51 protein-coding genes (1 of these 51 only partly in view) are annotated in these 57,671 nt (G+C 33.2%); 22 read left to right on the plus strand and 29 right to left on the minus strand.

The features are described 5' to 3' along the window. The first annotated feature begins 209 nt into the window (after positions 1-209). On the plus strand, positions 210-1,598 hold the full coding sequence (locus tag ATO12_RS07635) for an aspartate aminotransferase family protein (protein ID WP_051575676.1): 1,389 nt from the start codon (positions 210-212) through the stop codon (positions 1,596-1,598). Positions 1,599-1,753: 155 nt separating this feature from the next. Continuing rightward, positions 1,754-2,410, plus strand: a complete 657-nt coding sequence (locus tag ATO12_RS07640; RefSeq protein WP_034240923.1) for a 4'-phosphopantetheinyl transferase family protein — start codon at positions 1,754-1,756, stop codon at positions 2,408-2,410. Between the two features lie 121 nt (positions 2,411-2,531). Here ATO12_RS07640 and ATO12_RS07645 read toward each other — a convergent pair whose 3' ends face one another. Then, positions 2,532-3,671, minus strand: coding sequence for a formylglycine-generating enzyme family protein (locus ATO12_RS07645; RefSeq protein ID WP_051575677.1), 1,140 nt, complete (start codon positions 3,669-3,671; stop codon positions 2,532-2,534). 220 nt (positions 3,672-3,891) lie between these two features. Here ATO12_RS07645 and ATO12_RS07650 point away from each other — a divergent pair, with 220 nt between their 5' ends. Further along, positions 3,892-4,113, plus strand: coding sequence for a hypothetical protein (locus ATO12_RS07650; protein ID WP_034240925.1), 222 nt, complete (start codon positions 3,892-3,894; stop codon positions 4,111-4,113). A 128-nt stretch (positions 4,114-4,241) separates the two neighbouring features. Further along, the gene (locus ATO12_RS24675) at positions 4,242-5,366 is read left to right on the plus strand and encodes a pentapeptide repeat-containing protein (protein ID WP_165583348.1); all 1,125 of its coding nucleotides are present in this window, start codon (positions 4,242-4,244) and stop codon (positions 5,364-5,366) included. A gap of 2 nt (positions 5,367-5,368) precedes the next feature. On the opposite strand, the gene ATO12_RS07660 is transcribed toward ATO12_RS24675, so the two are convergent. Beyond that, positions 5,369-5,803, minus strand: coding sequence for a hypothetical protein (locus ATO12_RS07660; protein ID WP_034240927.1), 435 nt, complete (start codon positions 5,801-5,803; stop codon positions 5,369-5,371). Continuing rightward, positions 5,784-6,509 (minus strand): methyltransferase domain-containing protein, encoded by a 726-nt coding sequence (locus tag ATO12_RS07665; RefSeq protein WP_034240928.1) that lies wholly within the window; start codon positions 6,507-6,509, stop codon positions 5,784-5,786. The genes ATO12_RS07660 and ATO12_RS07665 overlap by 20 nt, the downstream gene beginning before the upstream one ends. 78 nt (positions 6,510-6,587) lie before the next feature. Between ATO12_RS07665 and ATO12_RS07670 the strand changes: the two genes are divergently transcribed. Continuing rightward, positions 6,588-7,163: a nitroreductase family protein gene (locus ATO12_RS07670; protein ID WP_034240929.1), complete on the plus strand. Its 576-nt coding sequence runs from the start codon at positions 6,588-6,590 to the stop codon at positions 7,161-7,163. A 63-nt stretch (positions 7,164-7,226) separates the two neighbouring features. Here the strand turns inward: ATO12_RS07670 and ATO12_RS26340 are convergent, their stop codons facing one another. The 4 genes from ATO12_RS26340 to ATO12_RS07690 form a co-directional block, all read right to left on the minus strand. After that, positions 7,227-7,667, minus strand: coding sequence for a hypothetical protein (locus ATO12_RS26340; protein ID WP_034240930.1), 441 nt, complete (start codon positions 7,665-7,667; stop codon positions 7,227-7,229). 189 nt (positions 7,668-7,856) lie between these two features. Further along, the gene (locus ATO12_RS07680; RefSeq protein ID WP_034240931.1) at positions 7,857-8,633 is read right to left on the minus strand and encodes a TIGR03915 family putative DNA repair protein; all 777 of its coding nucleotides are present in this window, start codon (positions 8,631-8,633) and stop codon (positions 7,857-7,859) included. 11 nt (positions 8,634-8,644) lie between these two features. Then, the gene (locus ATO12_RS07685; RefSeq protein WP_034240933.1) at positions 8,645-9,907 is read right to left on the minus strand and encodes a putative DNA modification/repair radical SAM protein; all 1,263 of its coding nucleotides are present in this window, start codon (positions 9,905-9,907) and stop codon (positions 8,645-8,647) included. Next, a complete protein-coding gene (locus ATO12_RS07690; RefSeq protein WP_131248789.1) occupies positions 9,897-10,310 on the minus strand; it encodes an endonuclease domain-containing protein in 414 nt (137 codons plus the stop codon). The genes ATO12_RS07685 and ATO12_RS07690 overlap by 11 nt, the downstream gene beginning before the upstream one ends. A gap of 139 nt (positions 10,311-10,449) precedes the next feature. Here ATO12_RS07690 and ATO12_RS07695 point away from each other — a divergent pair, with 139 nt between their 5' ends. Beyond that, entirely contained in the window at positions 10,450-11,217 is a 768-nt protein-coding gene (locus ATO12_RS07695) for an XRE family transcriptional regulator (RefSeq protein WP_034240936.1), read from the plus strand. On the opposite strand, the gene ATO12_RS07700 is transcribed toward ATO12_RS07695, so the two are convergent. The 5 genes from ATO12_RS07700 to ATO12_RS07720 form a co-directional block, all read right to left on the minus strand. Further along, a complete protein-coding gene (locus ATO12_RS07700) occupies positions 11,214-12,215 on the minus strand; it encodes an App1 family protein (RefSeq protein WP_034240939.1) in 1,002 nt (333 codons plus the stop codon). The genes ATO12_RS07695 and ATO12_RS07700 overlap by 4 nt on opposite strands. 235 nt (positions 12,216-12,450) lie before the next feature. Continuing rightward, positions 12,451-14,829: a sodium-translocating pyrophosphatase gene (locus ATO12_RS07705; protein ID WP_034240941.1), complete on the minus strand. Its 2,379-nt coding sequence runs from the start codon at positions 14,827-14,829 to the stop codon at positions 12,451-12,453. A 129-nt stretch (positions 14,830-14,958) separates the two neighbouring features. Then, complete coding sequence (locus tag ATO12_RS07710) at positions 14,959-15,489, minus strand: inorganic diphosphatase (protein WP_025665173.1); 531 nt, start codon at positions 15,487-15,489, stop codon at positions 14,959-14,961. Between the two features lie 212 nt (positions 15,490-15,701). Next, positions 15,702-18,197 (minus strand): DUF5686 and carboxypeptidase-like regulatory domain-containing protein, encoded by a 2,496-nt coding sequence (locus tag ATO12_RS07715; RefSeq protein ID WP_034240945.1) that lies wholly within the window; start codon positions 18,195-18,197, stop codon positions 15,702-15,704. 117 nt (positions 18,198-18,314) lie between these two features. Continuing rightward, positions 18,315-19,325, minus strand: a complete 1,011-nt coding sequence (locus tag ATO12_RS07720) for a pyruvate dehydrogenase complex E1 component subunit beta (RefSeq protein ID WP_262482572.1) — start codon at positions 19,323-19,325, stop codon at positions 18,315-18,317. 229 nt (positions 19,326-19,554) lie between these two features. Between ATO12_RS07720 and ATO12_RS07725 the strand changes: the two genes are divergently transcribed. The 9 genes from ATO12_RS07725 (at position 19,555) to ATO12_RS07765 (ending at position 27,817) form a co-directional block, all read left to right on the plus strand. After that, complete coding sequence (locus tag ATO12_RS07725; protein ID WP_034240946.1) at positions 19,555-20,301, plus strand: electron transfer flavoprotein subunit beta/FixA family protein; 747 nt, start codon at positions 19,555-19,557, stop codon at positions 20,299-20,301. 95 nt (positions 20,302-20,396) lie between these two features. Then, on the plus strand, positions 20,397-21,365 hold the full coding sequence (locus ATO12_RS07730) for an electron transfer flavoprotein subunit alpha/FixB family protein (protein WP_034240948.1): 969 nt from the start codon (positions 20,397-20,399) through the stop codon (positions 21,363-21,365). An 86-nt stretch (positions 21,366-21,451) separates the two neighbouring features. Continuing rightward, positions 21,452-22,069: a bifunctional nuclease family protein gene (locus tag ATO12_RS07735; RefSeq protein ID WP_034241345.1), complete on the plus strand. Its 618-nt coding sequence runs from the start codon at positions 21,452-21,454 to the stop codon at positions 22,067-22,069. 36 nt (positions 22,070-22,105) lie between these two features. Then, positions 22,106-23,824 (plus strand): NupC/NupG family nucleoside CNT transporter, encoded by a 1,719-nt coding sequence (locus tag ATO12_RS07740; protein ID WP_240486109.1) that lies wholly within the window; start codon positions 22,106-22,108, stop codon positions 23,822-23,824. Between the two features lie 143 nt (positions 23,825-23,967). Next, positions 23,968-24,792 (plus strand): thymidylate synthase, encoded by an 825-nt coding sequence (locus ATO12_RS07745; RefSeq protein ID WP_034240954.1) that lies wholly within the window; start codon positions 23,968-23,970, stop codon positions 24,790-24,792. A gap of 23 nt (positions 24,793-24,815) precedes the next feature. Beyond that, entirely contained in the window at positions 24,816-25,241 is a 426-nt protein-coding gene (locus ATO12_RS07750; protein ID WP_034240957.1) for an energy transducer TonB, read from the plus strand. A gap of 110 nt (positions 25,242-25,351) precedes the next feature. Next, positions 25,352-26,524 carry an ergothioneine biosynthesis protein EgtB gene (gene egtB / locus ATO12_RS07755; RefSeq protein ID WP_034240960.1) on the plus strand — a complete coding sequence of 391 codons (1,173 nt, stop codon included), beginning with the start codon at positions 25,352-25,354 and terminating at the stop codon, positions 26,522-26,524. A gap of 14 nt (positions 26,525-26,538) precedes the next feature. Next, positions 26,539-27,513 (plus strand): L-histidine N(alpha)-methyltransferase, encoded by a 975-nt coding sequence (egtD, locus tag ATO12_RS07760; RefSeq protein WP_034240962.1) that lies wholly within the window; start codon positions 26,539-26,541, stop codon positions 27,511-27,513. A 22-nt stretch (positions 27,514-27,535) separates the two neighbouring features. Beyond that, on the plus strand, positions 27,536-27,817 hold the full coding sequence (locus tag ATO12_RS07765) for a DUF427 domain-containing protein (RefSeq protein ID WP_034240964.1): 282 nt from the start codon (positions 27,536-27,538) through the stop codon (positions 27,815-27,817). Between the two features lie 42 nt (positions 27,818-27,859). Here ATO12_RS07765 and ATO12_RS07770 read toward each other — a convergent pair whose 3' ends face one another. Together ATO12_RS07770 and ATO12_RS07775 are read right to left on the minus strand one after the other, a co-directional pair. Further along, positions 27,860-28,156 (minus strand): isoamylase early set domain-containing protein, encoded by a 297-nt coding sequence (locus ATO12_RS07770; RefSeq protein WP_034240967.1) that lies wholly within the window; start codon positions 28,154-28,156, stop codon positions 27,860-27,862. Between the two features lie 121 nt (positions 28,157-28,277). After that, positions 28,278-29,360, minus strand: coding sequence for an aminotransferase class V-fold PLP-dependent enzyme (locus ATO12_RS07775; protein ID WP_034240970.1), 1,083 nt, complete (start codon positions 29,358-29,360; stop codon positions 28,278-28,280). A gap of 65 nt (positions 29,361-29,425) precedes the next feature. Here ATO12_RS07775 and ATO12_RS07780 point away from each other — a divergent pair, with 65 nt between their 5' ends. The 4 genes from ATO12_RS07780 (at position 29,426) to fabD (ending at position 35,526) form a co-directional block, all read left to right on the plus strand. Beyond that, positions 29,426-30,364: a dihydrofolate reductase gene (locus ATO12_RS07780; protein ID WP_034240977.1), complete on the plus strand. Its 939-nt coding sequence runs from the start codon at positions 29,426-29,428 to the stop codon at positions 30,362-30,364. After that, positions 30,364-31,215 carry a fructosamine kinase family protein gene (locus ATO12_RS07785; RefSeq protein ID WP_034240980.1) on the plus strand — a complete coding sequence of 284 codons (852 nt, stop codon included), beginning with the start codon at positions 30,364-30,366 and terminating at the stop codon, positions 31,213-31,215. Before ATO12_RS07780 ends, ATO12_RS07785 begins: the two co-directional genes overlap by 1 nt. Before the next feature lie 165 nt (positions 31,216-31,380). After that, positions 31,381-34,257: an FG-GAP repeat domain-containing protein gene (locus tag ATO12_RS07790; protein WP_034240982.1), complete on the plus strand. Its 2,877-nt coding sequence runs from the start codon at positions 31,381-31,383 to the stop codon at positions 34,255-34,257. A gap of 387 nt (positions 34,258-34,644) precedes the next feature. Next, a complete protein-coding gene (gene fabD / locus ATO12_RS07795) occupies positions 34,645-35,526 on the plus strand; it encodes an ACP S-malonyltransferase (RefSeq protein ID WP_034240984.1) in 882 nt (293 codons plus the stop codon). 99 nt (positions 35,527-35,625) lie between these two features. On the opposite strand, the gene ATO12_RS07800 is transcribed toward fabD, so the two are convergent. From ATO12_RS07800 to ATO12_RS07825, 6 genes are all read right to left on the minus strand, one after another. Then, a complete protein-coding gene (locus ATO12_RS07800) occupies positions 35,626-36,903 on the minus strand; it encodes an alpha/beta hydrolase-fold protein (RefSeq protein ID WP_034240985.1) in 1,278 nt (425 codons plus the stop codon). A gap of 28 nt (positions 36,904-36,931) precedes the next feature. After that, positions 36,932-38,224 (minus strand): alpha/beta hydrolase, encoded by a 1,293-nt coding sequence (locus ATO12_RS07805; RefSeq protein WP_034240988.1) that lies wholly within the window; start codon positions 38,222-38,224, stop codon positions 36,932-36,934. 71 nt (positions 38,225-38,295) lie between these two features. After that, entirely contained in the window at positions 38,296-39,060 is a 765-nt protein-coding gene (locus tag ATO12_RS24680) for a hypothetical protein (protein WP_131248790.1), read from the minus strand. Between the two features lie 130 nt (positions 39,061-39,190). Then, positions 39,191-39,958 carry a LytR/AlgR family response regulator transcription factor gene (locus ATO12_RS07815; RefSeq protein ID WP_034240990.1) on the minus strand — a complete coding sequence of 256 codons (768 nt, stop codon included), beginning with the start codon at positions 39,956-39,958 and terminating at the stop codon, positions 39,191-39,193. A gap of 19 nt (positions 39,959-39,977) precedes the next feature. After that, complete coding sequence (locus tag ATO12_RS07820) at positions 39,978-40,985, minus strand: sensor histidine kinase (protein ID WP_034240992.1); 1,008 nt, start codon at positions 40,983-40,985, stop codon at positions 39,978-39,980. Positions 40,986-41,045: 60 nt separating this feature from the next. Then, positions 41,046-41,681, minus strand: coding sequence for a LysE family translocator (locus tag ATO12_RS07825; RefSeq protein WP_034240995.1), 636 nt, complete (start codon positions 41,679-41,681; stop codon positions 41,046-41,048). A gap of 269 nt (positions 41,682-41,950) precedes the next feature. Between ATO12_RS07825 and ATO12_RS07830 the strand changes: the two genes are divergently transcribed. Continuing rightward, on the plus strand, positions 41,951-42,223 hold the full coding sequence (locus tag ATO12_RS07830; RefSeq protein WP_131248791.1) for a hypothetical protein: 273 nt from the start codon (positions 41,951-41,953) through the stop codon (positions 42,221-42,223). Between the two features lie 161 nt (positions 42,224-42,384). On the opposite strand, the gene ATO12_RS07835 is transcribed toward ATO12_RS07830, so the two are convergent. Next, a complete protein-coding gene (locus tag ATO12_RS07835; RefSeq protein WP_034240998.1) occupies positions 42,385-43,125 on the minus strand; it encodes a phosphodiester glycosidase family protein in 741 nt (246 codons plus the stop codon). A 6-nt stretch (positions 43,126-43,131) separates the two neighbouring features. Then, positions 43,132-44,406 carry a metal-dependent hydrolase family protein gene (locus ATO12_RS07840; protein ID WP_034241001.1) on the minus strand — a complete coding sequence of 425 codons (1,275 nt, stop codon included), beginning with the start codon at positions 44,404-44,406 and terminating at the stop codon, positions 43,132-43,134. A gap of 284 nt (positions 44,407-44,690) precedes the next feature. On the opposite strand from ATO12_RS07840, the gene ATO12_RS07845 reads away from it, so the two are divergent. Beyond that, positions 44,691-45,137: a BLUF domain-containing protein gene (locus tag ATO12_RS07845; RefSeq protein ID WP_051575681.1), complete on the plus strand. Its 447-nt coding sequence runs from the start codon at positions 44,691-44,693 to the stop codon at positions 45,135-45,137. A 63-nt stretch (positions 45,138-45,200) separates the two neighbouring features. Here ATO12_RS07845 and ATO12_RS07850 read toward each other — a convergent pair whose 3' ends face one another. The 4 genes from ATO12_RS07850 to ATO12_RS07865 all read right to left on the minus strand — a co-directional run bounded on the left by ATO12_RS07850 (position 45,201) and on the right by ATO12_RS07865 (position 54,234). Next, positions 45,201-45,644, minus strand: coding sequence for a response regulator (locus ATO12_RS07850; protein WP_034241003.1), 444 nt, complete (start codon positions 45,642-45,644; stop codon positions 45,201-45,203). Further along, the gene (locus ATO12_RS24685) at positions 45,641-49,663 is read right to left on the minus strand and encodes a chemotaxis protein CheB (protein ID WP_051575682.1); all 4,023 of its coding nucleotides are present in this window, start codon (positions 49,661-49,663) and stop codon (positions 45,641-45,643) included. The genes ATO12_RS07850 and ATO12_RS24685 overlap by 4 nt, the downstream gene beginning before the upstream one ends. A 373-nt stretch (positions 49,664-50,036) precedes the next feature. Next, on the minus strand, positions 50,037-52,937 hold the full coding sequence (locus ATO12_RS07860) for a DEAD/DEAH box helicase (protein ID WP_034241005.1): 2,901 nt from the start codon (positions 52,935-52,937) through the stop codon (positions 50,037-50,039). A 151-nt stretch (positions 52,938-53,088) separates the two neighbouring features. Then, positions 53,089-54,234, minus strand: a complete 1,146-nt coding sequence (locus ATO12_RS07865) for a DegT/DnrJ/EryC1/StrS family aminotransferase (protein ID WP_034241008.1) — start codon at positions 54,232-54,234, stop codon at positions 53,089-53,091. Positions 54,235-54,339: 105 nt separating this feature from the next. On the opposite strand from ATO12_RS07865, the gene ATO12_RS07870 reads away from it, so the two are divergent. Beyond that, positions 54,340-55,581: a 3-deoxy-D-manno-octulosonic acid transferase gene (locus ATO12_RS07870; RefSeq protein ID WP_034241010.1), complete on the plus strand. Its 1,242-nt coding sequence runs from the start codon at positions 54,340-54,342 to the stop codon at positions 55,579-55,581. A gap of 45 nt (positions 55,582-55,626) precedes the next feature. Here the strand turns inward: ATO12_RS07870 and ATO12_RS07875 are convergent, their stop codons facing one another. From ATO12_RS07875 to ATO12_RS07885, 3 genes are all read right to left on the minus strand, one after another. Further along, on the minus strand, positions 55,627-56,283 hold the full coding sequence (locus ATO12_RS07875; protein ID WP_034241013.1) for a DUF2461 domain-containing protein: 657 nt from the start codon (positions 56,281-56,283) through the stop codon (positions 55,627-55,629). 14 nt (positions 56,284-56,297) lie between these two features. Next, entirely contained in the window at positions 56,298-56,912 is a 615-nt protein-coding gene (locus tag ATO12_RS07880) for a deoxynucleoside kinase (protein WP_024770627.1), read from the minus strand. A 173-nt stretch (positions 56,913-57,085) separates the two neighbouring features. Continuing rightward, positions 57,086-57,671, minus strand: the 3' portion of a protein-coding gene (locus ATO12_RS07885) for a response regulator transcription factor (protein WP_034241016.1). It continues 95 nt past the right edge of the window; 586 of the gene's 681 nt are visible here — the last part of the coding sequence; its start codon lies off the right edge, out of view; it ends in the stop codon at positions 57,086-57,088.

Genomic DNA, 57,671 nt, shown 5'->3' on the forward strand with positions numbered 1-57,671 from the left:
TTACTTTCATCATACGTACAATGAGTATGTATGAACGCATAAGGAGGTAACCCTTGTCGTTTTTCAATTTCCACATTTATAAAAATTGCTTTGATAGTAGTAATTCTAGCATTGTCGAGCAATTGTATACTATCGCATAGCTTCATTATCGAAGATTGTGTGATCATCAAATGCATAAATAAATCAAATAACAATCAAAAAACTAAAAAATGAACTCACTTAAAGAATACCATTTATCAGAAACATCAAAAATAGTTTCATCTTCGGTACCAGGAGAAAAATCAAAACTCTTACTAGATCTACAAAAAGACATAGAAGGTAGTGTAGTTTCTTATCCGAGAAGTATGCCTATAGCTATAAAAAGAGCTAAAGGAAGTATTATTGAAGATGTAGACGGAAACCAATTTATAGACTTTTTTGGTGGATGTGGTGTTTTAAATGTAGGGCATAGTAATGATTTTGTTTTAGAATATGTAAAAAAACAACAATCAGAATTGATTCATGCCTTAGATTTTCCCACAGAAAATAAACTCTTATTAATTCAAAAAATAATTAACCACTTACCAAAAAGCATTAGAGAAGAATATAAAGTGAGTTTTGGTGGACCCACGGGTTCTGATGCTGTTGAAGCGGCAATCAAGTTAGCAAAAATCAAAACTGGTAGAGATGGTATAATCGCTTTTACAGGAGGTTATCACGGTATGACTTCTGGGGCCTTGGCGGTGACTTCGGATACATTTTTCAGAAATAATTTAACATCCCTGATGCCAAATGTTCATTTTGCACCTTATAATTACCCTTATAGAAGTACCTCCAATAATAACAATGAGATAGATGGTATAGCTTATTTTAAAAATATACTTACCAACGGTCATTCTGGAATATCTAAACCAGCTGCAATTCTTATAGAACCCATTCAGGGTGAAGGAGGAAATATTGTTCCAGAAGACGGATATTTAGAGGAGTTAGTAAGAATTGCACATGAAAATGATGTACTGGTAATATTTGATGAGATACAGTCTGGTTTTTTTAGAACCGGTAGTTTTTTAGAATTTATGAATACCAGTGCTGTACCAGATATCATCACTTTTTCTAAAGGTTTTGGAGGAATTGGATTTCCAATTTCGGGATTAATCTATAAAAAAGAAGTCGAAGCCTGGGGACCTGCCGCACATATAGGGACTTTTAGAGGAAACCAGGTTAGTATAGCTGCAGCAAGAGGAGCCTTTGATTTTATTGAAGCCAATAATATAGAAGAACATACGATATTAATTGGTTCCTATTTATTAGAGAAATTACAGGAATTAGAAAGTGAAAATCCGTTTATAGGAGAAGTAAGAGGGAGAGGAATGATGATTGGAGTAGAGTTTGTAAAAGATAAAAAGAACAAAGAACCTTTTCCAGAATTTGTAAAGAAATTCAGATCTCAGTGTTTTCAAAGAGGTTTATTGTTTGAAGTAGGAGGGCATTATAACAATGTACTACGACTAGTTCCTCCGTTGGTTACTACCTATAATATTGTAGATGCGGCAATAGCTATTATGAAAGAAGCTATAGCTGTTTGTATGGAAGAATATTTAGAATCTGCTCTCGCCTAAATCCATGTACCACATAACAATGTAACTTATAAAAACAACCCGTTTCCAGAGAGAAAATCTATAAAATAAGTGAGTGCCATTAATGAAATATTCGACACTGTATTTACAAAACTATTTGATACGGGCTCTATTACTAGGTTTGAAAAGATTTAAGAATGCATTCTATAGATATATTTTTTACATCCTTTACAAAACCATTGGATCAGAATCTTTTTTCGGAGTATTTGTCCTTGCTACCACCAGACTTAAGGGAAAAAAATTCAAAATACCTTCGTTGGCAAGATAGACATTCGCATTTGTTTGGGCGATTGTTATTGATTGAAGCATTAAAGCGTTGTGATATCAACAACATATGGGATCTTATCAAGTATAGTTCACACAAACGACCATATTTAACCTTGGATGGATATGATTTTAACATATCCCATTCTGGAGATTATGTGATTTGTGCAATAGGAAAAAATATCAGGCTTGGTATTGATATTGAAGAACACCGAGAGAGAAACCTAAAAGATTTCAGGAACTTAATGACTCTGGATCAATGGGATGAAATTAACAGTGCGAGTTGTTCGTTAAATACGTTTTATAAATATTGGACGATTAAGGAAAGCGTTATTAAGGCAGATGGTCGCGGGTTTTATATTCCTCTAAATGAGCTTGAAGTGACCAATAACACGGTTTGTTTTGAGGATAAATTATGGTTTGTGCAGGATTTTGTATTTACCAAAGGGTATAGTGTAGCAATCGCAACCAATGAGTTATCAACATTTAACATGCATGCTATAAATTTTTATGACTCTTGTATAGTATAGGTCGATGTATAGCATTTACGATTTCAATCTTTCGGTAATTTCAAAACATAGATGGTTAAACTAATCCTATTCTTCAACAAGATCTTAGGTCGAATACCTTGTGGGTTTACCCCAAGGATATTTACTCTTTTTTTTTCGAATTACTAATCATACCAACACTTAAAACCGTTCTAAATCCTAGATGCTCAAGCGAAGAATCTGTGCTAGTAGCCATTCGTGCACTATTACGATAACTGGCACAATAAGAATCGCTACATAAAAAAGAACCGCCTTTTATGACTTTTTCTCGTAAAGCAGGATTATTAGGATTATACGGTTTTTCGGCACCTTTAGGATTATGAGTTAATCCTTGTTGTTTTAATTGATTGTAATACGTTGTATTGTACCAATCTTGTGTCCATTCCCAAACGTTCCCTGCCATGTCATAGAGATGATATGAATTAGGCGGATAGGAACGAACAGGGGCTTTATTTTCATAACCATCTGCTTTGGTATTTTGTAGAGGAAACTCACCTTCCCATGTATTGGCATAACTACTTAAGTCCTTGATATCATTTCCCCAGAAAAAAATACTATTTTTTTCTTTGCCTCGTGAGGCATATTCCCATTCGGCCTCAGTGGGTAATCTTCTACCTGCCCATTTACAGTATGCCACAGCGTCTTCATAAGCTATATGCACAACAGGATATTCGTCTTTTCCTTCGATAGAACTTTCTGGCCCCAAAGGGTGTTTCCAGTTGGCTCCAATTTTCCATAACCACCATTGAGAATAGTCAAAAAGATTAGGAACACTCTCTTTTGTTTTTTTGAAAATAAGTGAACCGGGTTGCAATATAGAATCATGAGGTTTAGGAGCATTGGGAGGTAATTGCTTTTTCATTTCTTCCCAAACAATCTCTCGTTCTGCCACTGTTATATAGTTTGTAGCATCTACAAATTTTTTAAATTGTGCATTCGTGACTTCTGTTATATCCATAAAAAACCCATCTACAGAAACGGGATGAGCAGGAGTCTCATGTTTCATGATCATAGGATCATTTTTTACAGCCCCTTGACTAAAACTTCCCCCTGGTATCCAAACCATTCCTTCTGGTATTGCTATTCCTTTTGGTACATCTTTAATGATTTGTGTCTGCTGTTTAGTTAAGGTCCTTTCAACTTTTTTATGCTCTTGTTCTTTCTTACAACTTGTAATTATTACAAAAAAGATAAGTAGTAGTATCTCTTTTCTATATCTTTTGCAGTATATATCGCTGTTCATGTAGTAATTGTGTTTTTATATCTAAGTTGTTTTAAGCTGGTGATTCAAATGTAATCTTTTTTAGATCATAAAAAGATAAAGCTTTTGGGGTATTCTACAAAACGATAAAAGTTGCTTTTAATCGAAGATCGCCCTTTTAATTAGGCTGTTTTTTTATTTTTTGAATAGCATAATTATATTTTAGTATCTAATTCTTAGGGAGTTACTTAAAATATTTCTAATGAAAAAAGAGCTAGATATTTCAGAGATCCAATTGATCATACGCAATTTAATCGCATTTATAGTGGTAGAAGGCAAAGAGTATGTGAGCGATAAAAAAAAGAAAGCATATGTAGCGGGATATGTACAGCTTTTGATAAAAACTATTCATCTAATCGATGACCAGGAGGAACTCTCATTAATAGAGGATATTGCAGAAGATATCTCGACTTATCTCGAATGAAAAGATACTACTACTGATTTTACTATGATCGAAGAGGGCTTTTTTACTGCGTTAAGAAAGCTCTCTTTTTTTTAAAGTAGTAATAACTTTTATATCTTATGCGTTTTAATATCCAAATCTATAGCACTGTGAACGAACAAGATTATATTGAACGGTTAAAAAACGAAAATAAATTACTTCAGGATAAACTGGATAAAATTAATAAAGGGAAACAGAAAAAAAGAAGATTTAGATGGTGGCTCTTAAAAAAATCCAGTACTCCAATTTTTGGCAATCGACTTAAGAGAAGTATTAGTGCTGCTATAAATGAGTATAAAGAATATAAAACAGTTTCTGTAGATACGGTTTCTGATGTGTCTTCTAGTGTAATCTGGCGAGTGACAAGAATTGGATTATTTGCATTTTTATTTGCCGTAGTTCCTTCATTGGTATTGATTTTTCAGACAAAACTATTAATGAATCAAAATAAATTAATTACCAGTCAGAACAATCTTGTAGAAGCAGACCGAAGATCATCATTGGTATTTGTAATGGGTGATGTTCTTACCGATTTAAACGAGGAATTGAAATATAAAGGGTCTGGTAGTCGTAATATAAGTAAAACATTAGAAGCTAGAATAGTTGGTCTGTGTATGGCGATGAAACCATATCGCTATATTGATGATGGAGTGCTAATTGATAAACCAATTAGTCCAGAACGAGGACAACTGCTATTTACGCTTTTAAAAAGTGATTTGGGTCTGGAATCTTCACAAGATATTTTAAATTCGGCAGAATTTAGATATACAAATCTTAGAAAGGTTAACCTGGGAAGAGGTGTTAATCTTAAATATGCACGATTAGATTATTCTGATTTAACAGAAGCTCAGATGCCTGCCGCAAATATGGAAAGTTGCGACCTTAAAGAAGTGCGAATGAGCAAAATTAATTTATCTGATGGTAATTTGAAAAGAGCACGATTGCATAATGCTAATCTGCAACGGGCAGAATTGTTAAGTGTTGATTTTACAAATGCTAATTTGTATGGAGTAGACCTTAGCGGAGCCGATCTCTCTGAAGCGATATTATGGGGAGCCAAATTAGAAAATGCAAATTTAACAGATGCCATTTTGGATAATGTTATTGTAGATAGACAAGATTGGATAACATATGTTTCGGACACTTTAGACCTTAAGGGAGCTGGAGAGATCGAAAAAAAATATAGGATTAAAAAACAAGGAAAGAAACAGTTTGTTCTGGTTCCCAAAAAATAATACTATTTATCGCGTATAAAAATTAGGCCGTGTACTTTTTTAACGAGCCAGTTTCCTGCCGGAAAATATAATGCAAAGAATAAAGCCATCCCTAAACTGAAGTTTTGAGGGTTAAATATCTTGTCCAGTATATTATCGGGATATGCATAGGATGATTGAAGCCAGTATCCTAAAAATTCTAATATTCCCATTGCAACCAATCCATATGCATATTGTTCAAAAAAAGAATATTGTTTTAAGATAATCGAAATAGGCACCATATATAAAATGTAACATGTGATTACTTGCCACCAGTATGTAAATCTGGCAATTTCTACTTCTGCTCCAAAACGATTCATCCCCAATCCCCATAAGAAATAAATAACAATATACGTTAGGATTAAAGTTTTTGGTGCCTCTTTTAGAGTATTTACATGTTTAGATAATATTTTTTTCATCATGAAGATATATTTGAGCAATCATACGAAAAAACGGCTTTTTGGTAATACGATGTTTTTCTATTGCACTCTTGCGAATAATTGTTTCTAATTCTTTATTGGTAAAAGCCCGTTGTATAGCAATCAATCCATCCTTTCTTGCCATATCCGAAACCGGAAGCATAAAACGTACTGTTTTAAATATATGATAAGCCATTTTACTTCTGTATAACTCACTAAAAATAATATGTTTTACGGTATTAGATTGTAACTTTTTTAAAAAATCGATTAGGCTTTCGTTATTAAAATGATACATAAAATGGCTGCTGATCAATACATCACAATCTGGTAAAGCAAAATTTTTATCTAAAACATTAGCGGTATGAAAGCGAATATGAGTAGGGTCGGGGTTATTTTGCTGTGCATAAAAAATACTTTTAGGATTGCCGTCAATCCCCGTAAAAGTAGCTTTTATTTTATGCTTCTTTAGTGTTTTTGAGATATGCATAATACAATCTCCTCCGCCACAACCAATATCAACAATATGAATTCTCTCTACTCCTGGTTGCGTTTTGCAATATTGTAGTATCGCTTTACTTAATTGTTTGTGATTGCCAAAATAAGTATTTATAAATTTTAAGCTATCTAATGTAGCATTAAGTATTCCTCCTGACAGGGATAAATTGTCTAGTTGCTCAGGTTTATGTAGTCGAACTCTAAGGTTCACAATATTATATTAATTAATGATATGGGCGTTTTTAGTCTTTAGAATAATAATAACTTTACAAAAAAAGACGAAAATACGATGTTTAAAACCGATATCAATGAAATAATTAGAAGGAGACGATCTGTTTTTCCGGCACAATACAATGAAAAAAATGTGTCTAAAGAATTGATTAATATGTTGTTAGAAAATGCAAATTGGGCTCCGACACATAAACTTACACAACCCTGGCGTTTTAAAGTGGTAGAAGGAGAAGCCAAAGATCGATTGGGGGCTTTTTTATCAGATACATATACCGATATCACTTCTGATGAAGATTTTTCTGCATTTAAGTATAATAAAATAATCAATAATTGTAAATCTGCTAGCGCGATAATAGCGATTTGTATGCAACGTGATCCAAAGGAACGTGTACCTGAGTGGGAAGAAGTTGCCTCGACTGCAATGGCAGTACAGAATATGTGGCTGACCTGCACAGCAAACGATATTGGTTGTTATTGGAGCAGTCCCAAGTTAATCAACTATATGGGTGATTTTTTTGATTTTGAAGAAGGAGAGCGTTGTCTGGGATTCTTTTATCTAGGGTATTATGATGAAGACGAGAAAAATACTTCAAAACGAGAACCGATAGCGAGTAAAGTACAATGGATAGAATAAAAAAACCATCCACATTGTGGATGGTTTTTATAAGTCATACGACGTATTGTATTTTAAATACGACTACTGCTGAGTCATTGCTTTAGCATACTCTTGCATTTTTGCAGCACTAGCAGTCATATAGTCAGTCCACTTTTTAGCATCATCACCAGATAATTTCCCAGCAATTTCTTGAGCTGCTGTACCAAGTGCTTGACCTTGTTGACCAAGTTCAGCAAAAGCAGTCATATCTTTACTTTCAGCAGCTTTTTTGTATGCAGCCATATACTCTTCATACTTATTTACATAATCTTGCACCTCAGCGTTATCAAAAGAAGGAACACCGTCAACGGCTTCTTCTACTTTTTCTGCAACTTCTTCGGCAGCTTCTTCTACTTTTTCTGCAACTTCTTCAACAGCTTCTCCTGCTGTATCTGCTGCTTCTTCAGCTTTATTAGCAGCATCTTTACAAGAGATCACTGTTAAAAATACTAGAGCTAAAGCTCCTAAAAAAAATTTTTTCATAATAAATAGATATAGTTAATTTTGGTTACTTAAACGTCAAATCTAATACTTTATTTTATCTATTCGAAATTTAAGGTGGGTAAAAAATACACACTAGTTTTTATTATTCGAGTATAATATAGGTCTAAATCCCTAATACACTTGTATATTAAGGGTTTACATAGATAAAGATTTCTTAACAATATAATATTATAAGCTACTGTTTTTCTCGGTTAGATACTTCCAATAACGTTTTGGAAGGTGTTGTCTATGTAATTTGTTGTTTTTACGGGATTTTATGTTCACATTATTGTAATAGGTTCCCCATAGTTTTTGAAATTCAGTTTCATTTTGAGCGAGTAGCTCATCTGAAATACGAGTCTTTTTTCGAGAAAAACCTTCAATAGTAACTGTTTCTACTATATGTAGATCATAGTAGATACCATAATTTCTTTTAATATCATAGATGACCCATTGCTGATCGGCATAGCGATCCTTAAAATGATGAATGATTAGGGGCAAAACATTAAAATCTGGTTCTACCGTAGCAGTATATATATTGTCTTTTGTTAATTGAAAGCGTACAAACGCTTCCATTCTGTGTTTTTCCCGACCTACCATTCTGGCAACCTGGCTAATTTTTAGAATATCTTTATTACCGAAATCAATATTTCTATTGTCTTTTTTGGTAAAAGTGTTTTGCATATAGCTCAATAATGTATTTTCTACACCTTTGATTTCACTCAAGAATACTTTAAAGAAATCCTGTTGTTCATTTCGGGTTGTTTTAGATGTAAATCCTTTCCATACTCTGGATGCTTTATGTTTCTCGGTAATAACTTCTTCTGTTATTGTAAATAATTGAGTATTGGTATCTGATTCTTTTCTAATAATGGCATCAGGTATTTTTTGATCATATATCATAAAAACACAACTTAAAAACCCTTCAAAACTCCCATCATATAGTAATATCGTTTGCGGATTCATAAGTATTGATATTAAGAGAAAAGACTTAATTGTTGATTAAAGTATTTTTTATACTTGCTATTAGAACTTTTTAGGATTTTGGTTTTTAAGGTATAAGGATCATGATCTTTCTTATAAAAATCCTTAGAATTGCAAGTGATAAAATATTGGGCTCTGTTTAGAGCTATACCAATGGCTTTAAGGTGGGACCAATCCAGGTTTCTAAATTTCCTGGCCTGTAGTATTTTAAATACAGATTGCATACCGATACCAGGAACCCTGGCTAATATCCTTTTGTCTGCTTTGTTAACATCAATAGGAAAGAGATGCAGATTACGTAATGCCCAACTTAACTTCGGATCAATATCCAAGTCCAGATTTTTATGGGTGTCGTTCAATATTTCGTTAACAGAAAACCCATAAAAGCGCAATAACCAATCGGTTTGATACAGACGATTTTCTCTAAGAACAGGAACCTCGGTTCCTAATGAGGGTAATCTAGAGTCTGTCATAACAGGGATATATCCAGAGTAATATACTCTACGCATGTTAAACTTTTTGTAGTAATAGGTGGCAGAATACATGATATCTCGATCACTCTCACCAGTTGCTCCTATAATCATTTGTGTACTTTGCCCTGCTGGAGCATATCGGGGAGTACTTTTTATAATTTTACGTTCTGCTTTGTATTGAATAATTTCATTTTTAACCTTTTGCATAGGTTTTATAAAATCTTCATGTTTTTTATCAGGTGCCAAAAGTTTTAAACCCGATTTGGTGGGGATTTCAATATTTACACTTAATCGATCGGCATATAACCCTGCCTCTCGCATTAATTCATCACTGGCACCGGGAATGGATTTGAGGTGGATATAACCATTAAAATTCTCTTCTAACCTGAGCTTTTTTGCCACAGCAACTAATCGTTCCATGGTAAAATCAGAGTTTTTAAATATCCCAGAACTTAAGAATAAGCCTTCGATATAATTTCTTCTATAAAAATTAATGGTTAGATCAACGACTTCCTGAATTTTGAATGCAGCTCTTTTAATATCATTACTTTTTCGGGTAATGCAATAGGCACAATCATATATACAATGGTTGGTAAGTAAAATTTTTAATAAAGAAACACAGCGCCCATCTTCTGTGTAGCTATGACAAATCCCAAAACCTGTATTATTTCCTAATCCTTTTTTGGTATTGGCTCTTTTGCCACCACTACTGGCGCATGAAACGTCATATTTTGCGGCATCTGCCAAAATAGAGAGTTTTTGACGTATTCGCTCAAACGACATAGACGCATTCTTTAGCCATTTTTATTTGATTTTTTATGGTTCTTATAATTTCTTCGATATCGGTTAATATCTGATAATCGGTAAATCTAAGAACGGTGATTCCTAAGGAAGAAATAAATAACTTTTTTGGCGCATCCAGGTTATAAATATCCGAGAACTCATGTGCATAACTATCAATTTCTATAGCAATTTTTGATGTACTACAATAAAAATCAAAATTGTAATTTTTTACAGCCTTATTTCTAAGAAAATGAAACCCTTTTTCAGTGAGTTTTTGATGAAGCTGGTCGATAGATGTAATAGAACTATCCAGTGAATGTCTAATAATTTTCTCTGATACTTTTTGGTATAAAGGAATGGTTTGTGAAGACATGGTTGATGTATTTAGTTGTAATTTTTCCAAATTTATGGAATTTTTCCATGAATATTAAAATAAAATTATGTTAAAATTGGAAATATTCCAAAATCTTGTATCTTTGTTATTAATTATCCCAGGTCATAGCACCATTTTTATATGATAATACTATTAAAATTTCGATTTTATGGATAATTCAACCAACCAAACCATAAAGCGTTTTAAACAAATTCGCGAGGAAAACCATTATACCCAATCTGATTTTGCCAAGGTCTTACAGATTAAAAATTCTACAGCAGATATAGAAAGGGGTAAGACCAAAATTTCAGGAAAAGTTGTAGCCAGATTATTGCAGGAGTTTAATATTAATCCCTTGTGGTTGTTTGGAGAGAGTTCTCAAAAAAAAATACAATTACACCTGGGAGATGTATCTCCAAAAGTAGTAACTATAGATTCTCAGAATAATGAAAATATAGTTTTGGTAAATGTAAAAGCTGCCGCAGGATATCCACATAATGTTCAGGATTTAGACTGGTATCAGCAATTACCTGCTTTTGATATTCCTTTACCCGAATATCGAAATGCTACATACCGGGGTTTCCAGGTAGAAGGGGATAGTATGTTGCCATTACTGGAGCCCAAAGAATGGGTCATTGGTAAAGCCGTAAATAATCTTTCTGAAGTGAGTAATAATACCATTTGTGTAATTGTTTTGGAAGATAGTGTAGTGGTGAAGAAAATTAGAAAAAATGAAGATGCTTCTATAATAACATTAATCTCTTTAAATTCTGAATACTTACCCTATACGATTCAAACGCATCAAATAGTAGAGCTTTGGGAAATAAATAGCAAGTTAAGTTTTAATATTGATGCTAATTCTGATGCCGCCAGTATGAAACAGCTACAAGAAGCGATGCAGGCATTAACCTCTGAGGTGAGAAGTTTGAAACACTAGTTTATGAACCCGGATTCTTGTGCATGTTTGATAGCTTCATCATAAGAATGTACAAGTAGAATAGGAGAGATGGTAAAGGAATCTATAATCTTTTTAATTCGCTTTTCTTTTCGACGATGTTTTACATTTCTTAGATAGATAGCCAAAATACGACTGGGATATTGCTCTGCTATTTTGGTATAAATATCAGCATCTTTTTCTCCACTATCTCCTATAAGAATAAATTTAAGATGCGGATACATCGTTAAAAGATTTGCTATTTCGGACTGCTTATGCGGAACTTTAGGTTTTGGTGTTTTATCAAATGGAGTTCTGAAATCTCTCAGTAAAATTGGACCTTTTGGGAAATGATGTTTATTAAAAAATGCACTTAAATAGTCATATAAATTCCAGGGACTATTACTCACATAAAAGAAAGGGTTAACAGGTAATCCTTTGGTGCCCAGATGTAATTTTTTACAAAATTTAACCGTGCCTTCTACTGCAGTTCTTTTATCAAAGTTTTTGAAAAGCGTGTTTGCAATAACTCTCCATTTAAATAATGAAGCGACACCTGTATGTATGATAGTGTCATCAATATCACTTATAATGGCAAATTCTGCTTGATCCGATGGAACGAGCATTTGGCTTTTAAATATGTTCTCATTGCTTATTTCTTTACGCGCACTTTCTTTTTTGTAGGATACGCTGTATGTAATCCATCCGTTTTCATCAATATACTTAGAAAGCATAGGAATATCCAGTTCCAGATCATAGTACCCTTCGAGATCTGTACGTGTTTCTATGACTTGTCCATTGGGTAATTTTAGTACTATCTCGATATTCCTGATTTCGTCACTTTCAAGCTGTCTGTAGATATTCCGTAAAGTCTTAAATATACTTTGATTTGTACTAAAATCAATATTTTCATCTTCAAGAGCTCTTCCTGTTGCACGAAAAATAGAATTTGTGCCATAACCAAGGTAAGTATTGATACGTAAAGCTTTTTTCTTAAACATGAAAAATATAAATTTTAATAATTTGTATAGGTTGCGTTTGATGCAATTTTATGTATTAGTCGTATGTATTTAATTTTTTTAAAAAATAAATTCATTTATATTTCTTAGATAAAATTCTTAAACCCGAAAATCAAATGCACCTATCATATTTTTTTCACTGTAAGTTACATATATCATAAAAATAAACAACCTCGCCCAAAGAGCGAGGTTGTCTATACATTAATTTTTAGGATTCTTATTTTATTGAAGCTTTGATGGCTTCAATTTCTGCTTTTACTTCAGCTTTTGATCCTTTTAATTTTTTTACATCATGTTTCACTTTTCCTTTTTCAGAAGTTTCTATAGTAACAGTAGCAGTTGCTAATTCACCTTCCATTTTCATACGAACTTCGATTTTCTTTTCAGAATCTTTATTTGCCGATTGTATCACTTCAATATTGTTAAATGCAACAGCAGTTTCAGAAGTGTGTCCACCTAAAATAGGGGCGATTACAAGACCTACCAAGCATGTAAGCTTAATTAAGATGTTCATAGATGGTCCAGATGTATCTTTAAAAGGATCTCCTACGGTATCTCCGGTTACAGCAGCTTTATGAGCGTCAGAACCTTTATACGTCATTTCTCCGTCAATCATTACACCTGCTTCAAATGATTTTTTAGCATTATCCCAGGCACCTCCGGCATTATTTTGAAAGATTGCCCACATTACACCAGATACACAAACTCCTGCCATATATCCTCCAAGAGGTTCTGCACCAAATAGTAATCCAATAATAATAGGAGTAATAATAGTGATTAATCCTGGTAAGATCATTTCTTTTAGAGCTGCCTTAGTAGAGATGTCAACACATTTAGCATATTCTGGCGTTCCGGTTCCTTCCATAATACCAGGGATTTCTTTAAACTGGCGTCTTACTTCCTGTACCATTTCCATAGCAGCTTTACCTACAGATTTCATAGCCAATGCCGAAAAGATAACAGGAATCATTCCTCCAACAAATAACATAGCCAGTACATCGGCTTTAAAAATATTAATTCCGTCAATTCCTGTAAAGGTTACATATGCTGCAAATAAAGCTAAAGCAGTTAAAGCTGCAGAAGCAATAGCAAAACCTTTACCAACAGCTGCAGTTGTATTTCCTACAGAATCCAGAATATCTGTGCGTTCACGTACGTGATCTTCTAATTCACTCATTTCGGCAACACCTCCTGCATTATCTGCGATTGGACCAAATGCATCAATGGCTAATTGCATTGCTGTAGTAGCCATCATTGCCGAAGCTGCTAATGCTACTCCATAAAACCCTGCTAATTCGTATGAACCATAGATTGCTGCAGCAAATAATACAACCGATAAAAATGTAGATTTCATTCCTACTGCAAGACCAGCAATAATATTAGTTGCTGCACCTGTAGAACTGTTTTGAACGATATCCATTACTGGTTTTTTACCTAAGCTTGTGTAATATGCAGTTACCACAGAAATAAGAGCACCTACTGCAAGTCCTATTAGCGTAGCATAGAATACATTCATCGAAGGAATTTGTTTAGCTCCTTCTCCAAAGAAATTCATAGTCATAGTGCTGGGAAGCATCATGTCTATTAAGAAATAACTCGCTACTACAGTTAATATGATAGCTACCCAATTTCCTAGATCTAATGCTTTTTGAACTTGAGCTTCTTTAGCATCATTATTTTTAATACCTACTAAAAATGTTCCTATGATAGATGCCAAAATACCAACTCCTGCAATAACTATTGGAAGTAAAATAGGTCCCATGTTACCATAAGCATCAGTAAATTGCCCTGTTTGCGACATATCTCTGATTAAGTAATTACCTAATACCATTGCTGCAAGTACTGTAGCTACATATGATCCAAAAAGATCAGCTCCCATACCTGCTACATCACCAACATTATCACCTACGTTATCAGCAATTGTTGCTGGATTACGAGGATCATCTTCTGGGATTCCTGCTTCTACTTTACCTACAAGGTCTGCACCAACATCGGCAGCTTTGGTATAAATACCACCACCTACACGAGCAAATAAAGCAATAGATTCTGCTCCGAGAGAGAATCCTGCCAATGCTTCTAATACGATAGTCATATTATCATAAAAAGAACCTTCGTTGCCCATAAACTGCCCGGTAAAAAACATAAAGAATAAACTTAGTCCTAATACGGCTAGTCCTGCTACACCAAGTCCCATTACAGTACCACCACCAAAAGATACTTTTAATGCTTGTGGTAAACTTGTTTTTGCTGCTTCTGCGGTTCTTGCATTGGCTTCTGTTGCAATACGCATACCAATATTACCGGCAAGTGCAGAAAATATGGCTCCAAAAACAAAAGCAGGTACAATCATCCAGCTAGTAGTATCTACAATCATTGAAATACCAAACAGTGCTAACGAAGCTATAACAACAAAAATTACTAATAATCTATATTCTGCTGCAAGGAATGCCAAGGCTCCTTCTTTAATACTTTTAGAAATTTCCTGCATTTTTTCATTTCCAGGAGCTTGTTTTTTTACCCAAGCCATTTTAATAAACATAAAAAGTAAGCCTAGAATTGCCAACGCAATTGGTACAAAAATCATATTTGATTCCATTGAATATATTTTAAGTTAATTAGTGTTTAAGTTAATCAGTCGCTAAAAGTAGTAAAAATACCCTAAATAGAAAAAGCACAATAGTAACTAATACATATTGTGCTGTGGTATAATTTTTTAACTTAAAAACTAGGAGATGCTAAATAGTCCTTTTGGTTTATTTTCTAGTTCATCAAAACGCTTAACGCAGGCTTTGATAATTTCTTTAGCCTCATCGATATTACCCCATCCTCCGACATCAACTTTTTTCTCTTCCAGATCTTTGTATACCTGAAAGAAGTGTTCTATTTCTTTTATTAAATGAGGATTCATTTCTTTTAAATCTGCCAGTCGACTAGCTATAGGATCAGAAACGGGAACACAGATGATTTTTTCATCAGGACCTTTTTCATCTGTCATATGAAAAACACCAATGGGTTTTACTTCTATTACACAACCAGGAAATGTAGGTTCTGTAACCAATACTAAAACATCCAGAGGATCTCCATCTAAAGCTAAAGTTTCAGGGATAAATCCATAATCTGCAGGATACATCATAGAGGAAAAGATCATACGATCATATCTGATTTTTTTGATATCAAAATCGTACTCGTATTTGTTTCTACTTCCTTTTGGTATTTCAATTAGTACGTCAAAGCTTTCTTTAGTAGCTGCGCTCATAATTATATTCTCTTTTTAATGGGCGGCAAATATAGGTATTACAAGGGGTTAGTTAAAATTTATAAAGAAAAATTATTGCTTTTTTAGCTAAATCTTAAAATTGTGATAACCTAAAAGGTTTTTAGATAAAAATATACGGTAACAATACAGAAAAATATAATGATTGTATGGTATGACTAATGTTTTAAAAGCCAGAATATGTAGTAACTTTTTTAGAAATAAAACCCAAAAGATCCGGTAACTCCAAATTTACGGGCATCAGGATTATCAAAATAATTTCCTCTAAAATGAAAATCTATTCTGAAAATCTTAAAAATATTTCCTACACCCAAACTATATTCCCAATAAACCCGATCATTGGGAGCGATTAAAGTTTCGTTTGAAGGAGCACTTAGTAAAATATTATCATTAGATATTTCTCCCCATGCACCTCTGACACCTACCAATTCTCTGAGGTTAAGTTTTCGTAATAATGGAATTCTGGAAAATATCCTACCGTTAAAATTATGCTCTAAATGTAGTGTTGCATAAGTGTCGGTCACAAACTCATAAAAGTTGAGTAATGGAAATGTATTATAAATAGATAAATAGGTTTGATTTCCGGGGATAACACTTAATAGGCCCAAGGGAACATCTCCAAAAGTTTTTCCCATCTCTAAAGTACTGTTCAATCGCCCAAAACCTCCAATATTCCATGGTTGTTGGTATAAAAGTTGAATTTTTTGATATTCAAAATCACTCTCTATAATATCTTTTAAGCCAACACTATAGTTTAAAAATATGGTGGCAAAATCTCCAGAATTTACAGTAATTCTATCTACTCCATATCCTGTAGTTTTTCGACCAGGGAAATACGCAAGAGAAGTTGCTATTTCGGTTTGTTTGATTTCGGTTTGAAGCTCGTTAGTCTCAGGATCTATAAAATCAAGACTAAATAATGATCGATCTGCTGGCTTTAAAGTTCTAAACGACCCTGTAATCCCGACAGTAAAGTTCTTTTTGGGTTCTAATTGCAACGAAAGCGCAGATAAGTTAATAGAAGTAAGCCTGTTGTTGTCTCCTGTAGCTATAATCGAGGATGATGCAAGACTTCTACCTTCAACATCGTTGGTATTGGTTAGACTGGCACCTAATTGCTCTACATCTCTTCGATTTCCGGCAGAAACAATAAGTCTGGATTTTCGGTCAACTAAATATTTACCAGACAAACCGTATTTAAATTTTTGATCTTTAAATCCATAAGCGCCATAACCTTCAATTCGCCATCTGTCGTTTGCTGTAAAATAGGTTCGACCTCCTGCCCGTAATCTCCATCCTTCAATATTATTATACCCTACTGTAGAAAATAGAGGTCCATAATCAAAGCCATTAAATTCAATATATCCTGTTGCTAATATGGTTCCTATGTTATAAAGTCTTTTAAAAGCTTTTACAGTTCTAAGGGTATCTAGTAATTTATAAACTTTTTGCTCATCCTTATTCAGTTTTTCCATTCTGGCATTTTCCCAAAATGAATCCTTTCTATTATAGATATCATGATCATAAGGGTCTACCTGACTTTGATAAAATTTCTTGTCTTTTTTTATGTCAAATTTGTAATTGTCATACAAAGTAGTTCTTTTACCATATACACCACGTGATTTTTCTTTTTTACTAAAAGCGAAGTCAGACTGAAAATAATCTTTGGTGATTAGAAAAATAGAGTCATTTAATACATCAAATTCTTGTTCGATGTATAAATCTTTTACCCAGTTAATATTGGCGCTTTTTGTAACCTCCAGGTTTATTTCTTTAATGGCCCAGGTAGTATCATTAACCCAAAAATCCCCTTTAAAAGTTAGTTCATTTTTTCTTCTTGGATAATAGATAATGTTGTAACACCATTTATTATCTATATATGCGCTATCTGTTAAGACATAATTATATACATTAATCCCTGTTCTGGATAATGGACTGGTAAAGCTTTTGTCAAAGAATTTTAGATAATTTTCATAAACGTCGTAATCAGAGTACAGGTCTTTAACAAATGCGATTAAGGTTTGGTTATCACTAAATCCTGCATTTTTATTTCCGGTAAGTACTTCTTTGTATTCATTAATTTGATTATCTCCATATACTTTAGAAAGTGCTTCATTAAGAAAAATAGGTAAATAGGTTTTTCCGGTTATTCTTGATGTATCCACATCATCAAAAATAAATTCCATACCATTAAAAATCCTACTATTGATCAAAGTACTATCAATAGTGTTAAGATCAAATTCTAATTTTTCATATTTATCATAGGCATACTGCTTAAACTTTTTAACTCCGTTTTCCCGACGGTTTTTCCAGATTTTTCTTAGAATATCAATTGCGGGATTATTTTTTTTAGAAGTTTTTCCTTTATAAATAACAACTTCATCTAATGCAGCAGCTTCCTCTTCGAGGATGATTTCCATCTTATAGGTAACCCGTTTGGTTAGTTTTATGGTCTTAGTTTTAAAACCAATAAACGAAACTTTGACATTAGAATAATTGTTGTCGGATTCCATATAGAACCTACCGTTTTCATCGGTTATTGTTCCTATTGTAGAATTTGCAAATACAATATTAGCAAAAGGAACAGGTTGCTTATTACTATCATAAACCTGGCCGCCAACTTTAGTTTGTGAATAAAGAAATGTACAACTCAGTAAAGTAAAAAGTATTCCTAAAATCAAATGTCTCATCTAATACTATATAAGATTAATACTTGCGATAATTAGTGGATCACCTCAATTTTTGGGCCATTTTTACATTTGACGATGTTCCGAAAACTGATGAAACGCAAAATAAAGGAGTTCATTTTATTTGTACATCACTTTTTTAACAGCTTTAACAACATCTTTACTATTGGGTAGCCATTCTTCTAATAGTTGTGGAGAATATGGAGTTGGTGTATCTGCGGTATTAATTTTTAGAATAGGTGCATCCAGATAGTCAAAAATATTAGATTGTACCTGATATGTAATTTCTGAAGCAATATTAGCTAAAGGCCAGGCTTCTTCAAGAATAATTAATCGATTTGTTTTTTTAACAGAAGTAAATATAGCATCCAGATCTAAAGGGCGAACCGTTCTTAGATCTATAATCTCACAAGAAATATTTTCTTTAGCTAGTTCATCTGCTGCTTTATATGCTTCTTTAATAATTTTTCCAAATGAAACAATAGTAACATCGTTACCTTCTCTCTTTGTTTCTGCTACCCCTAGAGGAATGGTAAACTCACCTTCTGGTACTTCGCCTTTGTCGCCATACATTTGTTCACTTTCCATAAAGATAACAGGATCGTTATCTCTAATGGCAGATTTTAATAATCCTTTTGCATCTTTTGGGTTAGAAGGAACCACTACTTTTAATCCTGGTGTATTGGCAAACCAATTTTCAAAAGCTTGTGAGTGTGTAGCTCCCAATTGACCAGCAGAAGCAGTAGGGCCTCTAAAAACAATAGGAATATTAAATTGACCACCACTCATTTGGCGCATTTTTGCAGCGTTGTTAATGATCTGATCTATTCCTACCAACGAAAAATTAAACGTCATGAATTCGATAATGGGTCTATTGCCATTCATAGCACTACCAACACCAATACCTGCAAAACCTAACTCAGAGATAGGAGTGTCAAGAACCCGATCCGGACCAAACTCGTCCAGCATGCCTTTACTTGCTTTATACGCTCCGTTATATTCTGCAACTTCTTCACCCATTAAATATATGGATTCATCTCGTCGCATTTCTTCACTCATTGCTTCGCAAATCGCTTCTCTGAATTGTATGGTCTTCATGTGCTTGTTTTTATTATTTTTAGTCGACACCATTTATTTTTAGAATCAAAATGATTAGTAAATGTAATCGTAATAATCATTTTAATTATTCTGATTTTATTTAAAAAAAATATTTTGTGCCATAACGAAGGCAAAAGTAGCAATTAAAACCCTTTGATAGGGGGAGAATATTGAAAAAATTTACTATGCATGCATAGTAAATTATACTTTTTATTTGTACCTTCGCCTTTATTATTAAATTCTCAAAAAATACATATATAAAATGAAGATATTAGTTTGTATTAGCCATGTGCCAGACACAACTTCCAAAATTAATTTTACGGATGGAGATACTAAGTTTGATACCAATGGAGTGCAATTTGTAATTAATCCTAATGATGAGTTTGGGTTAACTCGTGCAATGTGGTTTAAAGAAAAGCAAGGAGCATCTGTAGATGTTGCAAATGTTGGCGGTTCAGAGACAGAACCTACTTTGCGTAAAGCTCTGGCGATTGGAGCAGATAATGCAATTAGAGTAAATACCGAAGCTACAGATGGCTTTTATGTTGCTCGACAATTAGCAAAAGTTATACAGGATGGTGGTTATGATCTTGTTATCGCTGGTAGAGAGTCTATTGACTATAATGGAGGTATGGTACCAGGAATGATTTCTGCTCTTACAGGTGCTAATTTTGTAAATACGTGCATCGGTTTAGAAGTCGAAGGAGATACAGCCACAGTAACACGCGAAATTGATGGAGGGAAAGAAACTTCTACAGCTAAACTACCTTTAATCATTGGAGGACAAAAAGGATTGGTAGAAGAAAGTGATTTACGCATTCCTAATATGCGAGGAATTATGATGGCTCGTAAAAAACCACTTACTGTAGTAGAACCCATTGAAGCAAATCAGGAAACAAAAGCTGTTCAGTTTCAAAAACCAGCTCCAAAAGGAGAAGTAACATTGGTAGATCCTGATAATGTGGATCAATTGGTTACATTATTACATACCGAGGCTAAGGTGATTTAATTGAAACTAAATCATTCTGAACTCTTTATAAAAAATTAACAAAACAATCAAACAGTTCCTGAAAACATGTTCGGGAAAAATTAAACAAAATTTTTATGTCAATTTTAGTATATACAGAAAGTGAAGGCCAAAAATTTAAAAAAGCCGCTTTCGAAGTAGCATCTTATGCAAAAGAAGTTGCTACTATGCTTGGTACAACTGTAACCGCTGTAAGTATTAATGGAGGAGATAGTAGCGAATTAGGAGCGTATGGAGTAGATAAAGTTTTAGAGATAAAAAATGATAAACTATCTACATTTAATGCAAAAGCATATGCAGATGCAATAAAACAAGCAGCAGTACAAGAAGATGCAAAAGTTGTTGTGGTAAGTTCTACAGCAGATAGCAAATTTTTAGCACCTTTATTAGCGGTACACCTTAATGCCGGATATGCGTCAAATGTTGTAGGATTACCAGAGAGTACTTCTCCTTTTAAAGTGAAACGTACTGCATTTACCAATAAAGCATTTAATGTTACAGAAATACCAACAGATGTTAAAGTAATTGGTTTGTCTAATAATGCTTTTGGTCTTAAAGAAAATGCTGGATCTGCAGCTTCTGAAGCTTTTGAACCATCACTTTCTGATAATGATTTTGGAGTACAGGTAACTGCTGTAGATAAAGCTACAGATAAAGTTTCTATTGCTGATGCAGAAATTGTAGTATCAGGTGGGCGTGGGCTAAAAGGTCCCGAAAATTGGGGAATGATTGAAGAGCTTGCAGATGTGCTTGGAGCAGCTACCGCATGTTCAAAACCAGTAAGTGATATGGGATGGAGACCTCATAGTGAACACGTAGGACAAACCGGAAAACCAGTTGCGTCTAATCTATATATTGCTGTTGGAGTTTCTGGAGCTATTCAACACTTAGCAGGAATTAATGCCAGTAAAGTAAAAGTGGTAATTAATAATGATCCCGAGGCGCCTTTCTTTAAAGCGGCAGACTACGGAATAGTGGGAGATGCTTTTGAAGTAGTTCCAAAACTTATTGAAAAATTAAAAGAATTTAAGTCGAATAACGCATAATTTTCATAAATTGTGCCCAATTAGGGGCTGTTTGAACCTATGTAGAAGTCCGCATGTTCAAACAGCCTTTTTTTATTGAGAGCAATATGAGTTTAGTTCGACTGAACATAAAAGGAATATCATACAGTCAAACCCAAAATGGTGCTTATGCACTAATTTTAAGTGAGGTGGATGGAGAAAGAAAGTTACCAATTGTTATAGGTGCTTTTGAGGCACAATCTATAGCTATTGCTTTAGAAAAGGAGATTAAACCTCCTAGACCACTTACCCATGATCTTTTTAAGAATTTTGCAGATCGGTTTGATATTATAGTAAAGCAAGTAATTATTCATAAACTGGTAGACGGTGTCTTTTATTCCAGTGTTATTTGCGAACGCGATAAAATTGAAGAAATTATAGATGCCAGAACAAGCGATGCAATTGCATTGGCACTACGATTTCAAGCTCCTATATTTACCTATAAAAATATTTTGGATCAGGCTGGTATATATCTTAAAGTAAATCCTAAAAAGGATGATGAGATGGATCCTGAAAATCTTTTAGTAGATGAATTGGTTTCTGATGACGTAGAAATGGTAGGTAAAGAAACAAGTTATAAAGACTTATCTATTGATGAACTCAATCGAATGCTTGATCAGGCAGTTACTAATGAAGACTATGAATTAGCAGCAAGGATTCGCGATGAAATTTCTAAACGAGGCTAATTTATATGTTAGAGTTAAAGATCTAATCTATTTTAAATGAGTTCAATTTATATGAAGAAAGGAGCACTTACTTTTCTATTATCTCTATTTGTTTTCACTATATTATCAGCACAATCCATAGAAAAAAAATGGATTTTAGAAGAAGTTAACGGAGATGCAGAAGAAACTTTTGCTGTTAAAGAAGGAGATTATCTTTCATTAGAACAAGGCCGGTTTTCATATGCTTTTAATGGTACTTCAGAAACACTACAAGGAGATTATTTACAACAAAATAATATTCTTTTACTTTTTCCTGAGACAGCTCAAGATTCTCTTATACGATATAGAGTTACTACCTTAACAGATTCGACACTGGTTATTTCAAAAAATAATATTTTATATGCTCTTTCTGCCCAGAAAAGAACAGAACAAGTAACTCCTGTAGCAGAAGTTAGTCAACTTATACCTAACCAGGGTTTCTCTTTTAATAGTTTATGGAGAGGGGTTTTAGGAATGATAGTACTTCTGATAATTGCATTTTTATTTAGCAGTAACCGAAAAGCTATTAATTGGAAAACAGTTGGATTAGGTGTTGGATTTCAATTAATAATTGCTATTGGAGTTTTAAAAGTACCGTTTGTTCAAATGGTATTTGAATGGGTTGGAAGCTTATTTGTTAGTGTTTTAGACTTTACTAGAGCAGGAAGTAAATTTCTGTTTGAAGGTTTGGTTGTAGATATGGATACCTTTGGTTTTATATTCGCTTTTCAGGTACTACCAACTATTATATTCTTTTCAGCTTTAACTTCCTTATTATTTTATCTAGGTATTATTCAAAAAGTAGTAAAAGGTTTAGCTTGGTTGTTGACCAAAGCACTCAAGATATCCGGAGCAGAAAGTTTAAGTGTTGCCGGTAACATCTTTTTAGGCCAAACAGAAGCACCTCTATTAATTAAAGCATACTTAGAAAAAATGAATAAGTCTGAAATGCTATTAGTTATGATCGGTGGCATGGCAACTGTTGCTGGAGCTGTACTGGCAGCATATATAGGATTTTTAGGAGGAGATGACCCGGTTTTACGATTACAATTTGCAAAACACCTATTAGCAGCATCAGTAATGGCAGCTCCTGGAGCAATTGTTATTTCTAAAATACTATTTCCGCAAACAGAAAAAATTAATACAGACGTACATGTTTCTTCAGAAAAAATAGGATCTAATATTTTAGATGCTATAGCAAACGGAACAACTGAAGGCTTAAGACTAGCTGTAAATGTTGGTGCTATGTTATTAGTGTTTGTAGCCTTTATTGCTATGCTGAACGGTGTATTGAGTTGGATTGGAGATATTACTTCTGTAAACACTTGGATAGCATCAAACACAGCTTACCAAAACTTATCTCTTGAGCTTATTTTAGGTTATCTTTTTGCGCCATTAATGTGGATGATTGGAGTCGCCAAAGAAGACATAGCTTTAATGGGGCAACTTCTAGGGATTAAATTAGCGGCAAGTGAATTTGTAGGGTATATACAATTAGCAGATTTAAAAAATCCAGCCAATGCACTGCATTTTACTTATAATAAATCTGTGATTATGGCTACATATATGCTATGTGGTTTTGCAAACTTTGCTTCAATCGGAATACAAATAGGAGGTATTGGTTCGTTGGCACCTGGTCAACGAAAAACATTGTCCGAATTTGGTATGAAAGCACTAATCGGCGGTACTATAGCATCCCTGCTATCTGCCACAATTGCCGGGATGATAATCGGATAATTATTAAAATATTAAAGGGCTGTTAAAAACTATTGTACAACTATCCTTTAATCAATAAATTAAAGAGTACCTCGTATGCTATTTTTTGTATATTTGAAGAGCACTTTTAACTTTAAAGATTAATATAAACTGTAAGAGAGAATATGAAGCAATATCTTGATCTTGTGCGTCATGTAATTGAGAATGGGAATGCAAAAGAAGATCGAACTGGCACAGGTACGAAAAGCGTTTTTGGCTACCAAATGCGTTTTGACCTTAGTGAAGGATTTCCTATGGTCACAACCAAAAAACTACATCTAAAATCTATAGTCCACGAATTATTATGGTTTTTGAAGGGAGATACCAACATAGGTTATCTTCAGGAGAATGGCGTTCGTATCTGGAACGAATGGGCTGATGATAATGGTGATTTAGGTCCTGTATATGGTCATCAATGGCGTAATTGGGATAATAACGAGATCGATCAGATCAAAGAGATAGTAGAGACGCTTAAAAGTAACCCCGATAGTAGACGTATGTTGGTATCTGCCTGGAACCCAAGTGTTCTGCCGGATACATCAAAGTCTTTTTCAGAAAATGTAGCTAACGGTAAGGCAGCATTACCTCCCTGTCATGCTTTTTTTCAATTTTATGTTGCTAATGGTAAGCTGTCGTGTCAACTGTATCAACGTAGTGCAGATATTTTTTTAGGAGTGCCATTTAATATAGCTTCTTATGCCTTATTTACTATGATGATGGCACAAGTTTGTGGCTATGAAGCAGGTGAGTTTATACATACTTTTGGTGATGCTCATATCTATAACAATCATAAAGAACAACTAGAGCTTCAGCTATCTAGAACACCTCGAAAATTACCTAAAATGATACTTAATCCAGAGGTGAAAGATATTTTTGGCTTCGTTTTTGATGATTTCAAGTTAGTAGACTATGATCCGCACTCTCATATAAAGGGAAGGGTTGCAGTTTAAGCCCAAATTTTAAATGAACTACGATGAAAAGAACATTACTTATTTTAACACTTTTGCTTTCGGGAATTTCCTTTTCCCAGGATGCAATAATTTTATCGCAGGAAAATGCGAATGAAAAAGGAATCACACCACTGTGGCCAAAATGTGATAGATCAAGACAAACCCCTACACAATGTTTTGATCAAAAATTGAGAAATCACATTATTCAAAATTTTGAGTACCCAGAGATCGCTATGAACGAAGGATTAAGCGGTACAGTAACAGTAGAGTTTATTATAAATAAAAAAGGAAAAGTAGAAGTGCTCGAAGTTACGGGAGCACATAGATATTTACAAAGAGAAGCTATTAGAATAATTAGAGCTATCCCTAAGATGAAACCCGGTAAATGGGGAGAAAAACCAATAGCTGTCGCTTATACTGTCCCGATTACGTTTAGAAAACCACAATAACATAGAGGTTAACATTTTAATTTTAACATTGGATTAACCTTGTTATAGGATAAAAAATAATAAAATTCAGTAAATTTGAGTGTATACGTAAGTCGTATACACTCTTTTTTATGATCATTACAGATAATTTAATAACTTCCTTTTTAAGAACCCGATCAGATACCGAAGAAATTTGTGCACCTCTCCAGATAGAAGATTATGTAATTCAGCCTATTGTAGATGTTTCTCCTCCAAAATGGCATTTAGGACATACTACCTGGTTTTTTGAAGAATTCATTCTGTCAAAATATGTACCAGGTTTTGAACGATTTCACCCAGAGTACGCCTATGTTTTTAATAGTTATTATGAAAGCGTAGGAAAACGAGTAATACGTACCGATAGAGGAAATCTCTCTAGGCCAACAGTAAGTGAGGTGTATGAATACAGAGACTATATTACTTCGCACTTACAAACTTTTTTAGAAGAAAATGATGATCCAAAAATCAGAGAGTTGGTAGAGATTGGTATTCATCATGAAAAACAACATCAGGAATTATTGATTACTGACATAAAATTTATACTAGGAAATAATCCGTTGTTTCCTAAGTATAACGATACGTTTTCTGAAAACCCCGGTTTTGATGATGATCAAATCTCTGGATACAGTACAGTAGAAGAAGGTGTATATGAGATTGGATATGAAGGGAATAAGTTTTGTTATGATAATGAACTTGGTAGGCATAAAGTATTTCTACGAGAGTATACCATTGCAAATGCACTTGTAACCAATAAAGAATATCTTGAGTTTATCGAAGATAAAGGGTATGAAAACAGCCTGTTGTGGCATGCAGAAGCTTGGGATTGGATTCATACAGACAATATCAAAGCTCCATTATATTGGCATAAAATAGATGAACAATACCATCAGTATACTTTACAGGGATTAAAAACAATCGATTATACAGCTCCGGTTACTCATATTTCATTCTATGAAGCATTTGCTTTTGCTCAATGGAAAGGAGAGCGATTACCAACCGAGTTTGAATGGGAAACGGCTCAGTCTCTTTTTAAATGGGGAATACGATGGGAATGGACAGAAAGTGCATACTCGCCTTATCCAAACTACAAAAAAGCTCCCGGAGCACTAGGGGAGTACAACGGGAAATTTATGGTAAATCAAAAGGTGCTACGAGGAGGGTCTGTAGCTACACCACGAGACCATACAAGACCAACATATCGCAATTTTTTTCACCCACACCTTAGATGGCAATTTACAGGATTGCGATTAGTGAAGGATAAATAACTCTATTTTTTTACATGAATTCTAAAGATCAAAAAGTACTGGTTTCTACTTTCGAGAAAGAAGTATGCGAAGGTTTAACTGCGTTTCCAAAATACCTGTCATCCAAATTTTTTTATGACGAAATAGGAGACGAACTCTTTCAGCAGATAATGGCATTGCCAGAATATTATCTTACCCGAGCAGAGTATGAAATTTTTGTAACTCATAAATCCGATATTATTCAAAAATTCGATACCGATAGAGAAGGTTTTGACTTGATCGAATTGGGAGCAGGAGATGGAAAAAAAACAAAGGTACTATTACAAGAATTACTAAATCAAAACTATGATTTTACGTATAGCCCGATTGATATTAGTGAAAATGCTATCGATGGATTGGTGAAAAACTTAAACCAGGAAATGCCAGAAGTTACGGTTCAAGGGCAAATAGGTGAGTATTTTGAAGTGTTAGATCGATTAAAGCATATAAGCGATCGTAGAAAAGTAATTATGGTTCTAGGATCTAATATTGGTAACCTATTACATGCCAGGGCTATTCAGTTTTTGAAAAAACTATATAATGCAATGCATACTGGTGATTTGCTTTTTATAGGATTTGACCAAAAAAAACATCCTCAGAAAGTTTTAGACGCGTATAACGACAAATCTGGAGTAACAGCAGCTTTTAATAAAAATGTTTTAGCAAGAATTAATAAAGAACTTAATGGAAATTTTGATCTGGATAAATTTATGCATTGGGAGACGTATGATCCCGAAAATGGAACGGCTAAAAGTTATTTGGTGAGCAAAGAAAAACAAACTGTCGATATTGATAGTTTGTCGTTGCAGGTTCATTTTGAAGCGTGGGAAAGTATTCATACCGAGATTTCTCAAAAATACGATGATGATATTGTAAAGTGGCTGGCAAAAGAATCTGGTTTGAAAATTGTGAAATCTTTTTCAGATCAGGATAACGATTATAAAGATTATCTAATTACAAAAGAAGAATAAAAAAATATAAAACTCCCAGAATATGAAAGCTATTTGGAACGGACAGGTATTAGCAGAGAGTAATGATACTAAAGTGATAGAGAATAACCATTATTTTCCTCCTGAAACAATAAATAAAGAATTTTTTAAATCAAGTGATACACATACCAATTGCCCTTGGAAAGGAGTAGCTTCGTATTATACAATCGAGGTAGATGGAAAAGAAAATAAAGATGCGGCATGGTATTACCCCAATACTAGTGATCTGGCAAAGCAAATCAAAGGCTATGTTGCTTTTTGGAAAGGTGTCGAAGTTGTGGATTAACACTTTTCAACACCTTGGTATAAATACGTAGAATTAAATTGATTATACTACCAGTAAACTATTGTCTGCGGCAGCAAAATCGTTCCACTGATATCCGTCAGCTTCAATTTCATTTGTCCATTCACCATCTACAACATATTTAAATTCAAATTTGTTGTCTTTAGGAAGATCAATGGTTCCTTTAAAAGTTCCGTTTTTTAACTTTTTCAAAATGGTAGCTTCTGTATTCCATTCATTAAATTCTCCGGCTACGCTTACATTATTTGCTTCTTTCGCAGGAACGATAAAAGTAACTTTACAGATAGGTTTAGATTTTAAGTATTGCTTAGTAATCGCCATAATTTATGTGATATTAAATATTGGTTAATAAATTAAAAACTAAGTTACTATAAAACGATAAAAGGGAAAAGAAGGAAGTGTCGGATTATCAGTAATTTAATCAACACTTAACAATAAGATATTAACGATAACGATATAGTACATCACTTAATTTTTTTATATCCTCTTTGGTGTTGTAAAAATGGAGACTAATTCGAATCCCTGGCCCTCGAAGAGAAGTAATTATATGATGTTTTTTTAAATGTAAATGCAATTCTTGATCTCCTTTTATATTAAAAATTGTACTATGTCTTTGGCGTTTTAATACACTTTCTTCTAATAGGTTTAGTTTGGTAAATTCTGATTTTGCATAATCACTTAGTGTGTTCATATGTTCTTCAATAATCGAAATGCCTATTTTGTTTAGAAAATTCAAAGAATATTGCAAGCTTCCAAAATTAAAGGTGTCCAGATGACCACATTCAAATCTTGCTTGCAAACTTGTATACGATGGATCATAATTGGTTTTAGCAGCAGCATCGATATATAAAGAAGGTGTAATCTGATCTAATACATTATGATTAAACAACATAAAACCATTCCCATATCCGCCCAATAACCATTTATAACCACTACATCCCAAAATATCAATCCCCGAAGCATTAAAATCGAAGGCCCTGGTGCCACAAAACTGTGTGGCATCAGCAATAAAAAGTACATTAGGATATTTAGCTTTTAATTGAGTAAGGAAATCAAGATCTATTGCAATGCCATTAATGTATTGTACCAGGCTAAATGCAAAAATATCAGGCTGGTGTTTCTGTATGGCATCTTCAATGTTTTGTTCTACTGTAGCATCTATCGTTGCATAACACACATTAAATCCTTTACTGGTGACAGCAAAGTTAATAGAAGGATAATCTTCATCCAGCAATAAGACTTTTTTATTTTTATCTACCCCACTCAATATCGTATTGAAACCCAGAGAAAAATTAGGAGTTAATACTACATTGGTATCAGAACTTCCAAAAAAAGCTGCAATAGTTTTGCGTACATTATTAAAAAAAATCTGTTGAGAATCTCTAAACAGGCTTCCGCCAATAAGAAAATCTAAATCATGTTCTTGTCTAAATTCTAAAAGCGAATCATAAAGCAGTCCAGAAGATGCTGTATTGAGATAAGTATTGTTAGATAAAACAGGAAACTCTTTTCTTAAATTCTTCATAAGTAATTTTAGTGCTTTTTGGTAAAAACTATATCTTTACTTGCCGGTACTAAGTTAGCATTAATATGTTTTCAAAAAAGAAAGAAACAATACAAATTGACCCACAACAACGTGAGTTATATGAGCATGCCCGTAAGCGTATTATTGAGAAAAAGAGATTATTTCAACATTTCATCATTTTTTTAGTTGGATCAGTGTTTTTTGTAATTCTTAACCTGATATTTGGGTATGGAAAAGAGGTTACGTTATTTGGGGTAGACTGGTATGGTATTGCAATACTATGCTGGGCATTCCTTTTGGTAATACATTTTTGTAATGTATGGTTGTTTAGTACATTTATGGGGCAAGAGTGGTCAGACCGTCAAATGGAGCGATTGATTACCAAACAAAAGGAAGAAATTGCTTTACTTCAGAAAGATATAGATTTGATGTATCCCAAAGAAGAGCTGGTTAAAAAGAAAGAAGGATTTATAAAAGGAAAAACATCAGAGATTGTGGGAGAGTTAAAAGAAACAAAGAGTGTGATTACAATGATTGCTGCGGCAGGAGAAAATAATGCCTTAGGTAAGGATAATGATCTGGTTTGGCATTTACCAGATGATTTTAAGCGATTTAAAAAACTTACAACAGGTCATCATATTATCATGGGGCGTAAAACTTTTGAAACTTTTCCTAAATTACTCCCTAATCGTGTACATATTGTGATCACCAGAAATACAAACTATCAGGCAGAAGGTGCAATAGTAGTACATAATATGCAGGATGCTTTAGAAATAGCTAAAGGAGATGCACAACCTTTTATTATAGGAGGTGGTGAGATTTATACTATGGGGATGGATCATGCAGATTGTATCGAATTAACCAGAGTACACGAATCTTTTGAAGCAGATGCTTTTTTTCCCGAAATTGATACCAAAATCTGGAAATTAGAAAAAGAAGAATTTCATGATATAGACGAAAAGCATAAGTATCCTTTTACGTATTTGACGTATACAAGAAAATAATGCAATCTTTAAAGCTTACATCTCATTTTGAAGAATTACTTTCAGAAAAGATAATAGCGATACAGCCATTATCGGGAGGGGATATTAATGACGTCTGTCTTATACATACAAATCAACAAAAATTTGTTGCCAAAGTTAATAGTGCTTCAGAATTTCCTGGGATGTTTGAGGCAGAAGCCAAGGGGCTTGAAAAACTTAAAGATTCTAACACATTTACAATTCCTAACATTATTAGTTTTGGTGAATCTGATGATGTTGCTTTTTTGATATTAGAATATATTGATTCTAGAAAACAAGCAGATACTTTTTGGGACGTATTTGCAGGGCAATTAGCGGTCTTACACCAACAAAATGAATCTTATTTTGGTTTCGAAAATGATAATTATATCGGGAGTTTACCACAGTATAATACTATGTGCGATTCTGCATACGAATTCTATGTGACCCAACGACTACAACCACAATTTGAATTGGCGCAACAAAATGGATTCCTATTTTCAGATGTAGATACATTCTACAATGTCATTAAAGATGAAATACCAGACGAAAAACCAAGCCTGATTCATGGGGATTTGTGGAGTGGTAATTTTATGATTGATGCTCAGGGAAATCCTTGTCTTATCGATCCGGCGGTTGCATATGCCCCTAGAGAAATGGATATAAGTATGATGCATCTTTTTGGAGGTTTTAATGCTAGTGTATTCGATATCTACAATGAAGTTTTTCCACTTGCAGGAGATTGGAAAAATCGATTATCGATTTGGCAATTGTATTACCTTTTGGTGCACCTTAACCTGTTTGGGAGTTCATATTACAATACGGTAAAAAGTATTGTAAAGCGGTATTCGTAATAAACTCACCTTACTTTTTTAGACAGTTATATAAATTGGGTATAAATAATTTGAATTATTTTTTTCAGTTCCGAAAAATGAAACTGAGATGTTCTACTATTGTATAGAATATTACATTTTGATCTATAATATATAACATTAGCTAACAATTAAAAAACTGAATAAATGAAAAAAATAACACTTCTTGTTTTCTTATTTTTATTTACCACAATTAAAGCTCAGGAAATAGAAAACTTACCTACCGGATTGGTTACTATTGATTCTCAAGATGAAGTTAGAATTGATCAGTTAATCAAAAGAATTCATCTTTTTTTAGAAAGTGTACATAATCCAACAAAAATTTCTTCTATAAATCAATCTGGAGTAACATTTGGTTCTACTACATGGGGAGAAGGTTCTTGGGGGAATGGATATTTTGCTACCTCAATTGATTTACCAAATTTTAATGGCCAGAATCCTAATTATTCAGGTTGGTATACTGGAAGCAAAATTAATGACACCATAGTAGATTACCCTAGTTGTAGACCTATGATTAGAGAAATTGGAAGAACAATAGTGGGTTATATTAATTTATATGGAACCGGGACATTAAATGATGATGTTCTTATTTATAATCGGATAGTAAAAGGAACAAAATATCTTATAGATGAACAGCAGACGAGCGGTATTGATGTAGGTTCTTTTTGGAGTTGGAGATCGCGACCAGGTCAAACGATACCCAATAGTGGAGGACAGAATGAAAGTGGATATAATAATAGAGCAGAACAGTTTGAAGCGGGTTATGCCATGGAAGCATTAACAAAAGCTTATTTATTTTTCAAAAAACATGGTATCAATACAAATGATTTTCAATTACATAAGATTTTAGCAGCTATTAAAAACTTAGGAGACTGGTTTAGTACTCATGCTTTAGCTCATCATGATTATATTAGAGGAGATTCGTGTGTACAAGAAAGTTATACTAGAAATACAAACCAATTATCTAATAGCATATGGGGACTTGTAAATGCGTATAAAATTACTAAAGAGTCAAAGTATTTAGATACTGCTGTCCAGGTATATGAAGAATCAGTAGATTTTCATCAGGAAGAGGACGGAGCTTGGGTATATTCTAGGTGTGATGCAGGAGTAATAAACTCAAAACAATTCCATGACTCACAAGGACATTATACAGGTAGTATTTTAAGAAACCTCATATTACTCTATGATGAATTATTTTGTGAACATCCATCTATTATTGCAAATGTACAATACGCTAAAGATAATTTAAGACATAGAATCATATTAACTATTAATCATTTTTTAAAAGAAAATATGTCTCTTGATCTTAATAATAATGGAAATACCATACGACTAAGACCATATGGAGAAATTGCAGATTATAAAAGGTATAGAGAAGGAGAAATTAATCCAAATGATCCTGATTTTGAAAAAGAATTAATGAAGAAGCAAGATATTGATACCGAAATAGAGTTGTATGATGCGATGCATACCTTAGTTAACAGTCAACTATATCATGAATTGTCTGGTAGTGATCAGGCCAAAATTGTAAAAATTGGAGATGCAGTTTTAAAAAGTTTGGTGAATTCTTTTTATGATGGAAATGGAACATTAAAAGACATTAGTAAACCTTTTACAAACTTTAGGAACTTGTCTTTAGATATACATAAACGAAAAATTAATTTTCAACATAAAAATACAGAATTAGTCCTGTATAATCCACTAGATAATATACGGCCCAATAAAATTGGTATTTATAATACCGATTTTGAAGAGCATATAGGGTATACAAATGCAGGTAGTAATGCCCATCTTATGACTACTGGTGATTTTGATAGGGATGGCGAAGATGAAATAGCAATTTACTCTAAAGTGGATGGAAGAATTTCTATATATAACAGCTATTATAATTGGTATACTGGTTGTAATCCTTCTTATGTTAAGAGTATTGAAACAGGGTTTAAGTTACATGATCATATGGAAGCTTTGGATTATGATGGGGATGGATATAATGATGAAATTGTAATGCACAATAGAAGTTATGCAGGAAAAACCAATCGCATAGATGTTTTAGACCTCAATGGTTATATTTCTAGCAAATACTCTAATGCAGGTAGTGAATTTGCCTTAATTACAACGGGGGATTTTGATGATGATGGTAAGGACGAAATAGCTGTTTATAGTCAATCTGATGGCCAAATATCAATTTACAATCCTGACGAGGCTACGCAACTTACTCAAAGCGTTGCCTATACCGGAAACCTTCCTGTTTACGGAGGTAGTATTTATACAGGTTTCAAACTACACGATCACATGGAAGCTTTAGACTATGATGGGAATGGTAAAGATGAAATTGTGATGCATAATAAGAGTTATGCAGGACAAACCAATCGTATAGATATTTTAGATCTTAGTGGTTATATCTCTAGTAAATATTCTAATGCAGGTAGTGGATTTGCCCTAATCACAACAGGAGATTTTGATAAAGATGGCAAGGATGAAATCGCTGTTTATAGTCAATCTGATGGGCAAATATCGATTTACAATCCAGATGAAGCCTCCCAGCTACCCCAAAGTATTGCCTATACCGGAGACCTGCCTGTTTATGGAGGAAGTATTTATACTAAATATACATTTTATACACAGTTAGACGTTCTAAGAGTAACACGAAAAGATTATTTGTATACTAAACCTGATTATAATTATATTGTTAAATCACTTTCAAAATCTAGGTATAAACCAAGCCCTAATGAAGAAGAAAAAAATATAACTAAATCTCCTTCAAATAAAACATTAGTATACCCAAATCCTATAGTAGAAAAAGGGTTTACTGTTTCTTTTACAATAGAAGAAAGAAGTGAAATCGAAATAAGTTTATTAGATATAAATGGAAAAAAAACAGGAGCATTATTTAATGATATAAAGGATTCTGGGACACATGAATTTCATTACAAAAATGATAAACTAGAGAAAGGGTTTTACATGCTTGTTACAAAGATAAATGGTAAATATCATCAATCCCTTAAAGTCATTTATAAATAGAATTTCTTAATCATTATTCAGGCAGGAAGCAATTTAACTTTTGGTCTGGGGTACAAATACAATGATAAATATAGTTTAGAATGTAGATATGGATCAAGTCATGATATTATAAATGATTATGTAAATTGGAGTTCTGGTTATAAAACACTATCCATAATCTTTGGGTATTCTTAGTTTAAAATACGATGCCTACGTTAGGGATAGTAGTAGAAATCCCGAGTATTGTCTTTTTAGGTTATGATATTGAGCTTGGCGAAGTGTTATTGAAGGGTAAATAATACGAGGAATTGTAGCGAATAGCCCGCCCGGACGCGCAAAACAAAAATTCTAGTTACTCGTACCAACTTTATCCTTACTTTTGTCAAAATTTTAAATACACAGTATCATATGAACGCATATGTATTTCCTGGTCAAGGAGCTCAATTTTCCGGAATGGGTCTTGATCTATATGAAAACTCAGAGATCGCTAAAGAACTTTTTGATAAAGCTAATGATATCTTAGGGTTTGAGATTACCAAAATTATGTTTGAAGGTACAGCAGATGAGTTAAAACAAACTAAAGTAACACAACCTGCTATCTTTTTGCATTCTGTTATCTTAAGTAAAGTATTAGGAGATAGTTTTAAACCAGATATGGTTGCGGGGCATTCTTTAGGAGAATTTTCTGCTTTGGTTGCCAACGGGACTCTTAATTTTGAAGATGCATTACGATTGGTATCTAAACGAGCAATGGCGATGCAAAAGGCGTGTGAGTTGAAACCATCTACAATGGCGGCTGTTTTGGGATTAGAAGATGAGGTAGTAGAGCAGGGATGCGAAGCAACAGATGGGATTGTAGTTGCAGCAAATTATAATTGCCCCGGGCAATTGGTAATCTCTGGTGAAATAGAAGCTATCGAAAATGCATGCGAATTGATGAAAGAAAAAGGAGCTCGAAGAGCACTGGTATTGCCGGTAGGAGGAGCATTTCATTCGCCATTAATGGAGCCTGCCAGAGAAGAATTGGCAGCAGCAATTGAAGCAACTACGTTTAATACACCCAATTGTCCTGTGTATCAAAATGTGACGACAGAAGCGGTTACAGATCCAGAAGAAATTAAAAAGAACTTGATCGCACAGCTTACTGCTCCGGTAAAATGGACACAAAGTGTACAAAACATGATTAAAGATGGAGCAACATCATTTACAGAAGTTGGACCAGGAAAAGTACTATCGGGATTAGTGAAAAAAGTAGATCGATCTATGGAAACTATTTCTGCTTCGATTTAAGAAATATCAATAATTATAGTATAAACCTCGCAGGAGATACTGAAATAAGTTTAGTATTAGCCTGTGAGGTTTTTTTTATGATTGATATGTATTAGTTTATTACTTTTCGTTTTTAAGATTCAATAGATCTTTTTCATATTCCTCTAACCTCCAGTCAGCATTTTTCTTACCGAGTTGAATAGCATGTTGATAATACATCATAGCTTCTTTTTTGTTTTTTAAAGCACGATAAACATCGCCTAATCCATTAACCGGGCGTGCCGCATTAGGAGATTTATTAGTAAAAAAGGTATACAACTCTTTTGCTTTCTCGGGTTGGTTGTGTTTCAAATAAAATTCGGAAAAGACACATCCCCAATTTGTTCTTAGGTTTTTAAGAAAATCATTAGGTTTAAATTGATTTATAAAAGTGTTAAATGCAGTATAATTATCTTCATCAGACGCTTTTTTTACAAGATTCCACATGGTACGTTGTGCAATTTTTTCGGGAAAACCAAATTGCTCTGCTCTCTTTTTATAATAGGAAATCACATTATCCATACCTCCTAGTTTTTTATATTCTTCTAAAGAATCGAACCGAAGCTCTGGATAATTGTGATAATACTGTTTTAAACCATGATAAAGGGTGTGATATGGTGTTGAACGATGTTCTTCGTTTTGTAGATAGATATATTCCCATCTTAATGTATTAGGAGCTTCTGATTCTAATTTGTTTTTAAGGTATTCGGTACCCTCTGTTACTACTCCTTCGTTATTACAAGAAGTAAAAAACAGGAAAGTTTCAAGCTTTTTCTTACTGCCAAGGATACTATCCAGAGATTTCATTCTGCTTACCGATATGGGTAAGCTGGTATCATGAATAGGATAAGGACTTGCTGCCAGGTATCCGTTAAATAATTCAGGGTTTTTGGTCATCGTTTCAATAACAAAACCACCTGCATATTCCCAACCAAATAGTAATCGTTCTCCAGATGTTCTAAACGTATGATCTATATAAGGAATAAGTTCTTGAGCTATAAAGCTTAAAAAGGTTTTTGCTCCAGAACTAAAATGACCAAATCGCTTGGGGTACATATTTGTGATACCTACTATAATGTGTTCTGGAGTGAGTTTAAATTTTTTAAAAGATTGTGATACACTTACGCCATGAAGAAAAAGCCGTTGCCCGTCTAATATATAAACCACAGGATATTTTTTTGAAGAACCATCATAACCCTCAGGTAGAAAGATTTGAATTTTTCTTTCTTCATCTAATATTTTAGAAGGAATCACAACGTTCTTTCCTATAGTATTCTCTGTTATTTGGATTTGTGCAAATGAAGAACAGAAAATAAAACTGAATAGGCTACATAATGACAGTAAGTTTTTAAGATTCATAGAACTACAATATATAAAATAATAGAAATTATGGTTTGTTTTGTTTCTCAAGTTTGGTTTTGATTTTAGCCAATTGCTCTTCATATTCAGATAGATATTCGATATCATATTTCTGGGCCAGTTGTATGGCTTTTTGCTGTGTCTTAAATGCAGCAGTAAGTTGATTATTTTTTTCTAATGCTTCAGATAAATTATGATACGCCCATGGAGATCGAGGACGATATTGTATTCGTCGTTTGATGACCTGTATAGCTTCTTCAATTCTGCCATCTTGTAATAATTTTCTGCCAATAAATCGTAAAGAGTTTACACTATTCCAGCGTTCGGCTCTTGGGATAATAGGAAAACCGTAGGCTGTTGAGAGCTTTTGATGAAAAGCATCTATGTTCTTTAAGGCATTGCCAGGTTGTTTTATGATTTCTCTAAATTTTGGAGACCATTTTTCTTTAGGAAAAATCATTTCTATAGAAGAAAGCATTGCTTTTATAATACATGCATAATGATCTTCATTAGGGATGACTTCGACTTTTAAGTTTAGGTTTTTGGAGGTGAATGGTGCGAGGCGTTTTTTCAACTCTTCCATATTCTTGATATAGGGTTTGTCTTTACTAATATCATTTTCAGAGACACCCAGGTAGAATTGCGCTTTACGATTGGGGTTTTTAACAAAACTCTCTTCAAAAGCATCTATGAAGGTGGTGTTGGGCTGATAGCCCATACCAATCATATCTGCGGTAGCAACAGTAATATGCGCCTGAAACAAATCTGGCTCTTTTGCAAAGGTGTGTAGTGGGTATACACTACTTCCTGATACGCCAACAATTATTCTGTAATCAGCAGCGCGATATTGTTCTTTTAAATACGGAAATAACTCTTCCTTAAGATGTTTTGTGAATTTATCTGGATCGGCATTAAATTCGAGTTTATCTCTTCTAGACCACATGCCATTGGTATAGACATTGGGAGCATAATGTGTTTCTTCTTCAAAGCTAATTATAATAGCTTCGGGCATACGAGTGACAGAACTTAGATGTCTTATGACCCCAGAGATCATTTGAAAAAACTTAACACCATGAGAACCACTTATCATTACTACAGGATATGTATGGTCTTTTGAAGCTTCATGAAAACTTTCGGGAATGTAAATATTTATTATTCTATTTTCATCTAGTATCTTAGAATGAAAAGTAACTTTTTGTGCGTAAGTAATGGGGGAAGACGAGATTTTGGATAATGATGATTCATGAGATTGTTGCGCATTCCCGATAAAAATAAATGTAAATACAAGAATTGTAAGTATTAAGAAACTGTTCGTTTTCATAATGTGATTGATGAGGATTTTTATTAATAATTGATTTGTTTTTAATACCAGATATCATGGTTAATTTATGATTACCAATATTCTTCGATATAGTAGATTTTATCTTTTCTAAATTTTATAAGTGTCATTGTACTCTCGGTCTCATGCTCTCGTAATTTTTCTATAACAATAGCATTTAACCCAACAATGATATTTACTAATGTAGTTTTTGGAGAATTATCATATGCTCCTTTTTTTAGATATTTAATGGTATTGTTATAAAGTAGCTCTCTAGAATACACGCCACCATAGCCCGGATGATTATATTCAAAATCTGTTGTGTAAAAACTGTATAAAAAGTCTACATCTGCTACTGTAGATCCTTTTTTGAAGACTTTTTGATATGCGTTTTTATATTTTTTGAAAATTGATTTTAATGCTTCTTTGGATAAAGGTTTAACTTTTTCATATTCGACTGCTACGATATCTGTGACTTCTTTCCATCTTGGGTCGGTGTATAGAAATTTTAAATCATTATCACTGGTTAATTGATTGTGATCAGAGAATTTTCCGCTTCTTGCTATTTTGAATAGTTGTACAAATGCTGCATCAGGCTCTTTTGCTAATGCCCAGGCACATGCTGCATTAAATCGATTAGAAATTTCTTTGTCAGACATGTTTGATTGATGGCCTAAAACAGAAAATGCTTCTGTGTATTTTTGTCCTGCTGTATAGAATTCTTTTTTTTGATATAAATCCCAGGCTTCTTTTAACAATTTAGAATATGACTCGTTTTCTTGCCCAAATCCCTGGTACATTAAAAAACTAATCAATACGACTACAATTATATTTCTCATATTTTTAGTAATAACCTGAGTTAAATATAGCATGTAGTCCAAAAGCTCATCTTAAAATAGTGATGAGTTGGGATAAAAAACCAGTAAAGCGTTTCTTTTTACTGTTGAATAATGAAGTGTTCTTTTGGGATTAGAATTGCACCCATTTTCTGAATGCAGAAGTGGTACTCGAGCTTGTAATTACACTTTGTTCAACTCCATCAAGGATAATCAATAGTCTGTTTTTACTATGACTGTCCATTGCTTTGATATGATTGATGTTCACCATTTGACTTCTGTTAATTCTAAAAAAGACTTTGGGATCTAGCTGATCGGTTAGTGTACCTATTTTTTGCGTTGCTCTGTGTATGTTACCATGAGTATCTGTGATCTTACAGAAATCTCCATATGCCTCAATCAGAGATATTGTATTGGTATCGATTAACTTGATACCATTTCCTTTTTTGATCACAAAACGTTTTAGGAATTGTTTTTTTTCGGGAGTCATTAATTCTCTAAGCTCTTTAAAAACATTTTGGTCTACCGAAGCTGTGTTTTTTGGCAATGCAATAAGGGTTTCATATTTACGAAGTGCTTCGGAAAGTTCTTCTTTCGAATAGGGTTTTAGGATATATGCAATGCCATTAGTTTTAAAAGCATCTAATAGAAATGTATCATAAGCAGTACAAAAAATAACAGGAGAGGATATAGGTATTTGATCAAAGAGATCAAATGCATTACCATCTAATAATTGAATATCAGAAAGGATTAAATCATAGCGATGTTTAGATAACAAGACAGAGGCTTCATGTACTGATCTGGACCAATTCAAAGTAAGATGTGACTCAAAATAATCGCTGAGATATAGTTCGAGTTTTTCGTAAGCCGGAATTTCATCTTCCAAAATCAGAATATGCATAGTATCGAGGGGTATTGTATTATTCTTTTAAGGTTAATAGTGGTAACGAAACCGTAAAGTATATGTTATCTTCTTCAATAGTAACCTCTCTATCTGAGAGTAAAAGATACCGTTTTTTTATGTTTTGTAGACCACTTCCCGAAGAATGATTTGTTTCTATGGTGTTAGAAATATTGTTTTTGACCAGGATATTATCTTCGGTAATCGTGATTTGTGTAGTAATGATTTGATCATTCGTTGGTTTATTGTGTTTTACAACATTTTCGATAACAGTCTGTAAAGCACCAGTAGGTAAATACTTGTCTTTTGGTAAGTTGGTTTCTGGTATTTTAAATTCATAAGAATGTCCAAATCGTGTTTTAATCAAAAAGAAGTAGTTTTCGGCTAGTTGTATTTCTTCTTCGAGAGAAACAACTTCCTGATCTTTGGTCTGGATGAGGTGTCGATATAATGCAGCCAATCGCGCTATATATGCTTTTGCTTTTTGTGGGGAAGTATCAATTAAAGCATCAGTAGTATTTAAACTATTAAACAAAAAATGAGGATCAAATTGGGATCGTAATAGCTTGAGTTCTGTTTCTCGTTGTTCTTTTTCAATCTGATTTACTTTTATAAAGTTTTCGTAATACTTTTTGCCCATTAATAACCCCAATGGTATGGCAATATCTACGGCAGAATTGTAGTAACTTTTAAATAATAAAAGAGGATGCATATTAGAAAAAGTAAGTGGATTACCCGAGGACCAAAACTCAAGAAGAAGAGACCCAAATCCAACTAAAATAACACTTGCTAGTGCCAGCATAAAAAACAGAAGATATTTTTTGTTTTTAACCAGTAATTCTGTGATAAGATATTTAAAAAGAAATAGCAGGATAATAGTTTTTACCCAAAACAGAGGCATGTTTACCAGATATTGTAATAATGCCATGTCCAAAATATAGTATCGAGCCATATCCCAGAGGGTAGCCAGAACAAAATAAAAAACCAGAAGTTTATAATCTGATGTATTAAGTTTTAAGTACGTCATAGATTACAAAGATAATATTCAAACCAAATAGGATATTTTCACTTTTTGATCTTACGTTTATTATTTCGCTTTTGCGAAAGCTATTTTTACGGCCAATCCTGTTAACACAGAAGCCATAAACCATTTTTGCACTCTTACCCATAATGGGTTTTTTGCAAACCATCCCGCCATTTTTGCTGCCGAAATAACAATAAGAAAATTGATTGAAAAACTAATAATAATCTGCATAATTCCTAATTGAAAACTTTGCCCCAAAATTGATCCGTATTCTGGTTTGATAAATTGCGGAAAAAAGGATAAATAAAACAATGCCATTTTTGGGTTGAGTACATTGGTGAGAAGCCCGATATTAAATAATTTAAAAGGTTTGTCTTTTTTTAAAGAACGATCGGTATCAAAGATTTTAGTACCGCCAGATCTAATAGTATTGTAGGCTAGGTATAATAAATAACCAACTCCCAGGAATTTAACAATCACAAAAGCATAAGGCACAGCAAAAAAGATGGCAGTTAACCCAAACGATACCATAAGAATATGAAATAGAAATCCGCAGATCACTCCAAAAAGCGAGATGATTCCCGCTTGTCTGCCCTGGGATAAGGACCTCGAAATAAGATAGATCATATTAGGTCCGGGGGATAGTACCATTATTAATGAGGCAAGAGCAAATACAAGAAATTCGTTGATAGGGATCATATATTTTAATTACGGGTTTATAAGGTAAAAGTATTGTTTTTTTGACAGTTCAGCATATTATCGGATTATATCGACGTCAAATATGTAATGTCGAATGCAAAAAACCTTATGATATAATTTAAAATAGAACTGGTTTACAGATATCTGTATTTTTCTGATACGGAAAAACCATAATTTCGCTTTGATTACGATGTTAAGACCCTAGAATACTATTTAGAAAACCAACTTCAAATGTTTCGTAGTACAGTGTACATTTTTAATCTATAGTTATGAATTTGATGGTAAAGCAAATACGATTGATAGAGCGAGTTGATCAGCTCATTCGCCTGCAAGCTACAGGATCACCAGAAGAACTGATCTCGAAATTAGGTATTTCAAAAACCAAATTGTATCGCATTATTAATACGATGAAAACTTTAAATGCCCCAATCGAGTATGATATCACGCTACAAAGTTTTGTGTATGTAGAACCGGTGGGATTTACTTTTGGATTCTATACAAAAAATCAAAAAGCAAAAATTCTTAATGGTTTTGGGGGATAAACAAGGGCTAAAGTATTTTAATTTTTATTATTTAACCTTGGTGAACTTTACACCATCTTCAATATTAAAATTATCGAAAAATGCACCTTATGGCACAACAATTTTTTCTGTATTGGGTGTAACTTTAGTGCAGGTTATAACGCCTTTCCTCCTATAACCTATTATTTTGCTTTCGTTTCTCCTATAATTACACCAAAGTTTCCCTCTAATTGATTCTGATTTTTAGAAGGGAGGTATATTCTGGATACAAATCCATCGAGATACAATGCATTTTTGCAACCGTTTTGCTTAAAATAGGAAGCAAAATCATAAAAATTTGTTTTCTCATTAGAGATTGCAAAAAGTAAATTTCCATTGGGCAAGATTCCTACTCCGTTTCTAATATGAACATTAGAAGATCCTTTTCTAAATTTAGGATGGATTTTTCCATCAATCAAGAGCATGGGCCCTGATTGTGTTGCATATTTGATATGTTTACCACCCGTAAATATCTTTGTAGTACAAATAACAGGCTTATTTTTTTTGGTTACATAGAATACCCCATTGGGTTGAAGATAGAAATTACCATATCCGCTTTGGGATGTATCAATTTTGGTTTTGGTCTCTCCGTTTTCAATATAAAGCCCCTGGGGAGATAGCTCTTTATTAAACATCCCCCCATTCATTGCGAAAACTAATTCTTTGTTTTCTTTTTCAAGTGTTGATTTTAAATTTTGAAAACTTTTGTAATTCACAGCGTTCTCATTTTTCCAATAGAAATGTAATTCTTGTTGCAAAGGATTTATCTCATAGCCCAAAAATCTGGATTTTTCAACCTGAGCTTCTGATTTTTTAACAAAAAAGAAACTGGTTAATAATACCAGAGCTGCAAGTAGTACAGTAGAACCAATGAGTTTTTTCATTATCTACTAATTCTTATATATTTTCCCATCTTTCATTACAAACACTACATTCTCCATAGTGCTTATTTTTTGGGTTGGATCGTCATTTACGGCTACAATATCGGCTAAATAACCAGGAGTAATTTGTCCGATCTGATCTTGCATATTCAGGATTTTAGCGTTGGTAGTCGTTGCACTTTGTAAAGCAGCCATTGCAGGCATACCTGCTTCGACCATAAAACCAAACTCTTTTCCGTTTTGTCCGTGTTTAAATACTCCGGCATCAGTCCCAAATGCGATACCTACACCACGATCATATGCTTTTTTAAATGTATTTTGAATTTTTGGCCCAATCTCTAGCGCTTTAGGAACAATAATAGCAGGGTAGTAATCATCGATAGCTGCTTTTTCGGTAACTTCTTTTCCGGCAGTAATAGTAGGTACCAGATAGGCATCGTACTGTTTCATTAAATCCATGGTTTTTTCACTCATTAATGTGCCGTGCTCAATAGTTTTTACACCTCCTAAAATAGCACGTTGCATTCCTTCATCACCATGTGCATGTGCAGCAACATGAAATCCATAATCTTTTGCAGTCTCACATATCGCCTTAATTTCTTCTACTGTAAACTGAGGGTTAGAACTACTTTTTGCGACACTTAATACGCCACCTGTAGCCGTAATTTTGATGAGATCAGCACCATTTTTATAGCGTTGTCGTACTGCTTTTTTTGCATCTTCGACACTATTTACGACACCTTCTTTTGGGCCAGGATCACCAATTAATGATCTTTTACTACCGTTGGTAGGATCTGCATGTCCACCAGTTGTAGCCAGGGATTTGCCAGCTGTAAATACCCTTGGGCCTTTTATTCGTCCACTTTTAATTGCTTTTTTAAGCGAAATATTTACTCCGCTTCCTCCTAAATCTCGCACTGTGGTAAAACCTGCCATTAATGTCGTTTTTGCAAACTGAACCGAATTAAAAGCAATGTCTGCTTCGCTATCTGTATATTTTTGTAAATATGCCTTTGGATTTGTTTCGCCTTCTAGATGTACGTGCATATCGATCAAGCCAGGTAGTACTGTTTTATTTTTGAGGTCAATAGTGATGTCGTTTTTTTTACCAGTAACAAAGCCATTTTCTACTTTAATAATTTTATTTCCAGAAACGACAATCGTTTTTTCGGTAAGAACTTTACCTGCTTTGGTATCAACTAGTTTTCCGCATTGTAAATAGGTGTTTTGAGCAAAAATGGTTGTGCTTATACATATAAAAAGTATGGTGTATAGATATTTCATGTGTGATAGTGTGAAAAATTACTATAAATTAAAATTGAGTTTTGAATATACAAAAGGAACAATTTAAAATAAATTGTTGTGATTAAGAGGATGATTATGATTTCTTTTAGAAATATAGAAATAGTTTATTATGACATTGCATCAATTATTTCCTAAAGAAAGCCCTTGTTGTTTGATGATGAAATTAATATATCACTAATAAATAATTCATGTGTTGTTTTGTATGTTATTGAAAGTAAAATGATTAAATTTAAAATAGTTTTGTCTAACCAACTTAAATAAATATGATAAAAGGAATAGTATATGTGAGTAAAGCTGCCATTGATTTTAGTGCTGATGATCTAAAACAACTGGCAGAGACTGCTTCAGATTGCAATGCGCAACATGGTATAACGGGATATTTGTATTTTGAAAAAGGACACTTTTTGCAATATATAGAAGGAGAAAATACGGTTGTTGATGTACTTATTGATAACATAAAGAGAGATAAGAGGCATGTGGTGTTAAATGTTGAAACCACTACAGATATCATAAGTCGAAAATTTCCTACCTGGCATATGCAGCAATTAACAAAATCTTCTTTGATTCAGATCAATATGGAAAATGTCCTAATGGACTATATGGTGCATTGTGGAAAGAAGAATGGTATGGATATGAATAGTGAAAGTACCTGGCGTATGATTGATAAATTATCTGGGTTTAGAAAAAAACTTTCTTATTCTTATGGCTAAGAAATGCGTTATATAAACGTTAATGCAATGACGACTTGATTTATTTTATGATCAGCCTTTGTATCAAAGACTGATCATAAATTTAGAATTATAATACGCTGCTATGGCAAGCAATTTACTTTGTTCTAATGGTTTTTCTATATAATCATGGATCATACTGGTATCAAAAGCTTTCATTTTATCTTTACTCCAATTAGAAGTGGTAAGAAATACAATAATCATTTCGGCACGCTTTTCTTTAGGTATTTTAGAATAATGTTCTAAAAATTCAAAACCATCCATAAGGGGCATATTTATGTCTAAAAAGATTATATTAGGTTTTGGGAATTCTTTTTGCGAGTTAGTCTCTTTAAATTTACCTTTTTTGTGTATGTAATCAAGAGCTTCAATCCCATTATAAACATCATGGACCTCATGAGCTATATTGGTTATTTGAATCATCTTTTTATTAAAAAAATTAGTAGAAGGGCTGTCGTCTACTAATAATATGCAATTTATTTTTTTCATTGTTTATTAGCTTTAAGAATTGTGAAATAGAAAACAGCTCCTTCTCCCAGGGAAGAATTTACCCAAATGTTTCCCTTGTGGTTGTCTATAATTCTTTTGCAATTGGCAAGACCAATACCCGTCCCGTCATAATCATTTCGACCATGAAGTCGTTTAAACACTTCAAAGATTTGTTTATGATACTTTGGATCGATACCTATCCCATTATCTTTAATAAAAAACAAGAAATATGCACGCTTTTCTTCAAAGCCGATATCAATTCTTGGTTGATTGTTATTTTGATATTTTAAGCTATTGGTTATTAAATTCTGGAAGAGCTGACGAATCTGAACCATATCGCAGACAATTACAGGTAATTTATCGCAATTAATCACAGCATTGTTTTCTTCAATATTTTGCCGAAGATCTTCGAGTATTTCTGATATTAGTATGTTGATATCAACCGGTTGAAAATTTAACGACTTATCATCTAATTGTGAGTAAATAAGCAAATCATTGGTTAATGTGATCATACGCTTAGAAGCATTTTCTATAAATTCTAAATACTGTTTAGCGTTATCATCAAAATGTTCTCGATATTCTTCTTTAAAAAGTTTAGTGAAACTTGAAATGGTTCGTAAAGGTTCTTTTAAGTCATGACTCGCCAGATACGCGAATCGTTCTAATTCTGTATTAAGCTCATTCATCCTATTTTCGGCTTCTTTTCTGGCATTAATATCCATTAGAGTTCCTACTGTTTTTTGAATATCTCCTTTAGCATCTAATTGTGGTTGCGCATTGATTAAGAACCATTTATAACCATTTTTGTTTGTTTTTATTCTAAGCTCTTGCTCAAAATTCTCTCCTTTTTGAATATGATTCTGTATTTTTTCCTGAAAATCTTCCACTTGATCCCGATGAATCATTTTGATAAAAGAAGTAAAAGTAGATAGCTTTTTTTCTGAGTAATATCCCAGTAGCTGTTGAAACTCCTTGGACCACCAAGCATTATCGGTGGATAAGTCACTCCATTCCCATAGGCCTGCACCAGATCCCATAATGGCTAGTCGATATCGTTCCTGGCTTTCTTTTAACTGCAACTCCATGTCCTTGACCTTGGTCACTACATTCATTACACCCAGAATATTTTTTACTTTTCCGTTACTATCTTTTTCATTTAGCTTATCGGTACACATTACCCATATATAGGTGTCTTTATTTTTATGTGCTACTCTATATTCTATTTGTAAAACATCTTTTTTCTTAATTGTTTTGAGTTTCCTGTAATGGTTTAATACCATTGCGTAATCATCGGGATGTACGATCTTTTTTAACAGTTTCGAATCTATTTTTCTGATATCCATAGAAGAATATCCAGCTTCCTTAAGAATTTCACTACTACTATAGCTATATTCGTTTTTTTGAATGTCATATATGTATGTAGTTGCAGGGTTGGCATTCATTACATGGGTTAAAAAATCGTTTATTTTTTCTTTATCATATACGGTTTTTATGTTATGAATATTTATAAAATTAACAACTACTCCTTTTATAACGTCTTTATGATATTTGTACGGAAATATTTCCATCATAAACCAGATCCCCAAAGAGTTTTGAACTTCTTTTTTATAAGGCTGTAATGTTTTAATGACATTTTTTGAATATTCTGCTAGATTTTCGCCTCCTAACGTACCAGAAAAATGATTAATAGGTCTTCCTATATCTTCTATTCTTAATTGAAAATGTTCATTGATAGATGGAGTAAATTTTCTGATTCTAAACTCATTATCTAAAAATATTGTTCCTATATTGATATTCTTTACCAAATTTTCCATATCAGAATTTAGCTCGATCAATAAGGTGTTTTTTTCTTGTAATTCACCATTTACAGCATGCAACTCTTCATTTACAGATTGTAACTCTTCGTTGGTACTTTGTAATTCTTCATTTGCAGCTAGAAGTTCTTCGTTGGTCATTTGCATTTCTTCGTTAGAAGCTTCTAACTCTTCAATGGTAGTCTGTAAATCTTGCCTGGTTTCATTAAGCGTCTGCTCTAATTGTTCGATATCACTCTTTTGTGTAAGAGTGTTATGTATAGACAAGCTTTTTTCTTCTTTTGTTATCTTTCGTTCTATTCCTTCTAAAAATGTAATCAAAAAAGATTCATAATTAACCGATTTTATTTTTATAGAGCGTATGACAATAGTTATGATTTTTAAAGCATTTTTTTTATGCGAGAATTTTATTTGTTTTTTAACAACATCAATGGTATCTGTAGATAACCTTTTAATTGCTGTAATTATAGGAATCCTATATTCATTGGGTAGCATTTTTAGTAAATTATTAGAGAACCCTTCTTCAGGAAAGTGAAGATAAATTTTAACATCTCCAAAGGCTTGAATGATCTCAAAATCTTTGTCAATGCAGATGCTTACAGCTCCTAATTCGTTTAGCAATGTCCGGTTTATTGATCGTTCTATTTTTTCTTCAAAAGAGTGTTTTATACGCCTACTTTTATAGACTTCAAAATTGGCCTGATTTATTTTCCAATCTTCTATTTTTTCTCTTCTTATTGCTTTATTAGTATTGTTATGTGTTTTGTTATAAATTTTCCATCTAACATCTGTTTTTGTAAAAAAACTATCGAGTGATCCAAGACTCTCAGAGCTACCTAAAAAAAGATACCCTCCCTGATTTAGTGCATAGTGAATTGTGGTTAGTACTTGATGTTGAATCGTATTCTCCATATATATCAACATATTTCTACAAGAAATAAAATCAAGCTTATTAAATGGTGGATTATGCAATATATCATGTTTAGAGAAAATAATTTTTTGTCTGATGTAAGGAGATATGTGATATTTTTCTCCTTTTTTTATAAAATATTTGATCAATCTTTCCTGGGGTACATCTGGATTATCTATTTCATAAATTCCTTTTGAAGCAATGTCTATTGCTCTTTGATCAATATCGGTAGCAAAGATTTTGTATTCAATATTTCTATAGTTTTTTGATAGTAAATATTCTTCGAACAACATGGCTATAGAATAAGCTTCTTCTCCGGTAGAGCAGGCTATAACCCATATTTTTATGATACCAGAATCATTTTTTTTTCTCTCTATTAGGTCGGGAATTACTGTTTCTTCTATGACTTTAAACGCGTCAATATCTCTAAAAAAAGAGGTTACACCAATTAAAAATTCATCGGCTAAGAGAAATTTCTCTTCTGGATCTTTTTCTAAAAAGCCGATATAGTCTGTAATAGACTTGTTTTTGGTCATCTTCATTCTTTTTGATATACGCCTGTAAAGTGTTGGCTTCTTATAAGAAAAAAAATCATGATCAATATCGTTTTTCAAAATCTCTAAAACCTCATTTACAGATGCATGATCGTGATAGCTATCTATCGAAGAAATAGAAGAACTGCGAGATTGAAAATTTTCTATGTGAGAGATTAATTTATCGGGTATTTTTTCTGCGGCTAAGACAAAATCACTTACGCCATTAGAAATAGCACTCATAGGCATCCCATCAAAGCGAGAGTTTTCTGGGTTTTGAACAAATAATACTCCTCCTGCTTTTTTTATAGCCATAGCTCCCTTGGTTCCATCAGATCCCGTTCCTGATAGGATGATACCTATAGCTTTTTCTTTTTGTTCTATTGCTAGTGAGTTGAAGAAAACATCTATCGAAAAATTGATTTGATTACGTTTAGAACGAGAAATAAGCCAAAGCTTTTGATCTTGGATTATAATATTTTTATTACCAGGAATCAGATACACATGATTGGGCTCTATAGTATTTTCTTCTATAGTTTCGCTTACTACCATTTTGGTATGCCTTGATAATAATTCGGGCATCAGGCTTTTGTAATCTGGTGATAAGTGCTGTATAACAACAAATGCATAACCTGTGTTGCTTGGACATGAGTTAAAAAAATCTTGCAGTGCGTTTAACCCTCCTGCAGAACATCCTATTCCGATAATGTGACAAGTATCTTTTTGTGTCTTTTTAATTACCTCGGGTAACTCTTTTTTCATAAATAAATAGGTTAAATGAAAGATTTAAAAAAATAGCACAGAAATAAAAGAGGGGGTGTTTTAACTGATAGACTAATAGAAAGGTAAAAAAAATCGGGAACAAACAAAAGGAATAATGAGTACTTATTTGCCATACAGTAAGTGATTTACGGATAAACCATTGCCTGTTTTTTTAAATTTGTTTATACTGTGAATCAGAAATGATATAGCTTAGTAATTACAACATTATTTTTATACATTATTTACGGGATACCCCAGATCAGGAAGTGATACATTATAGTATTTTAAGTTTCGCAAATTCTAATTAGGTCGAAATATGATAAAATACCTAATGGCATATCTGCAAGCAAATACCCTAAGGTTAAATATATAATTACTTTAACAACTCATCCAGGTTCTGTTCTATGTATTGTGGGATAGCATTAACATCGATAATCTCATCAGATAAACCTTTTTTCTTTTCCTGTAGTTGCAGTATTTTTTCTTCGATGGTGTTTGTAGTAATAAATCGAGTGACCATCACATTATTGGTTTGTCCTATACGATGAGATCTGGCAATTGCTTGTTTCTCGATAAATGGGTTCCACCAGGGATCTAATAATACTACATAAGATGCTTTGGTAAGGTTTAATCCAACGCCTCCTGCTTTTAATGAAATAAAGAACAAATTGATATCATCATTTTGCTGAAAATCATTTACAATAGCTTCTCGATCAGTGCTCTTGGTTTGCCCGGTTAACGTTAGATAGGAAATGTTATTTGTCGTACACCAATCCTCATACAGACCAAGATGAGATACAAAAGAACTGAACACAAGTACTTTTTTGTTGGATTTAACCAGTGTACTCAGGTAATGAGTAACATCCTGAAATTTTCCTGATTGATCTTTTGTTTTATCATCTACAAGTTTAGGATGATTTACGATCTGGCGAAGCTTGGTTAACGTATTAAGAATATGAATCTTATTGGTTGAGGTAGAATCAATACCTAGGAGTAGATTTCTGGCTGCAGATTTCTGAGATTCGTATTGCTTTTCCTGTTCAGTAAGCATTTCTGTGTATATGGTCTGCTCTGATAACTCGGGAAGATCTTTGGCAACCTGTTCTTTGGTTCTTCTTAATATAAAGGGATCTATTAAGGTTTTTAATTCTTTGATACATTCTGGATCCTGGTGTTTTTCTATTGGGATTTTAAAGCGATCTTTAAAAAATGAATAACTACCTAGCATTCCCGGATTAATAAATTCCATCTGAGACCAAAGATCTGATAATGAATTTTCTATCGGTGTACCACTCAAAGAAATCTTATGAATAGTGTGTATATTGTTTATAGCCTGAAATATTTTTGATTCTTTGTTTTTGATCTGCTGACTCTCATCGGTGATCAGGTAGGTGAAATTTATTTTTTCTAAGGCAGTAATGTCTTTTGATACCGTAGTATAGGTGGTAAGAATAATATCATAAGTCTCTAGATATGGAGTGATTTTTTTACGATCAGGACCTGTGTACTTAACAATATTGAGATGTGGTGCAAACTTTAATATCTCCTGTGCCCAATTAAATACCAGAGAAGAGGGGAGTACGATCAGAGCTTTGAGATAGGTTTTTACTTCGAGAGGGTCGCTAAAAAGGTCTAGCCGAATTTTTTCGACCTTTTTATCCACAGGTTCTAGCTGTTCTTTTGCATATATCAGCATTGCAATGGTTTGCAAAGTTTTTCCTAACCCCATGTCATCTGCTAAGCATGCGCCTAATTTATTATAATGATGATTAACTAACCACTGCACTCCTTCTTCTTGATAAGGACGTAATGTTGCTTTAAGTTTTGATGATGGTTCATAATGATAACTGGTAGCGTCTTCTATACTAGTTTCTTCTGGCGGAATTATATCTTTTAACAAGATGTAATTACTTTTGGTGATACGTACACTTTTATCTTGAATCTGACCAAAATCTACAAGCTTTTTATATCGTGTCATCCACTCGTTAGGAATAACAAAAACATCATCTTCATCTATTGGAAAAAAACGATTATTTTGCTTGATATACGGTATAAATTTTGAAAAAGGAATTTCCTGATCTCCGATAGTAACAATTCCTTTAATATCAAACCAATCGTTCTCTTGTTTACTACCGATTTCGATGGTATATGGAGCAATAGTAACCGTTCTGTCATCCAATATAGGTAGTTTTATCTCAAATCCATCGGCTTCTAATTGAGCTTTATTCAATTTTAACCAATTTAGAATTTCAAAAGGATCATCAGAAGCTTTGGCTTCTAATAGTAAATTGTTACTAACCTGCAGCCCTTTGGATGTGAGTAGACTAATAATTTCTTGTTCGGCTTCTGGATCACGTTTGGTTTGGATAATCTGAATTTGATCATCATTTTCTAGACGTACATTAGAAACTGTAGTTTTTGTACTATTATAATCAAAAAGAATTGTATTGTACTCAAAAGTGACCTTAGCAACATAAGTGTTCTGGATAAAATCCTGGATGATTTCTATACTATAAGATGTTATGTTTTTATGGGTAATAATATCAAAACCATGAGTTATAACATCTATATTTTTGATTATTGGGATGATTACTTTTTCCAGGTAAATTTTGATATGTTTATGGGCAATAGTAATTTTTTCTTTATCAAAAAAGGGTTTTAATTTATTAGCGTTTAGGTTTTCAATTTGATATAGGTATTTATCTACAATAATCCAGGAAGGCTCATTAAGTAGTATACTAATATCACTATTTTTAGGAATAATGAGTGTGTCTTTATTTTTTAGAGAGAAAGCATATTCAATACCTTCATCTGTTTTAGTGAATTCGAGAATAGGCTTGAGTATCGTATTACCAATCGATAATTTATGATTTTCGAAAGGATCTTTTCTTTGAGCATTACGAGTTATCGCATATTGATGGGTAACAATCAAGGAATAGAAAACAGATAGTTTTTTGTTTATATAATCAAGTACAACTTCTTTTATTTTTGGATCTTTTAATACATCTGAAAAACGTAAACTTTTTCTCCTTTTTACAGGCATAAATTGTTGCTCTAATGTTTTAATTTTTAGATGCGAACATATGTCTAGCAATTGCTCATGAGGAGTGCCCAAAAATTCTATATTGTAGCTTCCCAAAGTTTCGGGAATCGCTTGTTTTTCTACATAACCAAGATGACCATTAGTTATGGGTACTACATATGCTTCTGGTAACAGTGGGATTTCGGGTAAATTATGATCAACAAGATTATAGCAGATGCAAAGTGAATCCATGAAAAAGGAATATGTTTAAGAGATTAAATTAGGTATCGAGAAGATTAGATTTCTTTTTCTTCCTTCATTTCAAACAAAATCGAAAAACATCAAAGAAATTCTTCTTCAACGTTTTTCGATTTTATCTTATTTTTTTTAGTTTTTAACTATTTTAAATTGTAACAGATTTGCCTACAAAATCGATAACAGTATTGGTGATAAAATCAATTTGTTCATCATCTAATTCTGTATGCATTGGTAAAGAAATCACTTCTTTTACCAATTGATTGGTTATAGGAAAATCGGCTTCATTATAGCGTTTGTCCTGATATGCTTTTTGACTGTGCAGAGGAATAGGGTAGTAAACACCACAAGGAATTCCGTTATCATTTAGATGTTTAACCAGAGCATCTCGATCTACATCGATCACTCTAAGCGTATATTGATGAAACACATGTGTGTCTTCCTTATCAATTACAACAGGAGTAATAATATGTTCCTGATTGGCAAAAGCTGCCGTATATTTTTTTGCTGCCTCTCGTCGGGCATCATTATAGCGATCCAGATTAGGAAGCTTTATTCTTAGCACTGCTGCCTGAATAGAATCCAAACGAGAATTTACACCTACGACATCATGATGATATCTCGTATACATTCCATGGTTTACAATTCCTCTTATGATATGTGCCAAATCATCATCATTAGTAAAGATCGCACCTCCATCTCCATAACACCCCAAATTTTTAGAAGGGAAAAAAGAAGTAGAAGCTACATGACCAATCGTTCCCGATTTTGAAGTACTACCATCTTTAGAGTGGTAACTTCCTCCTATACCTTGGGCATTATCTTCGATTACATATAGGTCATGCTCTTTGGCAATAGCCATAATTGCATCCATATTGGCAGACTGCCCAAATAAATGTACAGGTACAATAGCTTTTGTCTTAGGAGTAATTGCTTTTTTTATAGCTTCGGGATCAATATTAAAAGAATCTGGCTCTACATCTACTAGCACAGGAGTAAGCTGTAGTAATGCAATTACTTCTACTGTAGCAGCAAAAGTAAAATCAGCTGTTATTACTTCATCACCTGGTTGTAGACCTAATCCCATCATAGCAATCTGTAATGCATCTGTACCATTTGCACAAGGGATAACATGCTTTACGCCAAGATAATCCTCTAGTTCTTTTTGAAAACTATGTACTTCGGGGCCATTAATAAAAGCTGTAGATTGCACAACATCGAGAACAGATGAATCTATGCGTTCTTTGATTTGTTCATATTGACCCTTAAGGTCAACCATTTGTATCTTCTTCATAAATGTTTTATTGTAACCTCACGAAAGTACAAAATATTGATACTATTGCCAATGTAATTTTAGATAAAAGAAATGTATTTTAGCAATTCATAAAAATTATCATTTTTGGGGATTTTATATAACATCTTTATTGCAATATTTAATAGTATACTTCCAATAATAGGTCTATTAAGTCCTAAACTTAAATTATTTGCCAATGGAAGGAAAGTAGTTTTCGAAACTCTGGAGCAGTATTTTCCTACTCAAGATCGTATTCTTTGGTTTCATTGTGCATCTTTGGGAGAATATGAGCAAGGTGTTCCTGTAATAGAAGAGCTAAAGAAAAGGTATCCGGATCATAAAGTATTAGTTACTTTTTTTTCCCCTTCTGGTTACGAAGCTAAAAAAAATAGCACGCTGGCTGATATTATTGTATATCTGCCTATGGATACCAATGCAAATGCTATTCGGTTTATTCAATTGGTAAAACCCGAACTTGCGGTCTTTGTAAAATATGAGTTTTGGCCTAATTATCTAAAAGTATTACAAAACAGAAATATTCCAGCGGTATTTATATCTGCTACATTTAGAGAAGATCAGGCATTTTTTAAATGGTATGGTGGCTTTATGAGAAAAACATTACAAACCGTAGATCACTTTTTTGTTCAGGATAAAATATCACAAACACTAATAGAAAAACAAGGTTTTGCTAACGTTACGTTGAGTGGAGATACGCGCTTTGATCGTGTGTCACACCAAATAGAAATGGATAATCATGTTGATTTTATTTCAGAATTTATTAATGAGCGACTTTGTATAGTAATGGGAAGCTCATGGCCAGAAGACGAAGAAATTTTTATAGACTATATAAACGAAGCTTCGGATAAGGTTTGTTTTATTATTGCTCCTCATGAAATAAAAGATAATAGCACAAATACATTAAAACGAAAGATCAAAAAGAAAACCGTTTTATATTCTGAAAAAGAAGGAATAGTGCTGAGAGATCAACAGGTATTTATTATGAATACTATCGGATATTTGTCTAGAATATATAGTTACGCAGATATAGCATATGTTGGTGGAGCTATGGGAACGGGAGGATTACATAATATTTTAGAACCAGCAACTTTCGGAATCCCTATTGTTATCGGTAAAAATTTCGAAAAATTTAGAGAAGCCAAGCAGCTTCAAAAATTGGCTGGGCTATTTTCGGTTTCAAGTGCTGGTGAATTTAACCAGGTACTAAATAAGCTTGTCGAGGATAAAAAGTTTAGAGAAAAAACAGGAATGATTTCTGGTCACTTTATTAATAGTAATACCGGGGCTACGGCAATGATTATGGAGTATTTGATCAAGAAAATTAATTAGAGCGAAAACTATTAAAACAACAAAGAATAGCGCTTTTGCTTTTAACTATACGGTAACGGCCTGATTAAAATATCGCCTAAACGGAAGCATTTCTTTATATACAGCAATCACCTTATCCATAAAATCATCTTTTAGTATATCTTCTTGAGTTAGAGGATGAATCACGGCAAATGTTCTATGACGTAGCAAATCAATATATTCATGATCAGAAGAGTATCCTTTGGGAGTAGTTTTTAGTTTGTCTTTATCTAAGTACATCCCTCCAAAGGTTTGTTTAAAGCTTTTTTTGTTTAAAATTTTTACAAGCTCTTCACCGTTATAATCAATTGCTTCTCGAATACTATTTAGCATCTTGTTTTCTGGCCTCCAATAGCCACCGGCTAATTCACATTCGTTAATTCCGATCTGAATATAAAAATCACCTTGTTTGGTACGTTGATCTAGTCCTGCTGCAAAATGATCTTTGTAAACTGGTTTATTTGGATGAAAAAGTAAATTATTATTAATACGATTAATTCCTTTTTTGCCTGGAGTAGGATAGTAATTTGGGTCTATTGCTGCCAATTTTCCATCCAATTCATCTAGCCATTGTATAAACGAATTGCGAATGGTTTGATACTGTTTTCTATTCGCATCCATCCATTCTTTATGATTATTGGCTTGTAAATCTTGTAAAAACTGAAAGAGTGCATTAAAATCCATCTTGATCCAAAGAATTAGAATAACCCGTTTAACTCGGCATCAATACGATTTATAATATTGCCCAAATCCTCTGGATTGTCTACAAAATTGATATTGTCTACATCTACAATAAGAAGGTTGCCTTTATCATAATCATGCGCCCAGGCTTCATATCGTTCATTAAGCCTGCTTAGATAATCAATACTAATGGTATTTTCATATTCACGTCCACGTTTATGAATTTGATTTACAAGATTAGGAATACTACTTCTAAGATAAATTAGTAAGTCGGGACCTTCTACTACATTTTCCATAAGGTCAAAAAGTGATCTGTAGTTTTCAAAATCACGATTGGTCATAAGCCCCATGGCATGTAAGTTTGGAGCAAAAATGTATGCATCCTCATAAATCGTTCTATCCTGGATAATATCTTTTCCGCTTTCACGAATATCTAATATTTGTCTAAAACGACTATTAAGGAAATAAATCTGAAGATTAAAAGACCAACGCTCCATCTTATTATAAAAATCCTCTAGATAAGGGTTTTCTAATACATCTTCAAAATGAGCTTCCCATTTATAATGTTTAGCAAGTAATCGGGTCAATGTAGTTTTTCCGGCTCCGATATTTCCAGCTATTGCTATATGCATAGTTGATTATTTTTCTTGAGGGGTTTTGTAAAAATGTGCGTTAAAGTTTGGACGTAAATATAGTGGATTTTATGAGTAACATAAAAAGGATAGAAAAGAATTTCGGTAAGATGCATATTTTAAAAACCTAAGTGCTTGTTTAATCAAAATTAAGTAACGTATAAAAATTGATTTTAGCATACTAGTTTATATCCATATCCTCTTACATTAATAATTTGAATAGATTCGTCTTGCTTTAATTTTTTACGAAGTTTAGTGATAAATACATCCATACTTCTACCGCTAAAAAAGTCATCATCACCCCAAAGTTTTTTAAGAATCATAGAACGGTCCAGTACTTGATTTTTGTTTTTAATAAGATGAAACAATAGATGAGCTTCTCTATGTGTAAGTTGTAATGTTTCTTCTTTATGGGTAAGTAATTGCTTAGGAAAGTCGAAAGTATAGGCACCAATACTAATAATTTCTGCACTCTGTTGTAAGGTAATACGATGCAATAAATTATTGATTCTTACGATCAATTCTTCCATGCTAAAAGGTTTTTTTAGGTAATCATTACCACCAATAGTAAATCCTTCTACCACATCTTGTGTTTGAGACTTAGCGGTAAGAAATATGATAGGAATGGTACTATCTTCTTGTCGAATTTCTTTGGCGAGCGTAAAACCATCTTTTTTAGGCATCATAACATCCAGAACAAGGAGTTTTGGCTGTATAGATTTGTAAATATCATAAGCTTCTTCGCCATTTTTGGCCAGA

It is taken from the genome of Aquimarina atlantica (assembly GCF_000626715.1).
Classification (GTDB): domain Bacteria; phylum Bacteroidota; class Bacteroidia; order Flavobacteriales; family Flavobacteriaceae; genus Aquimarina; species Aquimarina atlantica.

Bases quoted from the DNA above. Each gene is read 5' to 3' on its own strand.
- ATO12_RS07635 (WP_051575676.1), top strand. From the start codon at position 210: ATGAACTCACTTAAAGAATACCATTTATCAGAAACATCAAAAATAGTT.
- ATO12_RS07640 (WP_034240923.1), top strand. From the start codon at position 1,754: ATGCATTCTATAGATATATTTTTTACATCCTTTACAAAACCATTGGAT.
- ATO12_RS07645 (WP_051575677.1), bottom strand. From the start codon at position 3,671: ATGAACAGCGATATATACTGCAAAAGATATAGAAAAGAGATACTACTA.
- ATO12_RS07650 (WP_034240925.1), top strand. From the start codon at position 3,892: ATGAAAAAAGAGCTAGATATTTCAGAGATCCAATTGATCATACGCAAT.
- ATO12_RS07660 (WP_034240927.1), bottom strand. From the start codon at position 5,803: ATGAAAAAAATATTATCTAAACATGTAAATACTCTAAAAGAGGCACCA.
- ATO12_RS07670 (WP_034240929.1), top strand. From the start codon at position 6,588: ATGTTTAAAACCGATATCAATGAAATAATTAGAAGGAGACGATCTGTT.
- ATO12_RS26340 (WP_034240930.1), bottom strand. From the start codon at position 7,667: ATGAAAAAATTTTTTTTAGGAGCTTTAGCTCTAGTATTTTTAACAGTG.
- ATO12_RS07680 (WP_034240931.1), bottom strand. From the start codon at position 8,633: ATGAATCCGCAAACGATATTACTATATGATGGGAGTTTTGAAGGGTTT.
- ATO12_RS07685 (WP_034240933.1), bottom strand. From the start codon at position 9,907: ATGTCGTTTGAGCGAATACGTCAAAAACTCTCTATTTTGGCAGATGCC.
- ATO12_RS07695 (WP_034240936.1), top strand. From the start codon at position 10,450: ATGGATAATTCAACCAACCAAACCATAAAGCGTTTTAAACAAATTCGC.
- ATO12_RS07700 (WP_034240939.1), bottom strand. From the start codon at position 12,215: ATGTTTAAGAAAAAAGCTTTACGTATCAATACTTACCTTGGTTATGGC.
- ATO12_RS07705 (WP_034240941.1), bottom strand. From the start codon at position 14,829: ATGGAATCAAATATGATTTTTGTACCAATTGCGTTGGCAATTCTAGGC.
- ATO12_RS07710 (WP_025665173.1), bottom strand. From the start codon at position 15,489: ATGAGCGCAGCTACTAAAGAAAGCTTTGACGTACTAATTGAAATACCA.
- ATO12_RS07715 (WP_034240945.1), bottom strand. From the start codon at position 18,197: ATGAGACATTTGATTTTAGGAATACTTTTTACTTTACTGAGTTGTACA.
- ATO12_RS07720 (WP_262482572.1), bottom strand. From the start codon at position 19,325: ATGGTGTCGACTAAAAATAATAAAAACAAGCACATGAAGACCATACAA.
- ATO12_RS07725 (WP_034240946.1), top strand. From the start codon at position 19,555: ATGAAGATATTAGTTTGTATTAGCCATGTGCCAGACACAACTTCCAAA.
- ATO12_RS07730 (WP_034240948.1), top strand. From the start codon at position 20,397: ATGTCAATTTTAGTATATACAGAAAGTGAAGGCCAAAAATTTAAAAAA.
- ATO12_RS07735 (WP_034241345.1), top strand. From the start codon at position 21,452: ATGAGTTTAGTTCGACTGAACATAAAAGGAATATCATACAGTCAAACC.
- ATO12_RS07740 (WP_240486109.1), top strand. From the start codon at position 22,106: ATGAGTTCAATTTATATGAAGAAAGGAGCACTTACTTTTCTATTATCT.
- ATO12_RS07745 (WP_034240954.1), top strand. From the start codon at position 23,968: ATGAAGCAATATCTTGATCTTGTGCGTCATGTAATTGAGAATGGGAAT.
- ATO12_RS07750 (WP_034240957.1), top strand. From the start codon at position 24,816: ATGAAAAGAACATTACTTATTTTAACACTTTTGCTTTCGGGAATTTCC.
- egtB (WP_034240960.1), top strand. From the start codon at position 25,352: ATGATCATTACAGATAATTTAATAACTTCCTTTTTAAGAACCCGATCA.
- egtD (WP_034240962.1), top strand. From the start codon at position 26,539: ATGAATTCTAAAGATCAAAAAGTACTGGTTTCTACTTTCGAGAAAGAA.
- ATO12_RS07765 (WP_034240964.1), top strand. From the start codon at position 27,536: ATGAAAGCTATTTGGAACGGACAGGTATTAGCAGAGAGTAATGATACT.
- ATO12_RS07770 (WP_034240967.1), bottom strand. From the start codon at position 28,156: ATGGCGATTACTAAGCAATACTTAAAATCTAAACCTATCTGTAAAGTT.
- ATO12_RS07775 (WP_034240970.1), bottom strand. From the start codon at position 29,360: ATGAAGAATTTAAGAAAAGAGTTTCCTGTTTTATCTAACAATACTTAT.
- ATO12_RS07780 (WP_034240977.1), top strand. From the start codon at position 29,426: ATGTTTTCAAAAAAGAAAGAAACAATACAAATTGACCCACAACAACGT.
- ATO12_RS07785 (WP_034240980.1), top strand. From the start codon at position 30,364: ATGCAATCTTTAAAGCTTACATCTCATTTTGAAGAATTACTTTCAGAA.
- ATO12_RS07790 (WP_034240982.1), top strand. From the start codon at position 31,381: ATGAAAAAAATAACACTTCTTGTTTTCTTATTTTTATTTACCACAATT.
- fabD (WP_034240984.1), top strand. From the start codon at position 34,645: ATGAACGCATATGTATTTCCTGGTCAAGGAGCTCAATTTTCCGGAATG.
- ATO12_RS07800 (WP_034240985.1), bottom strand. From the start codon at position 36,903: ATGAATCTTAAAAACTTACTGTCATTATGTAGCCTATTCAGTTTTATT.
- ATO12_RS07805 (WP_034240988.1), bottom strand. From the start codon at position 38,224: ATGAAAACGAACAGTTTCTTAATACTTACAATTCTTGTATTTACATTT.
- ATO12_RS24680 (WP_131248790.1), bottom strand. From the start codon at position 39,060: ATGAGAAATATAATTGTAGTCGTATTGATTAGTTTTTTAATGTACCAG.
- ATO12_RS07815 (WP_034240990.1), bottom strand. From the start codon at position 39,958: ATGCATATTCTGATTTTGGAAGATGAAATTCCGGCTTACGAAAAACTC.
- ATO12_RS07820 (WP_034240992.1), bottom strand. From the start codon at position 40,985: ATGACGTACTTAAAACTTAATACATCAGATTATAAACTTCTGGTTTTT.
- ATO12_RS07825 (WP_034240995.1), bottom strand. From the start codon at position 41,681: ATGATCCCTATCAACGAATTTCTTGTATTTGCTCTTGCCTCATTAATA.
- ATO12_RS07830 (WP_131248791.1), top strand. From the start codon at position 41,951: ATGAATTTGATGGTAAAGCAAATACGATTGATAGAGCGAGTTGATCAG.
- ATO12_RS07835 (WP_034240998.1), bottom strand. From the start codon at position 43,125: ATGAAAAAACTCATTGGTTCTACTGTACTACTTGCAGCTCTGGTATTA.
- ATO12_RS07840 (WP_034241001.1), bottom strand. From the start codon at position 44,406: ATGAAATATCTATACACCATACTTTTTATATGTATAAGCACAACCATT.
- ATO12_RS07845 (WP_051575681.1), top strand. From the start codon at position 44,691: ATGATAAAAGGAATAGTATATGTGAGTAAAGCTGCCATTGATTTTAGT.
- ATO12_RS07850 (WP_034241003.1), bottom strand. From the start codon at position 45,644: ATGAAAAAAATAAATTGCATATTATTAGTAGACGACAGCCCTTCTACT.
- ATO12_RS24685 (WP_051575682.1), bottom strand. From the start codon at position 49,663: ATGAAAAAAGAGTTACCCGAGGTAATTAAAAAGACACAAAAAGATACT.
- ATO12_RS07860 (WP_034241005.1), bottom strand. From the start codon at position 52,937: ATGGATTCACTTTGCATCTGCTATAATCTTGTTGATCATAATTTACCC.
- ATO12_RS07865 (WP_034241008.1), bottom strand. From the start codon at position 54,234: ATGAAGAAGATACAAATGGTTGACCTTAAGGGTCAATATGAACAAATC.
- ATO12_RS07875 (WP_034241013.1), bottom strand. From the start codon at position 56,283: ATGGATTTTAATGCACTCTTTCAGTTTTTACAAGATTTACAAGCCAAT.
- ATO12_RS07880 (WP_024770627.1), bottom strand. From the start codon at position 56,912: ATGCATATAGCAATAGCTGGAAATATCGGAGCCGGAAAAACTACATTG.